The sequence below is a fragment of the Vulcanococcus sp. DEBay_Sum29NL08_54 genome (assembly GCF_017859255.1).
Taxonomy (GTDB): domain Bacteria; phylum Cyanobacteriota; class Cyanobacteriia; order PCC-6307; family Cyanobiaceae; genus Vulcanococcus.
This window is the reverse complement of record NZ_JAFMNJ010000011.1, coordinates 1-53,557: the sequence shown is the minus strand read 5'-3', so window position 1 is coordinate 53,557 and position 53,557 is coordinate 1. Positions and strand designations below refer to the sequence as shown.

Here is a 53,557-nt window from a genome sequence, read left to right as displayed (position 1 = left end):
ATCGCTCAAACAGCGCAGCTGGGATGGGCGATCAGCTCATGGGCCATGTCCAGGGGCGTGTCCTGGGGCTCCAGCCAGGTGGAGCAGCGCAGGGGTTCATCCCCGTCGCGGCAACCCTCCAGCTGCAGACGACTGCCCATCAGCACCAACTGGAAACTCCAGTGGTGACGGGCATGAATTTCGAAGGAACTCGCCATCGGTTCTCTCCCGCATCGGTCCTTGCCTGCAGGATTCCCCTCCTGGCGCTCCCCTGGCAACGCCAGGAGAACGGTTCCGGAGCTGTCTGGATCAGCCCAGGGCTGCCGTCAGCTCGCCTTTGGCCTGCTCCAATGCTGCATCCAGGGCTGCACCGTCGCGGCCACCGGCTTGCGCCAGGTTGGGCCGCCCGCCGCCGCCGCCGCCGCAGGCCTTGGCCACAGCACCGATGAACTTGCCGGCCTGCTGACCCTTGGCGATCACGCCCTTGCCGAAGGCCGCCACCAGGATCACCTTGCCCAGATCCGAGGGATCCGGCAGGCCACCTAGGACCACGGCAGCGCCATCACCCAGCTGATCCACCAGCCCCTGGGCGGCGCTCTGCAGGCCTCCCCCTTCGACGCCATCCAGACGGCTGATCAACACCTGGAAGTCGCCGATCGCTTCGGCTTGGCTCGCCAAGGCCGCCGATTTCGCAAGTGCCAGCTCCTCACGGGCCGAGGCCAGGGCCTTCTGGCTGGCCTTCAGTTCGCTCTGCAGGGTCAGGACGCGATCGACGATCTCCGCCGGCTGGGCCTTGAAGCGCTCGCCGAGTTGCTTCACCACCGCATCGCGCTCATTGAGGTAAGCCAGCACCGCCGCACCCGCCACGGCCTCGATGCGACGGATACCCGCGGCCACGCCGCTTTCGCTGACGATCTTGAACAGGCCAATCTCAGCGGTGTTGCTGACGTGGGTGCCGCCGCAGAGCTCCATCGAGACCCCGGGAACATCGACGACCCGGACCACATCGGCGTACTTCTCCCCGAACATCGCCACGGCGCCGGCGGCCTTGGCCTTCTCGATCGCCATCTCCTGCACCTCAAGGCTGTGGGCCTCGGCGATCCAGCCGTTGATCAGGGTCTCGATCTGCTCGAGTTCAGCGGCCGTAATCGCCCGGGGGCAGTGGAAGTCAAAGCGCAGGCGATCGAAATCCACCAGGGAGCCGGCCTGGCCAATCCCCGGATCAACCACCTGCTTCAGCGCCGACTGCAACAGGTGGGTCGCCGTGTGGTTCGCCTGAGCCCGCCGGCGGCAGGTCCGATCCACCTGGCCATGGACCACATCGCCGACGCTCACGCTGCCGCGCTCCACCCGGCCGCTATGGACGAAGACGCTGCGGTTGCGGCTCACCGCCTCAATCACGACGATCAAGCCGTCACCGCTCAAGACCCCGCGGTCGCCCACCTGACCGCCGCCTTCGCCGTAGAAGGGCGTGGTGTCGAGGACCAGCTGAACACTGTCGCCAGCCTCGGCCCGCTCCGCCGGCTCACCGTTGACCACCAGCGCCTGAACGCTGCTGCTGTGGTCCAGCAACTCGTACCCCCGAAAGCTGGTGGCCTCCAGATCGGCGGCCATCTGATCAATGGCGTCCTGCAGGGTCAAGTCAATGCTCACCGCCGCGGCCTTCGCCCGCTGGCGCTGGGCCTCCATGGCCTGCTCAAAGCCGTCCAGGTCCACCGCGAGGCCATGCTCCTCGGCGATCTCCTGGGTCAACTCCAGGGGGAAGCCGTAGGTGTCGTAGAGCTCAAAGGCCTGCTCCCCTGAGATCTGCTTGGGCTTGGCCGCCAGGACATCCGCCAGCAGCTTCTCGCCCCGCTCCAGGGTTTCCAGGAAGCGTGCTTCTTCGCGCTTGAGCTCCGAGAGGATCACCTCCTTGCGCTCCAGCAGCTGGGGATAGGCCGACTGCATCAGGGCAATCGACGCCTCACCCATCGCCGTCAGGAAGGGCTTGTCGATCCCCAGGAGACGTCCGTGGCGGACCACGCGACGGAGCAGGCGGCGCAGGATGTAACCGCGCCCCAGGTTGCTGGCGGTGACGCCATCACAGATCAGCTGGGTCACCGCCCGGCTGTGGTCCCCGATCACCTTCAGAGACGTCTGACCCTTGGCATCGAGTTGCCGGTAGTCGACCCCAGCGAGACCAGCTGCCGTCTCAATCAGCGGATAGATCAGGTCGGTCTCGTAGTTGTTCGGAACCTTCTGCAGGATCTGGGCCATCCGCTCGAGGCCCATCCCGGTGTCGATGTTGCGGTTCTCCAGCGGCGTGAGGTTGCCCTCCGCGTCGCGGTTGTACTGCATGAACACCAAGTTGTAGAACTCGATGAAGCGGCTGTCGTCCTCGAGGTCGATGCCCTCATCGCCCAGTTCGGGCTTGAAGTCGTAATAGATCTCCGAGCAGGGACCGCAGGGGCCCGTGGGGCCCGAGGCCCAGAAGTTGTCGGCCTCATCCATGCGGATGATCCGCTTGGGGTTCACCCCCACCACATCGCGCCAGATCGCCTCGGCTTCGTCGTCCTCACGGAAGACGCTGACCACCAGGTTCTTGGGGCTGATGCCGAAGACCGTGGTGCTCAGCTCCCAGGCCCACTGGATCGCTTGCTCCTTGAAGTAGTCACCAAAGGAGAAGTTCCCGAGCATCTCGAAGAACGTGTGGTGCCGGGCCGTGCGGCCCACGTTTTCGATGTCGTTGGTGCGAATGCACTTCTGGCTGCTGGTCGCACGGGCCGACGGGCGGGGCTGCTGCCCCAGGAAGACCGGCTTAAACGGCAGCATCCCGGCGATGGTCAGCAGAACCGTCGGGTCCTCCGGCACCAGGGAGGCACTGGCCATCGGCTTGTGGCCCCGCTGCTCGTAGAAGTCGAGAAAGGCCGCACGGATCTCAGCACCAGTGCGGGGAGCGGCGGCCATGGCGAAGCAAAACGAGCCTGAACCGGGCATGATCGCGCAGCATGAGCGCCGCCTCCCCCGCCACCGCTGAGCACAGCCGGGCCGAACTGCGGCTGCGCTCCATCGCCTGGGCCCTCGGTGCGGGTTTCAGCGCACTGACCCTGGGCCTGCCCCTGGGACTGGAGTCAGCCCTCAGGGCCGGGGGCTGCGGCTTTTTCTATGGCCTGCTGGCCTTCCACCTACAGCGGGTGGACCCCGATGACGGCCACTTGCAGGCGGGCCTGGTGGGGGCCGTCTGCGGCATCCACAGCCTGGGCCTTCCGGCCCTTTTGCCCTGGCCGCTGGAGGAACCTTGGCCCCAGAGCTTGGCTCAGGTCGCTCCAACTGTGATGATGGGGTTCATTCGTGCTTGGTTGCCGCTGATCGGCGCCGCGCTGGTGTTGCACGGATCGATGGCCCTATCGCGACTTGTCGTGACTCGGGTTGAACCGATCCAGCGGCGCCCCTGATCCCCAGGCCCCGCCTCCATGAGCCTGCTGCATGCCACCTGGCTGCCCGTCGTTCCGGCGGGGAGCTTCGCCAAAGGCAAGGCGCCCACAGCCGGCCTGTTGATCTGGGCGGACACCTGGCGCGTGGCCGAACCGCTCAGTCCGGCAGCTGAGGCGCCGTTCCACCCCCTCAGCCTGGATCTCGACGATCTGGCCACCTGGCTGGACGAGAACAACTTCTGGTCCGAGGACCTGCGCCAGGCCACCGTCACCCTGACCCTGCCGAGCCGGCAGCAACTGAGCAAAGGACAAAAGAGCAGCGAATCCAGTGCCTGGAGCGGCCTGCCGCTGCAATCAGGCGAACCGCTGCCGAAGGATCTGAGCTGGTGGCCCTGGCAAGTCGAGGGCTGGTTCCTCAAACCGGGCCCCGCTGCCGCCTGGCTCAATCAACTGCCCCTCTCGGGGGCCTACGAGGCCGGTCTGGGCGATGACCTGCTCTGGTGGTGCCACGTCCAGCGCTGGTGCCTCAGCCTGATCGCCCGGGGCCGCTGGCTGCCCGAGAGCGCGGATGGCAAGGCCAGCTGGCGCCCCCTGCTGAACCGTGAGGACGACCGCCGCCGGCTCGAGGAGCTGGCCTTGCGCATGCCCCAGGTGGTGGCGGCCTCCAGCCCAGATCCCCAGTTGGCCTGCGGCCGCCCCCGCTCCAACCGGCTGCTCGTGGCGAGCATCGTCGACAAGCTGGTGGACGGCCAGCTACGCGAAGCCTTCCAACCCGGCGCAGCCGGCCTCGATCCACTGCTGTCGGCCTGGGAAGACGGCCTGGCCAGCCGCGACGGGAAACTCAAGCTTGATGAGGAAGAGCAGGAACGCCTCTGCGGCGCCAGCAACCACTGGCGCGAGACCGTCGCCGGCAAGGTGGCTCCCGCCCGGGCCTGCCTGGAGCTGTTCACCCCGCCGGAAGGGGAGGAACTCTGGGAACTGAAATTCGGCCTCCAGGCGGAAGCCGACCCCAGCCTGCGGGTGCCCGCTGGGCTGGTCTGGGCCGCTGGCGACAGCAACCTGGCCCTGGGTGAGATCCAATTGGAGCAGCCTGGAGCGCTCCTGCTGGAGGGTCTGGGCCGCGCCCTCTTGGCCTTTGAGCCGCTGGAGCGGGGCCTGGATGCCGCCACCCCCGAGGCGATGCAGCTCACCCCCGCGGAGGCCTTCGTGCTGGTGCGGACCGCCGCGGCCCGCCTGCGGGATGTGGGCGTCGGGGTGGTGCTGCCCGCGAGCCTCTCCGGTGGCCTGGCCAGCCGCCTGGGCCTGGCCATCACCGCCGAGCTGCCCGAGAAGTCCCGCGGCTTCACTCTCGGGGAAACCCTGGAGTGGCGCTGGGAATTCATGATCGGCGGGGTCACGCTGAACCTGAAGGACCTCGAGAAGCTCTCGGCCAAGCGCAGCCCGCTGGTGCAGCACAAGGGGGCCTGGATCGAACTGCGGCCCCTGGACCTCAAGAACGCCGAGAAGTTCTGCTCCGCTGAGCCCCCCTTCAGCCTCGATGACGCCCTGCGGATCACGGGCAATGAAGGGGAGACCCTCTCCCGCTTGCCGGTCCATGCCTTCACGGCCGGGCCCCGCCTGCAGGCGGTGCTGGAGCAGTACCACCAGCAGAAAGCCCCCGATCCCCTGCCTGCGCCCCCTGGGTTCGCCGGACAACTGCGGCCCTATCAGGAGCGCGGTCTGGGCTGGCTGGCCTTCCTGCATCGCTTCGATCAGGGCGCCTGCCTGGCCGACGACATGGGTCTGGGCAAAACGATCCAGCTGCTGGCCTTCCTGCAGCACCTCAAGGCCGAAGAGGAGCTCAAACGCCCGGTGCTGCTGGTTGCTCCCACCTCGGTGCTGACCAACTGGAAGCGGGAAGCTGCGGCCTTCACCCCGGATCTGACGGTCAACGAGCACTACGGACCCCGCCGCCCCTCCAGCCCCGAGGCCCTGAAAAAAGCGCTGAAGGGTGTGGACCTGGTGCTGACCACCTACGGCCTGCTGCAACGGGACAGCGAACTGCTGGACAAGGTCGATTGGCAGGGCGTCGTGATCGATGAAGCCCAGGCGATCAAGAACCACGCCGCCAAGCAGTCCATGGCGGCGCGGGACATGGGGCGCCCCGGCAAGGGTCCCCGCTTCCGCATCGCCCTGACCGGCACACCGGTGGAGAACCGGGTGAGCGAGCTCTGGGCCCTGATGGACTTCCTCAATCCCAAGGTGCTCGGCGATGAGCCCTTCTTCCGCCAGCGCTACCGGATGCCGATCGAGCGCTACGGCGACATGTCCTCGCTGCGGGACCTCAAGGGCCGCGTCGGCCCCTTCATCCTGCGCCGCCTGAAGACCGACAAATCGATCATTTCCGACCTGCCCGAGAAGGTGGAACTGAGCGAATGGGTGGGCCTGGCCCCCGAGCAGAAGAAGCTCTACTCCAAGACCGTGGACGAGAGCCTCGATGCCATCGCCCGGTCGCCCCTGGGCCAGAAACACGGCCAGGTGCTGGCGCTACTCACGAAGCTCAAGCAGATCTGCAACCACCCGGCCCTGGCCCTCAAGCAGGACCCAGCCGACGCCGATGCCAGCTTCTTCAAGGAGTTCGCCGCCCGCAGCGCCAAGGTGCAGCGGCTGGAGGAAATCCTCGAGGAAGTGATGGAAGCGGGCGATCGGGCCCTGCTCTTCACCCAGTTCGCCGAATGGGGCCATCTGCTCAAGGCCCACCTGGAGCACAAGTGGCGCCAGGAGGTGCCCTTCCTCTACGGCAGCACCAGCAAGACCGAACGCCAGGCCATGGTCGACCGCTTCCAGGACGACCCCCGCGGCCCGCAACTGTTCCTGCTGTCCCTCAAGGCCGGCGGCGTCGGCCTGAACCTGACCCGGGCCAGCCACGTCTTCCACATCGACCGCTGGTGGAACCCCGCCGTGGAGAACCAGGCCACGGACCGCGCCTACCGGATCGGCCAGCAGAACCGGGTGATGGTGCACAAGTTCATCACCAGTGGCTCCGTCGAAGAGCGCATCGATCGCATGATCAAGGAGAAGTCCAAACTCGCCGAAGACATCGTTGGCTCCGGTGAGGATTGGCTCGGCGGCATGGATGTGAGCCAACTCAAAGAACTCGTCACCCTCAGCGAGGACTGATCCCATGACCCTCTCCAGCAACGGCATCACCACCCAGCTCGGCGATGAGGGCCTGAGCCAGCAGCCCTGGTGGGTTGAGCAGTGGATGGAGCTGATCAACGGCTACCGCTTCAAGAAACGCCTGGAGCGGGCCTGGGCCTACGCCCGCGAGGGCAATGTCCTCTCCATTCGCTTTGAGGGGCGGCGGGTGCACGCCCGGGTGCAGGGCAGCGGCGAGGACCCCTACAAGGTGAAGCTCTGGCTCGATGTCCTCAACGATGAGGACTGGAACTACGTCCTCGAGGCCCTCGGTCAAAAGGCCCGCTGGTCCGCCCAGCTGCTGGCCGGGGTCATGCCCCAGGACATCGAGCGCGCCTTCGCCGCCAGCGGCAAGCGGCTCTTTCCCTTCAAGTTGCAGGAGGTGCGCAGCGAGTGCACCTGCCCGGACAAGGTCAACCCCTGCAAGCACGTCAGCGCCGTCTACTACCTGATGGGGGAGCGCTTCAGCGAAGACCCCTTCGTCCTCTTCCAGCTGCGGGGCCGCACCCGCGCCCAGCTGCTCAGCGACCTGGCGGTCAAGCGCCGGGCCCTGCTGGCCAAGAAAGCCAAGGAGGCCAAGGCCAACCCCGACGCAGAGCAGGCCAGCCCGCCCCAACTGCACCCCGCGCCCATCTCCATCCGCGAGCCCAAACGCTGGTGGCGCTACGGAGCCGCCCTCGACCCCGGCCTGGTGGTCATCACCCCGGCCATGGAGGGGGACACCGGCCTGGATGAAGCCGGAGCCATCCCCCTGGCGGAGGACGGCCGCTTCCCGGAGGCCGGCAAGCAATTCGTCGAACACCTCAAGGCCCAGGGCGCCAGCTTCAGCGCCACGGCCATGGCCACCGCCATGGCTGCCGGCAGCAAGCAAGAGGACTGAGGTGTCCCTGAGCGATCAGCGACAACAACTCGAGCAGGCGCCGGCCCCCTGGCTCACCCCTGCTAAACGGCAGCTGGCCGAGCAACTGCTGCACTCCCACCACCAGGCCTTTGGCCGGCCCCTGGCAGCGTCGGCCCAAGAGCTCTTCTCAGCCGATCTCGTCGTCCTGGCCCATGACGGCAGCAGCGACCCCTGCCTGACCTACGCCAATGCCGCAGCCCTGCAGCTCTGGGAGCGCCCCTGGAGCGCCATGGTCGGCATGCCCTCGCGGCTCACCGCTGAACCGCAGGAGCGCCAAAGCCGCGCGCTGGCGCTGCAGCAGGCCTTGAACCAGCAAGCGATCGAGGGGTACAGCGGCATCCGCATCAGCAGCAGCGGCCGGCGCTTTCAGATCCAGAACGCCCGGCTCTGGAGCCTCCAGGACGCCGATGGGCGACCCTGCGGTCAAGCCGCGGCCTTCAGCGACTGGTGGTGGCTCTAAGGGGCGGTTCGGCTCCTACGAAAACCAAGGTGTAGCAACCGAACCCGAGGGGTGAGGGCCGTACTGAAAGGGTCGGTTTGCGCCCTCTTGGTTGTCATTCAGCGGAGCCACATTGGCGTTGCGGGTCATCACCCCGCCCAGTCAAGTCTTGGAGGAACAGCCATGCTGACCCTGCGCCAATCACCCTTTGATCTGTTCGAACAACTCGAGCAGCAACTGCACACCGCCGAGCGCGTGCCCGCCGCCGAAGTGCGTGAAACCGAGGCTGGCTTCGCCATCACCCTGGAACTGCCGGGCGTGAAGCGCGACTCGATCGATGTCAAAGCCACCGATCGCACCCTCGTCATCAGCGCCGAGCGCCTCGCCCCCGAGGAGGCCGCCGATGCCCAAGCGCCGCTCCTGAGCGAATTCCGCTATGGCACCTGGAGCCGCAGCTTCCGCTTCCCCTCCGGCATCGACCGGGAGGGCCTCGAAGCCCACTACCGCGATGGCCTTCTACTGGTCACCGCGCCGAAGGCCCAAACCATGACCACCGTCTCGGTGAAGGTGGAGGGCTAAGCGACCAGAACGATCACACCAACCAGAGAGAGACGGGACCCAGCCCTGGCCGCAAGCCAGGGCTTTTTTCTGACTGGCGGGGACGGCTCGATCAGCCAGCTCTCCAGAGAAGCTCCGTAGAGTTCAGCTGCCCCCCTGGTGATCCCATGGCTGTCGTTGCAAGCACGCCCCGGCTCAGCCTGCAGTGCGAGGCCATCGCCAAGGACACCAGCACCATCCGCTCCCTGGACTGGGACCGCAGCCGCTTCGACATTGAGTTCGGCCTGCGCAACGGCACCACCTACAACAGCTTTCTGGTGCGCGGTGAGCGCACCGCCCTGATCGACACCAGCCACCTCAAGTTCGAAGGGATCTGGCTCGAGCTCCTCAAGGAGCAAATCGATCCCAAGGCCATCGACGTGCTGATCGTCAGCCACACCGAACCGGACCACTCCGGCCTGGTGGGCCACGTCATCGACCTCAACCCGGACATTGAGGTCGTCGGCTCCAAGGTCGCCATCCAGTTCCTCGAGAACCAGGTGCATCGCCCCTTCAAGAGCCGCGCCGTCAAAAGCGGCGAGGAGCTGGACCTGGGCACCAACCCCGAGAGCGGCATTCAGCACCGCTTCGAGTTCCTCAGTGCCCCCAACCTGCACTGGCCAGACACGATCTTTTCCTTCGACCACGGCACCGGGATCCTCTACACCTGCGATGCCTTCGGGATGCACTACTGCTCCGAGGACGCCTTCGATGTGGACCCCGGCGCCCTCGCTCCCGACTTCCGCTTCTATTACGACTGCCTGATGGGCCCCAACGCCCGCAGCGTCCTCCAGGCCATGAAGCGCATGGATGGCCTCGAGGGCACCATCAACACCATCGCCACCGGGCACGGACCGCTGCTGCGCCACCACCTCAACCTCTGGATGGGGGACTACAAGGACTGGAGCAGCGACCGCAGCAAAGGCGAGGCCTACGCCGCCGTCTGTTACCTGAGCCAATACGGCTTCTGCGACCGCCTCAGCCAGGCCATCGCCCGTGGCATTGGCAAAGCCGAAGCCCAGGTGCAACTGGTGGACCTGCGGGCCACCGACGCCCAGGAACTCAGCGCCCTGATCGGCGAGGCCAGCGCCGTTGTGGTTCCCACCTGGCCGGCCAACCCCGACCCGGAGCTGCAGGCCTCCATCGGCACCCTGCTGGCGGCCCTCAAACCCAAGCAGTGGATCGGCAGCTACGACGCCTACGGCGGCAACGACGAACCGATTGACGCGGTCGCCACGCAGCTGCGCAGCATGGGCCAGAAGGAAGCCTTCGAGCCCCTGCGGGTGCGCCAGGTTCCCGATGGCAACGACTACCAGCGCTGCGAAGAAGCCGGCACGGACCTCGGTCAACTGCTGACCCGGGCCAAGACCATCGCCGCGATGAAGTCCCTCGATGGCGACCTGGACAAGGCCCTCGGGCGCCTCTCTGGCGGCCTCTATGTGGTGACCGCACGCCAGGACGAGCGGGCCTCAGCCATGGTGGCCAGCTGGGTCAGTCAGGCCAGCTTTGATCCCCCCGGCATCACCGTGGCCGTGGCCAAGGACCGCGCCATCGAGGCCCTGCTGCAGGTGGGTGATCGCTTCGTGCTGAACATCCTGCGGGAGGACAACTACCAGGACCTGATGCGGCACTTCCTCAAGCGCTTCCCGCCGGGTGCCGATCGCTTTGCCGGGGTCAACACCCTCGATGGCGTCGCCAACGGCGGACCGGTCCTGGGCGATGCCCTGGCCTTCCTCGGCTGCCGCGTCAGCCAGCGGATGGAGGGCCCAGACCACTGGATCATCTACGGCGAGGTTGAGCAGGGCAACGTCTCTGACACCGAGGCGCGCACGGCTGTTCACCACCGCAAAGTGGGGAACCACTACTGATGGCCGGCGCCACTGCAGAACGGCAGGTCATTCAGCTGCCGATCGAACCCGGCCTGATCTGCCTGCGGGGCCTCAGCCCCAAGCGCCTGCGCTTTGAGGTGGAGTACGGCCTCGAGCGGGGCACCAGCGCCAACAGCTTCCTCTTCCTCCCCAGCAGCGACACCTCAGCCCTGCTGGTCCACCCCCCCGGTGCCTCCTTCGCCGAGCCCTACCTGGAGCAACTGGCGGAGCTGGTTCCTGGCGACAGCGAGCTCCAGGTGGTCGTCAGCCACGTCAACCCCAACCGGATTGCGCTGCTGCACGAGCTGGCCCGCCGCTGGCAGAAGCTGCGGCTGATCGCCTCCAACCCTGGCGCCAAGTTGCTGCAGGACCTCTGGGCCCAGCGCAAACCCACAGAACAGGAAGCGCCCGCCCTGCCGGAGCTGCCGCCCCTGACCGTGGTCCGCGGTGAGGACAGCCTTGAGCGCACGGACGGCTACAGGATCAACCTGCTCTCCGCTCCGACCCCGCGCTGGCCCGGGGCGCTGATGGCCTTCGAGGAGACCACCGGCCTGCTGATGAGCGGCAAGTTCTTCTCGGCGCACCTCTGCAGCCAGGAGTGGGCCGAAGCCAACCGCAGCAGCACCGAAGAAGACCGCCGCTACTTCTATGACTGCCTGATGGCTCCAATGGCCAGGCAGGTGGAAGCGGTGCTCAACCGCATCGATGAGCTCTCCATCCGCTGCATCGCCCCGGGACACGGCCCAGCCATCGCCGAAAGCTGGCGCAGCCTGCTGGTGGACTACCGGCGCTGGGGTGAATCCCAAGAGCGCTCCAGCCTCTCGGTGGCGCTGCTCTTTGCCAGCGCCTACGGCAACACCGCCGCCATCGCCGACGCCCTGGCCCAAGGGGTCTCCCGCACCGGCGTGCGGGTCGAGAGCGTCAACTGCGAATTCACCCCAGCCGAAAAACTGCTGGAGACCATCCGCAGTTGCGATGCCCTGCTGATCGGCTCCCCCACCCTCGGCGGCCATGCCCCAACGCCGATCGTCTCCGCCCTCGGCACGGTGCTGGCAGAGGGTGATCGCTCCAAGCCGGTTGGTGTCTTCGGCAGCTTCGGCTGGAGCGGTGAAGCCATCGATCTGCTCGAGAGCAAGTTGCGCGACGGCGGCTTCAGCTTCGCCTTTGAGCCGGTGCGGGTGAAGTTCAGTCCCGATGCGGCCACGATCAAGACCCTGGAGGAAACCGGAACGGGCCTGGGCCGCAGCCTGATCACAGCGCAACGCAAGGCCCAACGCCGCAGCTCCACCAGTGGTGGCCTCAGCGAAAGCCGCAGCAACCCGGCCGTCCTCGCCCTGGGCCGGGTCGTGGGATCCCTCTGCGTCCTGACGACGCGCAAGGGCGCTGGCGAAAGTCAACTCAGCGGCGCCATGGTGGCCAGCTGGGTCAGCCAGGCGAGCTTTAGCCCGCCGGGCCTGACGGTGGCCGTCGCCAAGGACCGGGCCGTGGAGGCCCTGCTGCACGTCGGTGATTCCTTCGCCCTCAACGTCCTGGCCTCCGGCCGCGAGAGCGGACCGATGAAGCAATTCCTGCAGCCCTTTGCCCCGGGGGCCGATCGTTTCGCAGGCCTGGAGCTCGAGCAGAGCCCTGGCGGTCAACCGATCCTTCCCGAGGCCCTGGCCTGGCTCGACTGCAGCGTCAAACAGCGCATGGAATGCGGCGACCACTGGCTGATCTATGCCCAGGTGGGATCCGGAGCACTGCTGGATGCGGAGGCCACCACCGCCGTTCACCAACGCCGCAGCGGCGCCAACTACTGAGCGCCCTGCAAGATCTCGTGATCTGCAGCGGAAGAAAACCTGAATTCAGGGGGGCTCAGCCAGACAAGGGCTGAAATGAAGATCTGACGCCACTGCCGCTGGATGGGAGCTCTGCCCAAGGCCAGTCCGACTTCTCAGCGCTGGATTGTTCGCTATCGCGGCTTCGTACTGATCCCCCAGAAGGATCTCTCTTGGATGGTCAGGCCCGAACGCAGCCCCATGAAGCTGCTGCCCTTCCGGGCCCCAGCCAGCTCAGTGGAAGACGTCAAGGCGCTGATCGACTGGCGCCTTGACCAGAACGCCAGTTAGGCGGCCTGCGGCGGGGGCGGGGTAGAACCACCAGCCTGGAACGGCAGCACCACGGTGGCCCAATGCTCAGGGCGGGCAGGACGCGTGCGGCGCGGGCGGCGAACACCGAAGGGAACCCGCACAACGTTGGTGCCCTCGACCCGCAGGGTCTGACCGGTCATGGCTGCTTGATGGAGGCTGCCCTGCAGAGAAGGCAACTTCACTGCCGGCTGATCTTCGAGGGTCGTTGTTTTGGTCTCGTCGCTCATGGGCCCCCTGGACTACAGCGATGACTGCAGTTGCAGCAGATTTTGAGAGGAAATCAAGGGACGATGCAGAAAGAAATTCTGCACTTTTCCCTTTGCCAAAGAATTTAAACCCTAATCAAGCTGCTGTTGAGGTGGAAACGGCCATTTCCTCAACCGATGGGCAGGTGCAGACCAGGTTGCGATCACCGAAGGCGTTATCAATGCGAGCCACCGCCGGCCAAAGCTTGCCCTGCTGCTGCGCCTCTCCCTGGGGGTAGGCCGCCTGCTGACGGCTATAGGGACGATCCCAAACATCCGCCGTCACCGCTGACAACGTATGCGGCGCACGTTTAAGGGGATTGTTCTCAGGATCCATCGCCCCAGACTCAATCGCTGCAGCCTCTGCGCGGATGGCGGCCATCGCATCACAGAAGCGCTGCAGCTCCGCCAAACCCTCGCTTTCGGTGGGCTCCACCATCACCGTTCCCGCCACCGGCCAACTGACCGTCGGGGCATGGAAGCCGTAGTCCATCAGGCGCTTGGCGAGATCATCAACCTCCAATCCGGCACTGCGCTTGAGCGGCCGCAAATCAAAGATGCATTCATGGGCCACCCGTCCGGATTGGCCGCGATAAAGCACCGGGAAGTGATCCTCCAGTTGATGGGCCAACCAATTGGCGGCCAGGAGGGAAACGGCACTGGCCTGGCGCAGGCCCGCCCCGCCCATCATCCGGATGTACATCCAGCTGATCGGAAGAATGCTGGCGCTGCCCCAGGGGGCCGCACTCACCGGTCCGATGGCCTGATCACCCCCACAGGCCTCCGCAGACGGATGACCCGGCAGGAAGGGCAACAGGTGGGAGGCCACAGCGATCGGCCCCACCCCCGGACCGCCACCGCCGTGGGGGATGCAGAAGGTCTTGTGGAGGTTCAGGTGGCAGACATCCGCTCCATAAATCCCGGGCTTCGCCAGGCCCACCTGGGCATTGAGGTTGGCGCCATCGAGATACACCTGTCCGCCGTGCTGATGCACCAAGGCGCAGATCTCACGGATGCCCTCCTCAAAGACGCCATGGGTGGAGGGGTAGGTGACCATCAGGGCCGCCAGCTCGTCCTTGTGGGTTTCGACCTTGGCCTGCAGATCCGACCGGTCGATGTTCCCCTGGTCGTCGCAGGCCACGGCCACCACCGTCAAACCAGCCATGACGGCGCTGGCGGGGTTCGTCCCATGGGCACTGGTGGGGATCAGGCAGATCCGGCGCTGCTGGTCGCCGCGGCTGCGGTGATAGGCGCGAATCACCAGTAGGCCGGCGTATTCCCCCTGGGAGCCGGCGTTGGGCTGCAGGGACACCCCGGCGAAGCCCGTGATCGCCGACAACCAATGCTCGAGGTCCGCCACCAAACGGCGATAGCCCGCGCTCTGGTGCGCCGGCGCGAAGGGATGCAGACCCGCAAACCCTGGCCAGCTGACCGGCAGCAGCTCTGCCGCTGCGTTGAGCTTCATCGTGCAGCTCCCCAGCGGGATCATCCCGTGGACCAAGGAGAAGTCCTTGGAGACGAGCCGCTGGATGTAGCGCAGCAACTCCGTCTCGCTGCGGTAGCGATGGAAGACCGGCTGCTGCAGCCATGGGCGCGAGCGACGGGGCACCAGGGTTCCCCAGAGGCGCTCCTCAATCGGCTGTCCCTGGCTCTCCTGCAACAGGGCGTGCTCGAGTTGGGCCAGATCCGGGGCCCGTTGCGGCAGGGCCGCCAGGGCGGAGAGCAGGCGCTGCAGCTCCTCGAGGTCGCTCAGCTCATCGAGGCTGATGGCAAACCCGTCGGCCTCAGGCCGCAGGTTGAAGCCCGCCGCCGCCGCCCGCGCGATCACGTCCGCCGCATCCGGGCAGTGCACCCGCAGGGTGTCGAGGCCCGGGGCCGCCTCGGGTGGATAGCCCAGGGCTTCGAGGCCACGCCGCAAGAGTTCCCGCAGCAGCACCAGACGCCGGGCGATCGCCGTCAGGCCATCGGGGCCGTGGTGCACCGCGTAGAAGCTGGCCATCACCGCCAACAGCACTTGGGCGGTGCAGATGTTGCTGGTGGCCTTGTCGCGGCGGATGTGCTGCTCACGGGTCTGCAGCGCCAGGCGCAACGCCGGATGCCCCTCGGCATCGACCGATTGACCGACCAAACGGCCTGGAATCTTGCGCTGGTGGGCTGGAGTCGTGGCAAAGAACGCCGCATGGGGGCCGCCAAAGCCCAAGGGAATGCCCAAGCGCTGGGTGCTTCCGACTGCAATCTCCACACCGAGCTCGGCCACCGGTGCCATCAGCACCTGGGCCAAGGGATCCACAGCCGCCGTCACGATCACGCCTGCGGCCCGGGCAGCGGCGATCACTTCACCCGGGTGCCAGAGCGCTCCCGAGGTCCCCGGCAGCTGCAGCAGCAGACCAAAGGCGTCGCTGAACGCCTCGGGCCGCTCCAGGAGTTCCTGGGGATTGACCCGCTCCAGTTCGAGCTCCAGCGGTTCCGCCCGGGTCTCCAGGACCGCCCAGGTCTGCGGGAAGACCGCCTCATCCACCAGGAATCGGCGCGCCTTGCGGTTGCGGCAAGCCCCCAGGCTCAGGGCCATGGCCTCCGCCGCCGCCGTGGCCTCATCCAGCAACGAGGCGTTGGCGATCGGCAGGCCGGTGAGCTCGCTGATCAGGGTCTGGAAATTCAGGAGTGCCTCAAGGCGCCCCTGGCTGATTTCCGCTTGGTAGGGGGTGTAAGCGGTGTACCAGGCGGGGTTTTCAAAGACATGGCGCTGAATCAGCGCCGGGGTGATGCAGCCGTAGTACCCCAGGCCAATCAGGGAACGGCGGACCTCGTTCGCCGCCGCAATCTGCTGCAGTTCAGCTAGGGCCTGGGACTCCTGGCAACCCGCCGGCAAACCCTCCAGGGCCTGGGCAGGCTCCAGACGAATCGGCTCGGGGACCACCTGGCGCACCAAGGCCTCCAGGTCAGGCAGGCCGAGATCCCGCAGCATCGACTGCTGCTCAGCGGGCGTGGGCCCGATGTGGCGCTGAACGAAGGCGCTCAACTCCATCAGTGACCGTCGACCTTGGCGCCGTAGCTCGCGGCATCCATCAGAGCCTCGATCTGGGCCGGAGCGCTCGGACGCACCAACAGCAACCAACCCTCGCCATAGGGGTCGTTCTGCAGCTCCTCGGGGCTCGCCAGGACCGCCTCATTGCGGGCCTCCACGGTGCCATCGATCGGGGAGAGCATGTCCTCCACGGCCTTCACCGACTCCACCGAACCGAAGCTGGAGCCCTGGCTGAGGCTGTCCCCCACCTCGGGCAACTCCACAAAGACGATGTCCCCCAGCTGATCGACCGCAAAGGCGCTGATGCCGACGCGCACCAGCTCCCCTTCGGACTTCACGTACTCGTGACTGTCGGAATAGCGGCAGTCATCGGGATAGTGCAGACCCATGGGCCGCGCCGCAGCAAAAGTGGCTCTCAGTTTGTCGAATTTGCCGAGGCGCGGCTGTTCCCAGGGCCACCCTTGTAATGGGATTCAGCTAACGCCAGCAGGGCCCGCTCCAAGGCGAGCTCCGCATGGGCCTGGGTGGTGCCGCCCTGGGCATAGAGGACGTAGGGCTCCCGCAGGGGGCCATCGGCGGAGAACTCACTGGTGCTGCCATCGATAAAGGTCCCGCCCGCCATCACCAACTCACTGGCGTAGCCGGGCATCGGTGCTGGGATCGGATCGAGGTAGGAGCCCACGGGGGAACAGGTCTGAAAAGCGCGGCAGACGGCCTTCAGCGGTTCGGGGGACCCCAGGCGCACCGCCTGAATCACATCGCTGCGCACCCCTCCCACCAGGGGCTTGACCGCGTAGCCCAAGCCGTCAAACACCGCTGCGGTCAACTCAGCGCAGAGCAGCGCCTCGGTCACCATCTGCGGCGCCAAAAACAGTCCTTGGAAGAGCAGGCGATGCAGGTCAAAGCCTGTTCCCCCTTCACTACCGATGCCCGGGGCGGTCAGCCGGCAGCAGGCCTGCTCCACCAGCTCCTCGCGCCCGGCGACGTAGCCGCCCGTCGGAGCAATCGTGCCGCCGAGGTTCTTGATCAAGGAGCCCGCCATCAGGTCCGCTCCGACGGCCGTGGGCTCCTGCAGCTCAACGAGCTCGCCGTAGCAGTTGTCGACGAACACCAGGCAGCCGGGCTGAACCGCCTTGACCCGCTCCACCAAGCGAGCGATCTGCGCCACGGTCAAGGACGGGCGCCAGCTGTAGCCGCAGCTGCGCTGGATCAGGACCATGCGGGTGGGCACAGCCAGTGCCCCAGCGATTCCCGCCTCATCGACGCTCCCATCGGGAAGGAGATCCAGCTCGTCGTAGGCCACCCCGAACTCCGCCAGGGACCCCTGCCCCTCGCCCCGGATGCCGATGACCTCTTCCAAGGTGTCGTAGGGACGCCCCGTCAGGGCCAAGAGCCGATCACCGGGCCGCAACACCCCATAGAGGGCAGCGGCGATGGCATGGGTGCCGCTCACAAATTGCAGGCGCACCGCGGCGGCCTCGGCCTGCAGCACCCGGGCAAAGACCCGGTCGAGCACCTCCCTGCCCAGGTCCCCATGGCCGTAGCCGCTGACGGAGGCGAAATGGTGCACCCCCAATCGCTCGGCCGCAAAGGCGTCGAGCACCCGCTGCAACCGGGGCTTGATGCCCGCCCGACGCTCCTGGGCCACCGGCGCCGTGCGCTCCAGGGCAACGGCCAACTGATCAGCAGCCCAGGCCTGGTGAGGAGAGGTCATGGCCATCCACAGGTGAACCCATGCTGCTCCCGCGTGACGGTGGGCCAGCCGTCTAGATTTTTCAAACTGATGTCTTGGCTACAGCCGACTGACATCCCAGGCCATTGGTGCGCAGGCTCCCTTGCTGGAGCACCACAGCGACCCGACGCCTGCGCCCCTTCAAGGAGTTCATCTTGGTCCAAGCCCCCGACACCGCTGCGGCGGCCCACCCTTCTCAGCGCGAGGGGTCGGACCAAGCCAGCGGATCCAATGGGTATACCGCCGCCCAAGAGGCTCGGATGCGCGCCGCCCTGGTGGTGCCCCGTGCACAACTTCCCCGTAGTCAGAGGAAATACAAGTCAGGGACCACCGGCTTCATGCTGGCGATCCACGTTGGTGCTGTCTTTGCGCTGCTGCCCCAGTACTGGAGCTGGCAAGGCGTTGCCGTGCTCGCAGTCCTGTACTGGACCACCGTCATCGGCGTCACCCTGGGCCTGCACCGCCTGGTGGCCCACCGCAGCTTTGTTGCTCCGAAGTGGGTGGAGCGGGTGCTGGTGGTCATGGGCACGCTGGCCTGCCAGAGCGGTCCGATCGAGTGGGTCGGCCTCCACCGCCACCACCACAAGTTCTCTGACCAACCGAACGACCACCACGACGCCGCCCGCGGCCTGTGGTGGGCCCACAGCGACTGGATGCTCCACGAGATCCCAGCGATCAAGGAGATCCACCGCTTCACCGGCGACATGCTCCAGGATCCGCTCTACCGCTGGCTGGATCGCTGGTTCCTCCTGCTCCAGATCCCCCTGGGTGCAGCCCTGTATTGGTACGGCGAAGCGGCCCAAGTCCATGGCGGCGGCCTCGGTCTGGTGCTCTGGGCGATTCCCCTGCGCCTGGTGATCGTCTATCACGTGACCTGGCTGGTGAATTCCGCCACCCACGCCTTCGGCTATCGCAACTTCGACTGCCCGGATCTCTCCCGCAACTGCTGGTGGGTGGCGATCCTGAGCTTTGGCGAGGGCTGGCACAACAACCACCACGCTCACCCCTCCAGCGCCCGTCATGGCCTGCGCTGGTTCGAGTTCGACATCACCTGGCAGCACATCAAGCTGCTGCGCAAGCTGGGCTGGGCGAAGCGGGTGCGCGAAGCCCGCTACAGCGGCTAAGCCTGCAACTGACGGCGGATCGCCTCCGCCAGATCGGACTCCTCCTCTCCTTGGCCCGGCTGCTCCAGCAGTCGGGCTTTTTGGCGTAGGAGATCCAAAAATTGATCGGCGCTGAGCTCCTGCTCATCCGCGGCCCCCAGCACCGCCAGGGTCCGGCGCAGGTCCGCCAGCTCGGCATCCAACTCCTCGGCGCTGTATTCCCGCTGGCCGGCCATCACTTCAGCGAAGCGCTCCCGTCTCTGTCGCTTCTCCCCGGGGTAGGCCGCGATCAATTGCTCTCTGCACAGCCGCCAGGGACGACCAGCGGTCAGCAGCTCCGCCAAGGCGGCACTCAAGCCCGCCGCCTCGGCGACATCAATGCGCAGGTCAAAGGCCCCCGGCGGCTGGCGCAGGCCGACAAAGATCTCGAAGAGCTGGGCTGGGCCCAAGGCCTCATCGGAATCACTCAACAGGGGCAGCGCCGAGGACTGCAGGGCCGCGAGCAACTCCGGCTGATCGCTGATCTGCTGCTCGAGTTCTGGCGAGAGCCCAGCCGGGCCCTGGGCCGCCAGCAATTCATTGATCCGGCCCAGGGCCACAAACAGCTCCGGCCCGGGGGAGGTCAACTTGCGGTTACGCAGGTTGGAGAGCTGGGAATTGTGGACACGGCCGAGCTCCAGGCGCTCCGCCAGGGCGGGCAAAACCCTTTGGCTCCAGCCGTTCCGCTCATGCCACACCTTGATCAGATGCCCAAACGCGTCACGACCTGCTTCGAGTTCGTCCCGATAATTCACCCGATACGGATCCGTACTGCTACCATTTTAGCGAGAACATCGCGTCCGTATCGAGAGGAGGGAGATGACTGCCACCATCAGCCGCAGCAGCGTCTGGGCCAACCACGCCCAAGCGCCCATCAACCAGCTCCCCCGCAACTGGGGAGTGATCGGCTTCATGGCCGCCCTGCATGGCCTGGGCCTCGTCGCCCTCCTGCCACGCTTCTGGAGCTGGGAAGCCGCCAGCACCCTGGCCATCCTCTATTGGGTCACGGCCTGCCTGGGGGTCACCATCGGCTACCACCGACTGCTCTCCCACCGGGCTCTGCGGCTGCCCCACTGGCTGGAGCGCTTCTTCGCCACCTGCGGCGCCCTGAGCTGCCAGCACGGCCCCATTGACTGGGTGGGCCTGCACCGCCACCACCACAAGTTTTCGGATACGGATTCAGATCACCACAACAGCCACCAGGGCTTCTGGTGGAGCCACATGGGCTGGATGTTCCGGGATATCCCCGCTGAGCAGGCCGTGCCCCAGTTCACGGGGGACCTGGCCAAGGACCCCTACTACCGCTGGCTGAACCGCTGGTTTCTGGCGCTGCAGCTGCCCCTGGCGGGACTGCTCTTCTGGATTGGCACGGTCAGCGGCGCCGGCGGCTGGGCCCTGGTGCTCTGGGGCATTCCCCTCCGCCTGGTGGTCGTCTACCACTGCACCTGGCTGGTGAACTCCGCCACCCACCGCTGGGGCTACATCCGGCACGACAGCGGCGACGGCTCCCGCAACAACCCCTGGGTGGCCGCCCTGACCTTCGGCGAGGGCTGGCACAACACCCACCACGCCTACCCCCACTCAGCGCGCCACGGCTGGGGCTGGCGCGAACCGGACCTCACCTGGATGCACATCCGGCTGCTGCAACGGCTGGGACTCGCCACCCAGGTGCGCCTGCCTAGGCCGCTGCTAGCACAGGCCGCAAGTGGTGGCGTAGTCTGATCAATCGCCAAATTCGATGATCGTTCGACTGCATCCCCATGGCTAAGCGTGTATCCGTAGTCCTCAGCGAGGACGTCCTGAGCCTGGGCAAGAACGGTGACCTGGTGGACGTTGCCCCCGGTTATGCCCGCAACTTCCTCCTGCCCCAAGGCAAGGCTGTTCCCCTGACCCCCGCGGTCCTGAAGCAGGTGGAGCACCGCCGCGCCAAGGAAGCTGAGCGTCAGGCTGCCCTCAAGCAGGAAGCCCTGGACTTCCGCACCGCCCTCGACACCATCGGCCGCTTCACCGTCAAGAAGCAGACCGGTGGCGATGACGTGCTGTTCGGCACCGTGACCAACGCCGACGTGGCCGAGGCCATCGAGGCCGCCACCAAGAAGGAAGTGGACCGCCGCGACATCATCGTCCCCGAAATCCACCGCACCGGCACCTACAAGGTGCAGGTCAAGCTCCACAGCGCCGTCACCGCCGAGATCAACCTCGAAGTGGTCAGCCACTAAGAACCGTTCAGCGTGGTCTGGGCGAACCGATCGGTTCCCGCCACAATGAGCAACCCCTTCGCCGTCAGGCCCCAACGGGACTGGCGGCTTTTTCGTTGAAGCCCCGGCCAAAGCAATGGTGAGCGTTCCCCTGAGCCAAAGCGACGCCGATGAGGGCGGCGGCGGTCGCGCGGCGCCCCGGGGCAGACCGCGGGAGGACGAACGCTTCGAGGCGATGCCCGATGGCGTGCCCCCCCAAAACCTCGAGGCCGAGGAAGCCGTGCTGGGCGGGATCCTGCTGGACCCCGATGCCATCGGCCGCGTCGCCGATGTGCTGCAACCGGAGGCCTTCTATCTCTCCGCCCACCGAGAGATCTATCGCACCGCCCTGATGCTCCATGGCCAGGGCAAACCCACGGACCTCACGGCAATGACCGCCTGGCTGGCGGACACCGGAGCCCTGGAGAAGGTGGGTGGCAGCGGCCGGCTGGTGGAGCTGGTGGAGCGCACCCTCTCGACCGCCTCCATCGACCAGGTGGCACGCCTGGTGATGGACAAGTTCCTGCGCCGTCAGCTGATCCGCTCCGGCAACGAGGTGATTCAGCTGGGCTTCGATCAGGGCAAGCCCATGGAGCAGGTGCTGGATGAGGCCGAGCAGAAGATCTTTGCCATCAGCCAGGAGAAGCCCAGCGTTGGCCTCACCCCAACGGCGGAAATCCTGACGGCCACCTTTAACGAGATCGAAAGCCGCTCCCTGGGGACGGCCGTGGCCGGCATCCCGGTCAACTTCTACGACCTCGATGCCATGACCCAGGGGCTGCAGCGCAGCGACCTGATCATCGTGGCCGGCCGCCCCGCCATGGGCAAAACCGCCATCACGCTGAACCTGGCCAAGAACGTGGCCCAGCTCCACAACCTGCCGGTCTGCGTCTTCTCCCTGGAGATGAGCAAGGAGCAGCTCACCTATCGACTGCTGGCGATGGAGGTGGGCATCGAAAGCGGTCGTCTGCGCACCGGTCGGCTGCAGCCGGAGGAATGGCCCCTGCTGGGCCAGGGCATCAGCACCCTGGGGCAGATGCCGATCTACATCGACGACAAGCCGAATGCCGGCGTGCTGGAGATGCGCTCCCTCTGCCGCCGGCTGATGGCCGAGAGCGGCAAGGAGCTCGGGGTCGTGATCATCGACTACCTGCAACTGATGGAAGGAAGCGGATCCGATAACCGGGTCCAGGAGCTCTCGCGGATCACCCGGGGCCTCAAACAAATGGCCCGGGAGCTGAACGTGCCGGTGATCGCCCTCTCCCAGCTCAGCCGTGGCGTGGAATCACGCACCAACAAGCGGCCGATGCTCAGCGACCTGCGGGAATCGGGCTCGATCGAGCAGGACGCCGACCTGGTGCTGATGATCTACCGGGACGAGTACTACAACCCCGACACCCCCGATCGCGGCATCACCGAGATCATCGTGACCAAGCACCGCAACGGGCCGGTGGGCACGGTCAAGCTGCTGTTTGAGCCGCAATTCACCCGCTTCCGCAACCTGGCGGCGCCGTAGCGTCGAACGATGGTGTCCGCTGACTTCGCCCCGATCGAGCACTTCGACGTGATCGTCGTGGGCGGCGGTCATGCCGGCTGTGAAGCGGCGATCACCGCCGCGCGATTGGGCTGCAGCACCGCACTCTTCTCCCTCAATCTCGACCGGATCGCCTGGCAGCCCTGCAATCCGGCGGTGGGCGGTCCGGCCAAGAGCCAGCTGGTTCACGAGGTGGATGCCCTCGGCGGCGTGATCGGGCGGCTGGCCGACGCCACCGCGCTGCAGAAACGGGTCCTCAACGCCAGCCGCGGTCCAGCGGTCTGGGCCCTGCGCGCCCAAACCGACAAGCGCCAGTACTCCCGGCAGATGCTGCAACTGCTGCAGCACACCCCCAACCTGGCCCTACGCGAGGCCATGGTCACCGGACTGGTGGTCGAGGACGCCGCGATCCAGGGCGTGCGGACCTACTTCGGCAGCACCTACAGCGCCGGGGCCGTGATCCTGACCGCCGGCACCTTCCTCGGCGGACAGATCTGGGTCGGCCATCAATCGATGTCAGCGGGTCGGGCCGGTGAACAGGCGGCCGAGGGTCTGACCGAGGCCCTGCAGGAGCTGGGCTTCCAGACCGATCGCCTGAAGACCGGCACGCCGGCACGGGTGGATCGCCGCAGCATCGCCCTCGATCAACTGGAGGAGCAACCCAGCGACGCCGCCGATCGCTTCTTCTCCTTTGATCCCACCAGCTGGGTCAGCGGTGAGCAGATGAGCTGCCACATCACCCGCACCACCGCGGCCACGCACCAACTGATCAAAGACAACCTGCACCTGACGCCGATCTACGGCGGGGTGATCGATAGCAAAGGGCCCCGCTACTGCCCCTCGATCGAGGACAAGATCGTGCGCTTTGCCGACAAGGACAGCCACCAGATCTTCCTGGAGCCCGAAGGCCGAGACACCCCGGAGATCTATGTCCAGGGGTTCTCCACGGGACTGCCGGAGCGGCTGCAGTTGGAACTGCTGCGCACCCTGCCCGGGCTGGAGCAGTGCGTGATGCTGCGGCCGGCCTATGCCGTGGATTACGACTACCTGCCCGCCACCCAGCTCAAGCCCTCCCTCGAGACCAAACGGGTCAAGGGACTGTTCAGCGCCGGGCAACTCAACGGAACCACCGGCTACGAGGAAGCCGCAGCCCAGGGCCTGGTGGCGGGCCTGAATGCCGTGCGTCAACTGCGCCAGCAGGAGCCGGTGCACTTCCCCAGGGAAGGGAGCTACATCGGCACGATGATCGATGACCTGATCACCAAGGATCTGCGGGAGCCCTACCGGGTGCTGACCAGCCGCAGTGAATACCGGCTGGTGCTGCGCGGAGACAACGCCGACCGCCGGCTGACGCCCCTGGGCCGTGAGCTGGGTTTAATCGACGACCGTCGCTGGGAGATCTACCAGCGCAAACAGGACGGAATCGAAGCCGAGAAACAACGCCTCGAGAGCGTCCGCCTGAAGGTCAGCGACCCTGTGGCGGCTGCCGTGGCCGAGGAGACCAAGGCGGCCATCAAGGGATCGATCACCCTGGCCGACCTGCTGCGGCGTCCGGGGTTCCACAGCGCAGATCTCGTTCGCCATGGCCTCGCCGAAGCCGAGCTCCCCCTCGACGTGCGTGAGGGGGCTGAGATCGACATCAAATACAGCGGTTACTTGGCCCGGCAACAGCAGCAAATCGATCAACTGAAAAAGCAAGCCGAGCGCCGCATCCCCGAGGGAATCGATTACGAGCAGATCGGCACCCTCTCGCGGGAGGCCCGCGAGAAACTCAGCGCCATCGAACCCAGCAACCTGGGGCAGGCCTCACGGATTCCTGGAGTCAGCCATGCCGATGTGACGGCTCTGATGCTCTGGTTGGAATTAGACAGTCGCCGCAACAACACCCTCGTCAGCACTCCGCAAAGCCGATAGGGTTCACCCACAGCGCTATGCCGCGTGGGCCCGATCCGCTCCATCAACACCTCCAAGGCCTACTGGGAGCTCAAGGCCGAGCAGGTGATGGATCGGGTCTTTCAACCGGCCTCCGCGCAGCAGGCCGAGCTCAACGACGCCATTGAGGTCGACGTTCGCGAGACAACGTCGACCGAAGCCAACCGGACCCGCCCAGCCCTGCGCCTGCAGTCCAAGCAGTGGCTCTTGGCCGGCCTGATTCTCTGTGCCCTGGGCTCCGGCCTTGGCCTCTATCAGGGCTGGAGTAGCGCGCAACGGCAACTCCAGATCGAGCGCAACGCCCGCCTGCTCAGCGACCTGCGCAACCTCACCCCAAACGAGGAACCCGCCACCAGCGAGGTCCTGCCGCCACCGCCGCCAGAGGAAGCCTGGATCACGCAGCTCCCGCCTCTTTCGGCCCTCCCAAGCGAGTCCGCGGCCCCAGCAGAAGCCTTGCCGGAACTGGTGGGTGTCGTCCAGATCCCCGGCCAACGGGGCTCGGCCATTTTTCAACAGGGCAAGAGCTCAAGCAACGCCCTGATCGGAGAGCAGATCGGCAGCAGCGGCTGGCGGCTGGTCTCGATTCAGAGCGATGGGGCCGTGATCGAACGCAGTGGCGTGCGCCGGCGCGTCAGCATCGGGGCAGGTTTTTAAAGCCAAGCCCCTGAGCAGTTCGGATCAAGCCACTGAGCTTTGGCCCTCGCCCCAGCCCCTCTGGCAAGCCGCGCCTGAGGCCGTGGCCGCGGGCCTCTGCGCCGATGCCGTCAGCGGCGGCCCCCAACTCAGCGGTCCTTGGCGCCTGCTGCTGCTGGGGGATGGCAGCCCCACCCGCCACCTGCAATCCCTAACGGGACAACCCGTCCAGGTGGAGGTGATCGCCATGCAGGCCGATCAGCAGGTGGCCAGCGAAGCCCCCCTGGAGGTGGAAGAGCTCGAGCCACCGCTGGTGCGCAGGCAGGTCTGGCTGCGCTGCGGCCCCCTCACCCTGGCCTGGGCTGAGAGCTGGTGGAACCAAGAGCAAGCCGAACAACACCTCCAGGCCCGCAACCAGCCGATCTGGACCAGCCTCACCGCCAACCGCGCCGAGCTCTACCGCGAGGTCGATGGCCTGGCCCGGGTCCAGGCACCATCTCTGGAAGAGGGGTTTGGGATCCCAGGCCCCTACTGGAGCCGCCATTACCGCTTCTTTCGCGGAGGCCGGGAACTCACCGTGATCCGTGAGGTGTTCTCACCACTGCTGGAGCGCTGGCTGGGCCCTGCCGAACACAAAACTCCATAACACTTTCTAACAAGTGTTACGAGTTGAACGAAAAAAGGATTGACAGGTTGCGGGCTGGTGTGCTGGCGGGATGATTGACCTAACGCATCGGATGGTCATGACCGTGATTCCCTTCAGGAGCCGCTCTCGCAGACGGCCCCACACCAGCACCAGCCCTCCCCAGCCGACCCTTGTCGAGCAGTGGGCCTCTCTTTTGGAACTGCTGTCGGACGGCTGCGCCTCCATCAGCACCAGCGTCGAGCAAATGGCCGAGGACGTTCCCCGCGATTTGATCGCGCCGGTGAACGCCCAACTGCGCCAGCAGGGCTGCCCCTTCCAAGTGCAGGAACGGAAAGCCGGCACCCGGCGCTCCAAGCACCAGGTTCAGCGGACGCGTCGCCGGGTTGAGCGGGGCAGCGACCTACCCAGACCCGCATCGAACGGCTGAGGATCAACCACCTCCACGCTGCGATCTGAGATCCGTGGGCTGGCCTCCCGCTTCCAGCGGTTCAGCGTGAAGCTCTCGTCTTCTGGCCAAGCGTCGGGGTCGACGGGTTCTTGGGACGAGGCAGGGGCACTGGGTTGCGGCTGAGCCTCAACGCGCACGGGCGCGGGGGCCACTGCGGGGCGAGCAGATCGACCTCGGCGGGAGATCGCATCTAAGGGTTGGCGACGGCTCTGGGGCGCCGAGGGCTCCTCCCAGGACTCCCGCCAGCCGTCGTCATCTTCCAGAAGCCAGTCGATCTTGTCCTCTACCCAACGTCCGACCTGATCCAGGCGAAGGCCCGAGGAGGCACGGCGACCACCTGGACGAGCGCCGGAGACACCGTCCACCAGCTGGCGGCCGGCTGACACCCACTGGTCCATCCGTTGGTCCAGGCCGCGCTCCCCGCGGCGGTAGGCCGGGCGCTCCGGTCGCTCAGGGGACCAGTCGTCGTAGGAGTCGCGCATCCAATCAGGCTAGTGAGGCCTACCCCCGTCCCAGGCGGCGGGCACGCAACCAGCGCTCACGCCCGAGACCCAGCAGGGCGATCGAGACGCCGCTGAGTTGCCAAACCCAAAGAACCGTGGCCATGGGCGGAACTTAGGCGGCGGAGCGCTCGAAGACCAGCTGGAAACGGGCGCTCCAACGGCCGCCTTCAAAACGGTCGCAGCATTGACGGCAGGCCACCCCCTGACGGCGGCGGCGGTAGGGGGACTGCAGGCCGCAACCGGGGCAGCGGGCCAGCCACTTCGCCGGTTGCGCCGGCACCGGAAAGCTATGGCGCACGCTGACCTGGAACTCCTGCTGGGCCCCGTTGATCGCCGCCATCCGCGCCCGGAACTCGGGTCCATGGACCTCATCGGCGCGGACCACCCGATGGATCCAGGCGTGGATCATTTCGTGGCAGAGCGTGCTGAGGCAGGCCTCCAGCGGCAGCGGCTCCAGCAAGGGGCGCGAGAGAACGATCTCACTGACGCCGGGCCCGTAGCGGTAGAGACCGGCACTGCGGCGCATCCGCCCGTCACTCCAGCGCACGCTCACCAGGCTGGTGCCATCGGCGCTGGCCAGGGAACCGTCGAAGTGCTCGCGGTTCAGGCGGTGATACAGCGGCAGCAGCGGTGCAAGGGGCACGCCGGAGGAGCTGGACGGCTGCGCCGCATTCTGACGGGGCCGTCAGTCAGACTCGTGGGCCGCATACAACTGTCCCGGGCGCGATGGACCTCAATACGGCCCTGATCTCTCAGATCGGCACCAAAGCCCTGTTGGCTGGCGCCGGGGCCCTCCTCCTCTACTGGACCATCAGCGCCGTGAAGCTGGTGCTGAATGCCCGGGGGATCAATCCGGTCATCAAGCAGTTCTTCACCCAGGTGGCCTCCGGCCGGATCGACGCCGCCTACCTGCTGACCACCAAGAACTACCGCTCCCACGTGAACCGGCAGCAGTTCATTCGCTTCCTGGCCGGCCTGCAGCTGAACAAGTACCGCAACCTCAAGTCCGGCCGTCCCCGGATCCAAGAAGACCAGATCACCCTGACCGTGAAGCTCAAGGCCGAAGACAACGCCGAGCTGCCCCTGGACTTCACCTTCGTGAAAGTCGAGGACGACTGGAAGGTCGATCGCATCCAAAAGATGGCCGCTGCCTGATCACGCCCTGCCGTGAGCAGCACCACCAGCGGGACCCAGGCACGCGCCAGCGAACTGCGTGACCTGCTCAACCGAGCCGCGCACGCGTACTACGTCCTCGATGCCCCCGTGATGGAGGACCCGGTCTACGACCGGCTCTATCGCGAACTCCTGGACCTGGAGAACGCCGACGCCAGCCTGATCAGCGCCGATAGCCCAACCCAGCGCGTCGGGGGAGCGCCGGCGGCGGGCTTCAGCAGCGTGCGCCACCGCATCGGCCTGCTCAGCCTCGACAACGCCTTCAACACCGATGAGCTCGAGGCCTGGTACGGCCGCCTACTCAAGGTGCTGGACCGCGAGGCCGGCACCGCCCTGCCGATGGTCGGTGAGCTGAAGATCGACGGCAATGCCCTGGCCCTCAGCTACGAGAACGGGGTGTTGGTGCGGGCCGCCACCCGCGGCGATGGCGAGCAAGGGGAGGAGATCACGGCCAACGTCCGCACGATCGCCTCAGTTCCGCTGCGGTTGCAGCTGGAGAACCCGCCGGCCTGGCTGGAGGTACGCGGCGAAGCCCTGATCCCCGATGGCACCTTTGCGGCCATCAACAGCGAGCGTCAGGCCCGCGGCGAAGCCCTCTTCGCCAACCCCCGCAACGCCTGCGCCGGCACCCTGCGGCAGCTCGATCCCAAGGTGGTTGCCGCGCGCAAACTCGACTTCTTCGCCTACACCCTGCACCTGCCGCCGGACTGGAGCGGGGGCCCCGCCAGCCAGTGGGAGTCCCTCGACTGGCTCAAGCAGGCCGGCTTCAAGGTCAACCCCAACGCCGCCCTACTGCCGGATCTAGCAGCGGTCGAGGCCTTCTTCGAGCACTGGGACGAGGGCCGCCGCCAGCTGAACTACGCCACCGATGGCGTCGTCGTGAAGCTCAACGACCTGCGCCTTCAAGACGCGGCCGGCTTCACCCAAAAGGCCCCCCGCTGGGCCATCGCCCTGAAGTACCCCGCCGAGGAGGCCCCCAGCAAACTGCTGCGGCTCAGCTGCCAGGTGGGACGCACCGGCGTGATCACCCCAGTGGCGGAGTTTGAACCCGTACCCCTGGCGGGCACGAGCGTCAGCCGCGCCACCCTGCACAACGCCGATCGACTGCTGGAGCTCGATCTCCACGCCGGGGACACGATCGTCGTTCGCAAGGCCGGCGAAATCATTCCCGAGGTCGTGCGGGTCCTGCCGGAGCTGCGCCCGGCTGCCGCTGAGCGGCTGGAGCTACCCCACACCTGCCCGGAGTGCGGCTCCGAGCTCGTCCGCGAAGAAGGGGAAGCCGCCACCCGCTGCGTCAACAGCAGCTGCCCGGCGATCCTGCGCGGCGCCCTGCGCCATTGGGTCAGCAAAGGCGCCCTCGATGTCGATGGCCTAGGCAGCAAGTTGATTGAGCAGTTGGTGGACCGGGGCCTGGTGGGCTCCATCGCAGGCCTCTACCGGTTGGATGGCGCCCTGCTCTGCAGCCTGGAGCGCATGGGCAGCAAGAGCGCCGAGAACCTTGTGGCCGCCTTGGCGGAGTCCAAACAACAGCCCTGGCACCGCCAGCTCTACGGCCTCGGCATCCACCATGTGGGCGAGGTCAACGCCAAAGCCCTGGCCAAGGCCTTCCCCAGTGCAGCGGACCTGGCCACCGCCGCCACCGAGACCCCCGAGGCGATCACCGCCGTCTATGGCATCGGCGCTGAGATCGCCCAGAGCCTGCAGCAGTGGTTCTCCACCGGTGCCAACCAGGAGCTGCTGACCAGCCTCGAGCGCCTGGGCTTCAGCCTGGCCAGCGGCGACGAGGAACAACCCGAGCCGAGCGGTCCTGCGCCATTGACCGGCCAGACCTTCGTGCTCACCGGCACCCTGCCGAGCCTGAGCCGCAGTCAGGCCCAGGCCCTGATCGAGGCCGCGGGCGGCAAGGTGACCGGCTCGGTCAGCAAAAAAACCAGCTATGTCGTGGCGGGCGAGGAAGCCGGCAGCAAGCTGAGCAAAGCCGAGAGTCTCGGGATTCCGGTGCTGGATGAAGCCAGCCTCCAAGCCCTGCTTGCCCCATGAGCCAACCCGCCGTCTACCGCTGGATCAAGACCGAATGCGGCCGCGCCAAGTTCGCCGATCTCGCCGCGCGCCCCGGCCCCCTCGCCAAGCTGCGCCTGGCCTGGTTCGTGCTGATCGCGGCGCTGCGCGACTGGCCGCTGCCGGATCAGTCGGAAGGCTGAGCTGCTTTTAAGGCCCGCTGGGCGGCCCGGCCCACAAGCCAAACCGAGGCCACCGTCGCGGCGATGCCCACCACCCGCAGGGCCCAGGTGAAGGGATCCGCCTCGCCGCTCAGCACCTCGCCGAAGCGGGCCACATCACCGGCGAGGGCCCCCAGACCGCAGAACAGGATCGTGCCGGGGATGATCCCAATCAGGCCAATCGTGTAGTCGCGCAGGCTCACCTCGCTCAAGCCATAGGCCAGGTTGAGCAATGAGAAGGGAAACGCCGGCGAGAGGCGGGTCAGCAGCACCAGCTTCAGGCCCTCGCGGCTCACCGCCTGCTCCACCGCCTGCAGCTTGGGGAAGGCCTCCAGCCGGCGCATCGCCCAGTCCCGCAGCCAGGTCCGTCCCAGCAGAAAGGCCGCTTCAGCCCCGAGGCAGGCCCCCACGAAGACGATCAGGCTGCCCCACCAGGTGCCGTACAAGGCTCCAGCCAGCATCGAGGCCCAGACCCCCGGCAGCAACAGCGTCACCCAAATCCCATAGAGGGGGATGAACAGCAGCGCCCCCGCAGGGGACTGCAGAACCGGAAGCCAGCTCTGCCAATCCATCAACCGAGGTCGGCCAGACGCTTGCGGGCCAAATCGGCCTGGGCCTGGGCTTCCGCCAGGTTGGCCTGGCACTCGGCCACCACCTCAGGGGGGGCTTTGGAGGCGAAGTTGGGGTTCGAGAGGCGACCCGAGAGCCCCTTGATCTCCTTCTCGGCCTTGGCGATGTCCTTCTCCAGCCGGCCCCGCAGCGCCTCGAGATCCACCAGTCCGTCGATCGGCAGCAAGACCTGAAGCTCACCGCTCACGCCGGCCAGGGCCTTCGCGGCAGGGTTGGCATCGGCGGCGGCCGGGTCCAGCACCTCCACCCGCTCCGCGCGGGTCAGCGCAGTGATGTCGGCGGTGGCGGCAGTCAGCACCGAGGCCAGTTCAGAGCGACCGGTGACGAAGCGCACCGGCACGCCCTGGCTGGGCTTGAGGCCGGCGACAGCGCGCAGGTTGCGGACCACCCGAATCGCCTCAATCAACTCGGCAAACGACGACTCCAGCTCGTCATCCAGGGCCGAGACGTCGAGGGCCGGCCAGGGCTGCAGGGCCAGGAACGTCTCTTCGGGCTCGCCGTTCAGGCCATGCCAGAGCTCCTCGCTCAGGTGGGGCATCAGGGGATGCAGCATCACCAGCAATTCATTCAGTGCCTTGGCCAGCACCTGGCGGGCCGTGCGCTGGTCGGCCAGGGCTTCGGCACTGGGGTTCTCGCCCGGGTTCAGGCGGCGCTTGATCAGCTCGACATACCAGTCGCAAACCTCATTCCAGGCGAACTCATAGAGCCCCTTGGCCGCCTCGCCGAGGCCATAGCTGCCGTAGCGCTCGGCGCTGTCGCGGTTCACCCGGGCCAGGCGCGAGAGGATCCAACGGTCCGCCAGCTGCAGGGCCGCGGGATCCGGTTCACCCAGGCTGGAGGGGGTCTCCCCACCCAGGTTCATCAGGGCAAAGCGGGTGGCGTTCCAGAGCTTGTTGGCGAAGTTGCGTGAGGCCTCCACCGTGGCGGAGGTGTCCGACTTGCGGTCGTAGTCCAGGCGGATGTCCTGGCCAGCACCGGCCACCTCACGCACCAGGGCAAAGCGCAGGGCATCGGCGCCGTAGCGCTCGATCAGCAGCAGCGGGTCAATGCCATTCCCCGCCGACTTGCTCATCTTGCGGTTGTTCTCGTCCCGCACCAGACCGTGGATGTAGACGTCCTGGAAGGGCATCTGGCCGGTGAAGGCGCCGGCCATCATCGTCATCCGGGCCACCCAGAAAAAGATGATGTCGAAGCCCGTCACCAGCACGCTGGTGGGGTACCAGCGCTGCAGGTCAGCCGCCTCGGCATTGGGCCAACCCATGGTTGAGAAGGGCCAGAGACCACTGGAGAACCAGGTGTCGAGGGCATCCGGATCCTGCTCAAGAACAGCACCCGCCCCGAACTGGGCATCCGCCTTGCTCTGGGCTTCGGCCTCATCCCGGGCCACCACATAGGGGGTGGAATCGGTGATCACACCGCCGGTCTCGCTGACCACAAACCAGGCGGGAATGCGGTGACCCCACCAGAGCTGGCGGGAGATGCACCAATCGCGAATGTCCGTGAGCCAATCGCGGTAGACCTTGCTCCAGCGCTCCGGAACAAAGCGGGGATCGGCGTTCTCGAGGGCCTCGCGGCAGCGGGCCGCCAAGGGCTCGGTTTTGACGAACCACTGGGTGGAGAGCAGGGGCTCGACGGGCACCTTGCCCCGATCGGAGAAGGGAACGCTGTGGCGGTAGTCCTCCACCTTCACCAGGAAGCCTTCGGCCTCCATCGCCGCAACCACGGCCTTGCGGGCTTCAAAGCGATCCAGCCCCTGGAAGCGACCGGCGGCCTCATTCATCGAGCCGTCCTTGGCCATCACCGTGATCAGCGGCAGGTTGTGGCGCTGGCCGATGGCGAAGTCGTTGGGGTCGTGGGCGGGGGTGACCTTCACGCAACCCGTGCCGAACTCGGCATCGACGTGGTCATCGGCCACGATCGGAATCTCCCGGCCCACCAGCGGCAGGGTCAGGGTCTGACCCACCAGCTCTGCATAGCGGGGGTCCTTGGGATTCACCGCCACGCCGGTGTCACCCAGGAGGGTCTCCGGGCGGGTCGTCGCCACCTCCAGGAAGCCCTGGCCGCTGCTCAGGGGATAGCGGAAGTGCCAGAGGTGACCATCCACCTCCTTCATCTCCACCTCCAGGTCGCTCACGGCTGAACCGGAGGCGGGGCACCAATTGACCAGGTACTCGCCCCGGTAGATCAGCCCCTGCTCATGCAGGCGGTTGAAGGCCTCGATCACGGCTTCGCTGCAGCCGGCGTCGAGGGTGAAGCGCTCCCGGCGCCAGTCCACCGAATAACCGAGACGGCGTAGCTGGCCGACGATCGTGCCGCCGCTCTGGGCCTTCCATTCCCAGGCCTTCTCCAGGAAGGCCTCGCGGCCGAGGTCTTCCTTGCGCTTGCCGTCGGCCTTGAGCTGCTTCTCCAGGATCGTCTGCACGGCGATCGAGGCGTGGTCGGTGCCGGGCAGGCAGAGCACGTTTTTGCCCTGCAGCCGCTGGAAGCGGACGATCGTGTCGATCAGGGCCGTGTTGAAGGCGTGGCCCATGTGCAGGCTGCCGGTCACGTTCGGCGGTGGAATCACCACCGAAAACGGCTCACCGGGGGCCTTGGGATCCGGGTGAAACGCGCCTTGGGTTTCCCAGGCCTGCTGCCACCGCGCCTCGGTGCCTACCGGGTCATAGGTCTTCGGCAGGGCGTCGGTCACGTCAACAGATCAGGCGATCGCCCCATGCTCGCAAAGGGCCGCCGGGGCCTCAGCCCGCCGCCAGGCGCTTGAGATAGGCCTCCCGGCTGCCGGCATTGATCCAGCCGGTGGCGATGGTCTTGCTCGCGCTCTGATTGACCCGGCCCCGGTGGATGTGGGAAGGCCCGGCCGGGAAGATCACGAGCTTGCCCCGCTGGGCCTCCTCGTGGTGCTCCTGCCAATGGAACTCCGTGCCGGCCTCCTCAACGCTGTTGCAATAGAGGATCCAGGCCAGGACGCGATGCACCGGCTCGGTGGCCTCATCGCTGATGGTCCAATCGCAGTGCCAGCGCTTGAAGCCCTCGCCGGGGGCATAGCGCTGCAGGTTGAAGATCGGGTTCACGAAGAGCTCCTGATCCGGGCAGCAGTCCCGGAAGAGGGGACGCTCCTGCAGGTAGCGCTCCAGGCCGGCCGTCACCCCCCGCAGGATCACCTCCGCGAGCGCAAAGGCCTCGGGGTCGGAGCGATCGATCGCCACCAGGCTGATGTCAGTCGAAACCTTGGCGGGCTCAGCCCCATCGGGCCCAAACGCCACACCGGGACGCTGCAGGTCCTCGCGCCGCTCAAAGAAGGCCATCACCCCATCGGAGAGGGCCTCAAAGCCGGGGTTGCTGTAGCGCGCAATCAGCTCCATCAAGCCTGCTCCAGCCAGGGAATGGCCACAAGGGCGTCCAGACGCTGCCACCGTTCCTGATCCGCGGGCAAGCGCTCCGTCAGCCCAACGCGCTCCAGGGCGCGGGTGATGCGCCCTGGCTCCAGGACCTCATCGGCGGGGCCCTGGGGCAGCACCAGCACCTGCTGCTCCGCGGGATCGGCCATCAGTTGCAGCTCCAGATCCCCCAGCTCCCGCTCGAAGAACACCCGCCGCATCCGTCCGGTCTGAACCGCACCGAGGGCCTCAGCGAAGGTCTTCAGACCCTCCTCATCGCCGCTGCAGCCGCAGTTCAGGGCCATCCAGATCAGCAATTTCGCCCAGCTCTCACTGCTCCAGAGGGGCTGGAAGCTCTCTCGGTTTTGGCGCACCAACTCCGCCAGGGCGAAATCCACCAAGGTCGCCTGCAGGGCCAGTGGGTCAGGAGATGCAGTTGTCATGACATCCATCCTCCCCATCGGTGTGCAGACTGCGGTCAAGTGAACGCCGAGCCATGGCCCTCGACTTCAACGACGCCGATCTGGAGTTTGCCGATCTGGTCTACGCCTACCAGAGCTGGGTAATGGCGGTGATCAACGACGAGAAGCTCGGCGGCGAGAAGCTTCTGAGCGACGAGATCACCGATGACGCCCTGAGCGCCATGCGCTTCCTGCCCGGCGAGGTGACCGCTGCGATCGAGACCAGCCTGGCCCGCGTCTACGACGTGGATCCCGACGAACTCGCCTCCCTGCTCTTCCCCGAAGACTGAGCCGCGGGGCCATGGCCTCGGACTACGTCCTGGGGACCCACCAGAGCGAACTGGAACGCCTGCGCTTTCAGCACGAGCTCTGGTCACCCATCAGCCAAGCCGCCTGGGCTCGGGCCGGCATCCACAGCGGGCAGCACCTGCTCGACCTCGGAGCCGGTCCAGGTTTTGCTGCAGCCGATCTCGCTGCCCTCGTCGGACCCAGCGGCCGTGTCCTGGGCCTGGAGCTCAGCGCTGACTACGTCGCCGAGGCCCAAGCCCTGGCGCGCCGAAGCGGCATCGATCAGCTGGAGGTCCGCCAACACGATCTGCTGAAGGATCCCTGGCCCCAAGAGCAGTTCGATCTCGCCTGGTGCCGCTGGCTGGCGATGTTCCTGCCGGACCTGGAACCGCTCCTGGCGGGCCTGGGGCAATGCATCCGCCCCGGCGGCCAGGTGCTGTTCCACGAGTACGTCCACTGGGACACCTTCGCCCTGCACCCCGGGGCCGAAGCCGTTGCTCGCTTTGGCCAGGCCTGCCAGCGGAGCTTCCGCGCGGCCGGCGGTGATCCGGATGTGAACCGCAGGCTGCCGTCGCTGCTGACGGCGCGGGGCTGGCAAATCGAAGAACTGCGCCCCCTGCCCGTGCTGGGCCCCCAAGGCTCGATGGCGGCGCAGTGGCTGGAGCGCTTTGTTGCGGTCTACGGGCTGCAGCTGCAGCGCCTCGGGCTCTGGAGCGCTGCGGACCAAACCGCAGCACTCGGGCAGATCCAGGCGGCCGCCTCGGATCCCGGCAGTTTCTGGGTCGGACCCACGGTGCTGGAGCTGCGGGCGAGACGATTGGGGCCGTAGTGCCCCGCCCCGCCGTGCCCTGGACCGCCGCTGAGATTCCCGATCAACGGGGGCGGACCGCCCTGATCACCGGCGCCAACAGCGGCCTGGGACTGGAGAGCGCCCGGGCCCTCGCCGCCAAGGGGGCCCGCGTGCTGCTGGCCTGCCGCAGCCTGGAGAAAGCCAACGCCGCCGCCGCGGCCCTGCGCTCGGACACCGGCGGAGAGCTGATCCCGCTGGAACTGGACCTGGCGGACCTGGAGAGCGTGCGGCGGGCCGCCGCCCAGGTGGAGCAGCTGGACCTGCTGCTGAATAACGCCGGAGTGATGGCGCCGCCCCGGACCCTGAGCCGCCAGGGCTTCGAGCTGCAATTCGCGGTCAACCACCTGGGCCACGTCGCCTTGACCCAGGCCCTGCTGCCCCTGCTGAAGCAGAGCCCCAGTGGACGGGTGGTGCATGTGAGTTCCGGTGCGGCCTACTTCGGCCGGATCGCCTTCGATGACCTGCAGGGCGAGACGCGCTACAGGCCCTGGGATGCCTACGGCCAAAGCAAGCTGGCCAACGCCATGACGGCCCTGGAGCTGCAACGCCAGCTCGAGCAGGAGGGCTCCAGCGTGCTCTCGCTGGTGGCACACCCGGGCCTGGCCCGCACCAACCTGCAGCCCACCTCCGTGGCCTCGAAAAACGCCAAGCTCGAGGGACTGGCCTACCGCCTGATGGACCCGCTCTTCCAGAGCGCCGCCATGGGGGCCCTGCCCCAGCTCTTTGCCGCGACCGCGCCGGAGGCCAAGGCCGGGGTGTTCTACGGACCAGGCGGCTTCGGGAACCTGCGGGGCTATCCCACCAGCTGCCGCATGCCCCCTCAAGCGCTGGACGTCGAGGCCTGCGCACGCCTCAGGTCGGTCAGTGCAGCACTGATAGGGTCGGCCCCAGCGGGCGGTTCCCTGTAGGGAACGCCAGACGACAGCCGCCGCCGATCCCTATGACTTTCGCCCTCAAAGAATGGTGGGGCAAACCCCATCGGGACATCCTCTCGGGCCTGGTGGTGGCCTTCGCGATGATCCCCGAGGCGATCGCCTTCTCCGGAATCGCCGGCGTGGATCCGCGGGTGGGTCTCTTTGGCGCCTTCATGCTCTCGGTGACCTTGGCGGTCTTCGGCGGGCGCACCGCGATGATCACCTCGGCCACGGGCTCCACCGCCCTGCTGATGACCGGGCTGGTGGAGCAGGGCAACGCCCTCGGCGAAGGCATGGGCCTGCAGTACCTGCTGGCGGCCGGGGTCCTGACGGGTGTTCTGCAGATCGCTTGGGGCTATCTACGGCTCGCCCACCAGATGCGCTTCGTGCCGCAACCGGTGATGGCGGGCTTCGTCAATGCCCTGGCAATCCTGATCTTCCTGGCCCAGCTTCCTCAGCTCGGCCTTGATTTCTTCCACCCCGAGAAGGTGGCGGTGACCGCGGGGCAGCTGCCGGCGGTCTGGGGCCTGATGGCCCTGACCCTGGTGATCATCTACGTGATGCCGCGCTTCACCAAGGTCGTGCCATCGGCCCTGGTGGCGATCCTGATCTCGACGGGGATCTCGATTCGCATGGGCCTGGATGTGCCCACGGTCAGCAGCCTCGGCACCCTGCCCAGCGGCCTTCCTCAATTCGGGATCCCGCAGGTTCCCTTCACCACGGGCACCCTGGGCCTGATCCTTCCGACCGCCCTGGCCATCTCCCTGGTGGGTCTGATGGAGACCTTCTTGACCCAGGACATCCTCGACGACGTCACCGACAGCTCGTCCCACAAAAACCAGGAAGCCCGCGGCCAGGGCATCGGCAACATCGTCAGTTCGTTCTTCGGCGGCATGGCCGGCTGCGCCCTGGTGGGCCAGTCGGTGATGAACGTGGGCTATGGCGGCCGCACCCGCCTCTCCACCCTCACCTCGGGCGTGAGCCTGCTGGCGATGATCCTGCTGGCCAGCCAGTGGGTCAATCAGATCCCGATGGCCACCCTGGTGGGGGTGATGGTGATGATCGCCATCAACACCGCCAACTGGGATTCGATCCGCAGCATCCGCCGCATCCCCAAGAGCGACACCTCGGTGATGCTGCTGACGGTGGTGGTGACCGTGCTGACCCACAACCTGGCGGTGGGCCTGCTCTCCGGTGTGGCTCTGGCGGGGATCCTGTTCAGCCGCAAGGTGGCCAAGGTGATCGAGGTCAGCAGTGAGCAGAGCGGCAGCGAGCACCGCATCTACCGCGTCCGCGGTCAGCTGTTCTTCGTCAGCAGCATCTACTTCCGCCAGGGGTTTGAGCTGCACGAGCATCCCGCTCGCGTCACCATCGACATGGGCGAGGCCCACATCTGGGATCAAAGCGGCGTGACCGCCCTTGATCAGGTCATCCGCAAGCTCAAGCTCGGCGGCAGCCAGGTCGAGGTGATCAACCTCAACCAAGAGAGCACCGATCTCTTCGCCCGCATCGGTGTGGCAGAAGAAGCCGGCGGCCGCGGCGGGGAGCTGTCCTCAGCCCACTAGTGCAGTGATGCCCGGTGCCGGGTTCGAACCAGCGACATCCTGCTTGTAAGGCAGGCGCTCTACCGCTGAGCTAACCGGGCGGTTACGGCATTCTGCAGGGCAGCATTCACCCCCGGCGATGGCCAGCGGCCAGCAACACGACCGCGCCACCTGCTGGCTGGCCCTGCCCTATGGGCTGCTCTGGTGGCCCTGGCTTGGACCTCTCGGAACGGTCGTCAGCGCCCTGGCCTTCCTGATCGGAGGCCTCTGGCTCTCCCCCGATCTCGACACCAACTCCCGGCCCTACCAACGCTGGGGGCCCCTGCGCTGGCTCTGGTGGCCCTACCGCAAGACCCTGCGCCATCGCTCGATCCTGTCCCACACGCCGGTGGTCGGAACCCTGGTGCGGGTGGGCTATGGCCTCGGCATTGTCCTGCTGTTGAGCGGCCTGCTGCACCCCTGGGGAGTCCCCTCGAGCAGCGAAGTTCTGATCTGGCTCAAGCAGCAGGAGCGGCTGCTCTGGGTGGCCCTGGTTGGCATCGAGGCCAGCGCCTGGCTGCACCTGCTCCAGGACGGTGATCCCATGCCACGGCTCTGGCGCCGTCGCTAAACAACGGGCAACGGCGAAGCCCCATGGCGCTCCTTGATTTCGATGGCGACTACGGCCGCCACTACGACCAGAGCATTCGCCGGCTGATCCCCGCCTACGACAGCCACTTCGAGCTCGCCGCTGCCGCACTCGGGGCCCTCGTGCCAACGGCCTCATCGGCGCTCGTGGTGGGCCCTGGGGCAGGGGAAGAATTGCCAAGCCTGCTGAGGGCCATGCCCGGCGCACACCTGCAGCTGGTGGAGCCGAGCGAGCAGATGCGGGGGTTCTGCGACGCCGTGATCGCCCGCGTCCAAGCGGGCAGTCGCATCGGCTGGGCCCCAAACGACCTCAAGGAGGTGCCAGGCCGTTTTGACGCGGTGATCTGCCACAACGTCCTGCACCTGCTTCCTCCGGCTGAGCAAGAGGACTGCCTCCAACAGCTCTGTGCCCGCGTCAGCCCTGGGGGCGTGCTGGTGATCAGCGGCTTCAGTGAAGAACCCGGGGCGGACATGGAGCTCTGGCAGGCGATCGCCCGGGCCCGCTTCCACGCCCAAGGCATGGACTCCGAAACGATCGAGCGCGTGATGGCCTCCCGCAATGCCGGGGTCTACTCCGTGGATGCAGATCGTCTGGCGGGGCAGTTGCATCGGGCGGGAATGGAGCCAGCGACACAACTGCTGCAGGCCCTGTTCAACCGGCTTTGGTTCAGCCGCCGGCCTGCAGCGCAATGAGATCGTGAGGAGCCAGCTGGCCCCCCTTCGATGAGCGACGCCCTGCAAGAGCTGATCGCGGTGGTCGCCAAGCTGCGCGATCCCGATGGGGGCTGCCCCTGGGACCTGGAGCAAACCCACCAGTCCCTCGTGCCCTATGTGCTCGAGGAGGCCCACGAGGTGGCCGACGCCATCCGCCATGGGGATGACGCCCACCTCAAAGAGGAACTCGGCGATCTACTGCTGCAGGTGGTCCTCCATGCCCAGATCGCCCAGGAGGAGCAGCGCTTCGATCTCGAGGCCATCGCCCAGGGAATCAGCGAGAAATTGATCCGCCGCCACCCCCACGTCTTTGGCGATGCCATCGCCGAAGACAGCGCCGCGGTCAAGGACACCTGGGAGGCCATCAAGGCCAGCGAAAAAGGAGAGGCTCCGCCCTCCGCCAGTCCCCTGAGCGATCGCCTCGCGGGCAAGGTGCGCGGCCAAGGCGCCCTGGCCGGAGCGATGACCATCTCCAAGAAAGCCGCCAAGGCGGGCTTCGAATGGGATGACATGAACGGTGTCTGGGAGAAGGTCCACGAGGAGCTCGATGAGCTCAAGGAAGCCGTGGCCTCAGGGGACAAGCGCCACGCCCAGGAGGAACTCGGTGATGTCCTGTTCACCCTGGTGAACGTGGCGCGCTGGTGCGGAATCGAACCCGAGGAGGGCCTCGCGGGCACCAACCGGCGCTTCCTCGATCGCTTCTCCCGCGTCGAAGCCGCCCTGGGGGGCGATCTTCAGGGCCGCAGCATCCGCGAACTCGAGGGTCTCTGGCAGCAGGCCAAGGCCCAGATCCGCCAGGAGCAGCAGGACGCGGTCTGATCGAAAAACCATTTCTAGTTTGAGGGGCCGGCACTGGAGCCCCCATGGGTTTTCGCTACCTCGATCGCCTGGCCAGCCCCGAGCAAATCCAGGGCTTTCTGGGCTTGATGGACCTGGCGGCTGGAGGAGGGGAGTCAGCCCAGAACGTCTTTGAGCTCTCCCACCGGCTGCGGGACTCCAACCCGATGAAGCTCTGCCGCAAGCGTCTGGCCCGCGATCCCGAAGCCGAGCGGCTGATCCAAACCCGGCAGCTCAGCGGGCCCTACGACCCAGAGGCCCTGAAAGCCCTGCCCAAAGGCAGCCTGGGTCACACCTACGCCACGGTGCTCGGGGCCCTGGGCTACGACATCAACTTCTTCCCCGAGCCCAGCTTCTTCAGCAATCTCGAGACCGACGCCGACTACATCAACTACCGGGTCTACGCGACCCACGACCTACACCACATCCTCACCGGCTTCAGCCTGGACAACTTCGGCGAATTGGGGGTGATCAGCGTCAGCGTCGCCCAGTTCTCCCACCCAGGATTGGCCTTCACCGACCTGATGTCCCTGCTGCTGAATTGGTTCAGGGATGACACCCCGATCGACGAGCTGGAAAGCCACGCCGACAAGGCCCACACCACGGCCTATGCCTTTGGCCGCATCAGTGAAGGGCTGGAGATGGGTGCCAACGCCCAACCCCTCTTTGCCCAGCCCTGGGAAGCTCTGATGCCCCGCAACCTGGAGGACCTGCGCCGGGAGCTGCAGATCGACGCCGTCACCAGCGGCCCCTGGAGCTGGCACAGCCGCCCTGAGCTCATCGAGGCCCTCAAGGCCTAGCCCGGCGGTGCGCAAATCTGGAGAGATCTCCCCGCGCCCCTGCGATGGCCGACAGTGCCGCTCCCGCTCCAACCCCCGGCTGGGTGGACGAGATCTTTGATGGTGTCCGCTACGGACTGGCCGGGCGGGTGATCGCCGAAGAGCAATCCCCCTTCCAGACGGTCACCATCATCGAGAGCGAGCGCTACGGCAAGGGCCTGCTGCTCGACGGCTGCTGGATGACCGCCGAGCGCCAGGAGCGGCACTACCACGAATCGATCGTGCACCCGGCGCTCTGCAGCGCCGCAGCGGTGGAGCGGGTGCTGGTGATTGGCGGTGGCGACGGCGGCACCGCCCGCGAGTGCCTGCGCCACACCGGCGTGCAGCACCTGGACATGGTCGAGATCGACGGACTGGTGGTGGAGTGGAGCCAGCAGCACCTGCCCTCCATCGGCGGAGGCTGCTGGAGCGATCCCCGCTTCCACCTGACCGTGGGCGACGGCATCGCCTGGGCCGCCAATGCCGCTGACGCCAGTTACGACGTGGTGATCGTCGATGGATCCGATCCCGCTGGCCCCGCCGAAGGCCTGTTCAACCGGGCCTTCTTCGAGCAGTGCCGCCGCATCCTCAAGCCCGGTGGCGTCTTCGCCACCCAGAGCGAATCCCCCGAGGCCTTCCGTCAGGTCCACATCGACACCGTCCAGGTGATCCGCGAGGTCTTTGGCCATGCCGATCCGATGTACGGCTGGGTGCCGATGTACCCGAGCGGCTGGTGGAGTTGGACCTTCGCCGCCATCGACGGCCGCCGCTATCTGGAGCCGGATCCCTCCCGCGCCGCGGCCGTGGTCGATGGCTGCCAGATCTGGAGTCCCCGCTGGCAGCGCGGCGCCTTTGACGCCATCCCCGCCGCCATCGAACGCGCGATCAACGCATGAACGACCTCTTTGACAGCGACGGCGCCATCTACATGGGCAGCCAGCGGGATCCCGCCGGCTGCCGGGTGGGCCTATTCGGCGTGCCCTACGACGGCACCACCTCCTTCCGGCCTGGCACCCGCTTTGGCCCAGCGGCGATCCGCGAGGTCAGCCCGGGCCTCGAGAGCTACTGCCCCCAGCTCGATCGGGATCTCGAGGAACTGGCCATTGCCGACCTGGGCGCCGTGGACATCCCCTTCGGCGCCCCAGAGCCTGTGGTGGCCGCGGTGAAGCAGGCGACGCAGGCGGTGCTGGGGCTGGGCCTCAAGCCGCTGATGCTGGGCGGTGAGCACTCCATCAGCTCAGGAGCAGTGGCCGCCGTCGCCGAGCAGCATCCCGAACTGGTGCTGGTGCAACTCGATGCCCACGCCGACCTGCGCCATGAATGGCTCGGCGCCAACCACAGCCACGCCTGCGCCATGCGCCGCTGCCTGGAGGTGCTGCCCAGCCAGCAGCTGCTGCAGATCGCCATCCGCAGTGGCACCCGCGAGGAATTCAGCGAACTGCGCCAAACCGGACGCCTGGTCGCGATCGAGCGGATGGCCGAGGCGCTCAAACCCCTCCGGGGCAAACCGCTCTATCTCACGGTTGACCTGGACTGGTTTGACCCGGCGGTGATGGCCGGTACGGGCACCCCGGAGCCGGGGGGATTCCTCTGGCGGGACTTCGCCGCCCTGGTGGATGAACTGCGCCACCACAACCTGGTGGCCGCCGATGTGGTGGAACTGGCGCCCATGCTCGACCCCAGCGGGGTCAGCAGCGTGCTGGCCGCCAAGGTGGTGCGCAGCCTGCTCTTCCTGCTGGATCGCTGATTCAGTAGGAGCAGGTGCCGCTGGCGCGCTGCTCACGCAGGCGCTCGTGCTGCTGGGCGATCAACTGCACCGCCAGGGTCGGGTGGTTATGCAGCAGGTTCAGGAAGCGCAGGCGATCGAGCTTGACCAACTCCACCGGCGTGCGGGCGATGGCGTCATTGCGGTAGACGCCGTCCTTCCAAACGATGTCCTGGTAGCTGAACAACTCACCCGGCCTGCAGCAGAGCTTGTCGCCGTTGGCATCAATCACCTCGACGATGCCGCGGCGCACGCCGTAAATGGCGTTAGCCGTCTGGCCACTGCTGAAGATCGCAGCACCGGTGGGGAACGAGAGGGTCTCGCTGTCCACCTGGGCGGACATCAGCTCAATCGGGGTCGCGATGGTGGACGTGAGCATGCGTCTCTGACCTCCCGTACCCCAAAACCTGATCGGCTCAGCTTGACACCTACAGCCCGGCAATCCAGGACGCCCAGACAACAAAACAGAAGAGATCAGAGATCTTCGGTTTTGCTTCAGCTTTCAAGTACATCCGTGAGGGCGAGCTGGCGGTCGCGCACCGCTGGCTGCAGGCCATCCCCTTGACCGACAACGGGCAGACGCGGCGGCCGAGCCGTCCAGTGATGGCACCACAACTCCCCCGCCAGCTCCGGATGAATCGGCAGCTTGCGCAGACGGCACCAACCCAACTCCACCCCCTTGGGGGAGGCGCAGTGGCGGCAACTTCTGCAGCAGGGACGCGGGCCTATCGCTTTGGAGGCTTGGGCTGCCAACCGTAATCAGGCCGTCCTGTGGCGGCCATAGGAAGCGGCAAAGCTCCGGGTTCTCTTCCCCTTGTTGAACAAGATCCATAGGATCCGCCTGAGCATTGGACTGCCATGGCCGCCTCGCCTTCCCTCCAGCGCACGCCGCTCTTCGATGCGGCGCGGGAGGCCGGCGGACGGATGGTCCCGTTTGCCGGCTGGGAGATGGCCGTGCAATTCAGCGGCCTGATCGACGAGCACCAAGCCGTCCGTGAGCACTGCGGCCTGTTTGACATCTCCCATATGGGCGTCCTGCGCCTGCGGGGAGCCAACGTCAAGGACGCCATGCAGGGCCTGGTGCCCAGCGACCTCTTTCGGATTGGGCCTGGCGAGGCCTGCTATTCGGTCCTGCTCAATGCCGAAGGGGGCATCCGGGACGACCTGATCATTTACGACCGGGGCTGGCTGGAGAACGAGCAGGTCCACGAACTGGTGCTGGTGATCAACGCCGCCTGTGCCGAGAGCGACACGGCCTGGATGCGCAGCCAGCTGGAGCCCGCCGGCATCGAGCTGATCGACCTGAAGGGCTCCGGCACGCTGCTGGCCCTACAGGGACCGGAGGCCGCACAGCTCCTGGAGGAGTTGGCGGGCTGCTCCCTCGCTGGGCTGCCGCGCTTTGGCCACCGGGAGCTGACGCTGCCTGGCCTGGGTGAGGCGTTCGTTGGACGGACCGGATACACCGGTGAGGACGGCTTTGAGCTGCTGCTCTCCGCCGATGCCGGCCAACGCTTCTGGACCACCTGCCTGGAGCGGGGCGTCAAACCCTGCGGCCTGGGCGCCCGCGACACCCTCCGACTGGAGGCGGGCATGCATCTCTATGGCAGTGACATGGATGCCAGCACCTCGCCCCTGGAGGCCAGCCTGGGCTGGCTGGTGCATCTGGAGATGCCCAAGGACTTCATCGGCCGCCCGGTCCTGGAGCAGCAAACCGCGGACGGGCTGAAACGGCGCCTGGTTGGGCTGAAGCTCCAGGGCCGCGCCATCCCCCGCCATGGCTACCCGGTTCTCCAGAACGGAGAGGTGGTTGGAACCGTCACCAGCGGCACCTGGTCCCCGAGCCTGCAGGCCGGGATTGCCCTGGCCAGCGTGGCCACCGGCGCCGCCAAGCTCGGCACCAGCCTGGCCGTCGAAATCCGGGGCAAAGCCGAAGCCGCCGAGGTGGTCAGGCGCCCCTTCTACCGGCGCTGAGCCCACTCCAAGTGGGACAATCGCCGATCACCCACTTGTTTCCACATGCGCAGCCACGGATGCGGCGACCTGCGTCAGAGCGCCACCGGCCAGGCTGTGCAGCTGTGCGGCTGGGTCGACCGCAGCCGTGACCACGGCGGTGTGATCTTCATCGATCTGCGCGACCGCAGCGGCACCGTTCAAATCACCGTCGACCCCGACAACGGCGCCGAGATGTTCGCCGTGGCGGAACACCTGCGCAACGAAACGGTGATCCAGGTGGAGGGCAAGGTGCGCGAGCGCCCCGCCGATGCCATTAACGACAAGCTCTCCACCGGTCAGATCGAGGTGCTGGCCAGCTCCATCCGCGTGCTGAACAGCGTCAAGGGCAACCTGCCCTTTGCCGTCTCGGTGCACGACGAGGAGAACACCCGCGAGGAGCTGCGGCTGCGCCACCGCTACCTCGACCTGCGCCGCGAGCGCATGAACAGCAACCTGCGCCTGCGGGCCCAGACGATCCAGGCCGCGCGCCGCTTCCTCGAAGAGCAGGGCTTCATCGAGGTCGAGACGCCTGTGCTGACGCGCTCGACCCCCGAAGGCGCCCGCGACTACATCCTCCCCAGCCGGGTCTGCGGCGGCGAGTGGTTTGCCCTGCCCCAATCCCCCCAGCTGTTCAAGCAGCTGCTGATGGTGGGCGGCATCGAGCGCTACTACCAAGTGGCCCGCTGCTTCCGCGACGAGGACCTGCGGGCCGACCGCCAGCCGGAATTCACCCAGCTGGACATGGAGATGAGCTTCATGGATCAGGAGCAGATCCTGGAGCTCAATGAATCCCTGATCGCCGCCATCTGGAAGAGCGTCAAAGGCATCGAGTTGCCCCGACCCTTCCCGCGCCTGACCTGGCACGAGGCCATGGAGCGCTATGGCACCGATCGCCCCGACACCCGCTACGGCATGGAGCTGGTCAACGTCAGCGACCTGGTGGCTGACATGGGCTTCAAGGTCTTCAGCGGCGCCGTGGCCTCCGGGGGCTCGGTCAAATGCATCGCCGTCCCCGGCGGCAACGACGCCGTCTCCAACGTCCGCATCAAACCCGGCGGCGATGTCTTCAGCGAAGCCCAAAAAGCCGGCGCCGGCGGCCTGGCCTTCATCCGCGTCCGCGAAGGCGGTGAGATCGACACGATCGGCGCCATCAAGGACAACCTCAGCGACGAGAAGAAGGCGGAGCTGCTCAAGCGCACTGGCGCCGAGCCCGGCACCTTGATCCTCTTCGGGGCCGGCGACACCGCAACGGTCAACAAGGCCCTGGACCGCGTCCGTCAGTACCTGGCCCGGGAACTGGGCATGGTCAAAGCCGACGGCGAGAACGACAGCTGGAACTTCCTCTGGGTGGTGGATTTCCCGATGTTCGAGTTCAACGCCGACGAGAACCGCTACGAGGCGCTGCACCACCCCTTCTGCGCCCCGAACACCGACGACCTCGGCAGCGACCCGGCCGCCTGGGCCGAGACCCTGCCCGGCGCCCGCGCCCAGGCCTACGACCTGGTGCTCAACGGCCTAGAGCTCGGTGGCGGCTCCCTGCGCATCCACGATTCAGCCCTGCAGCGCCAGGTGCTGGAGACCGTGGGCCTGCCCCTGGAGGAGGCCAATGCCCAGTTCGGCTTCCTGATGGAAGCCCTCGACATGGGCGCCCCGCCACACGGCGGCCTGGCCTTCGGGGTCGACCGGATGGTGATGCTGCTGGCGGGCGAGGAGTCCATCCGCGACACCATCGCCTTCCCCAAGACCCAACAGGCGCGCTGCCTGATGACCAGCGCACCCGGCGGCGTGGCCGAGAAGCAGCTCGAGGAGCTGCATGTGGCCAGCACCTGGGTGGACGAGGAGGACTGATCCTTCCGGGCAGAACCCGAATACAAACAAAGGCTTTAGGGCACTGTCTCAGTTGAGACCTGAAGCTTGATGGTGGCAATCGCCATCGGCCTATGGCCAAAGGTCCTCCCCGTCCACCAGCAAACTCCGGCAAAAAGCGCGGCAGCAGTGACCTGGTGCGCCTGTACCTGCAGGACATCGGTCGCGTTGACCTGCTCAGCCATGAGGAGGAACTCACCCTGGCCCGGCTGGTCCAGCGTCGCGAACGACTGCTGCAGGAACGCCGCAAACTCGCCCAACAATCGCCTGAAGTCCAGGTCCTGGAGGAGCTGGAGCACAGCCGCCAACAGTTGGCCTCCCATCTGGGGCACTGGCCCAGCCTTCAGCTCTGGTCCGAACACCAGCAGCGCAGCGGCGCCGAGCTCAAAGAGTCCCTCAAGGCAGGCCATGAAGCCTGGGCCACCCTCTCGGAGCTGAGCATCGCCGAACTCAAGCAGGCGCTCCACCAGGGGCGCCGGGCCCGAGATCGGATGATCCAGGCCAACCTGCGCCTGGTGGTGGCCGTCGCCAAGAAATACCAGCAACGGGGCATGGAGCTGCTGGACCTGGTGCAGGAGGGCACCCTGGGCCTCGAGCGGGCGGTGGAGAAGTACGACCCCACCCGCGGCTTCCGCTTCAGCACCTACGCCTACTGGTGGATCCGCCAGGGGATTACCCGGGCCATCGCCACCCAAAGCCGCACGATCCGCCTGCCGGTTCACGTCACCGAGAAGCTCAACCGGATCAAAAAAGCGCAGCGCCAGATCGCCAGCGAACACGGACGTCTGGCCTCCGTGGCCGACCTCGCCAAGGAACTGGGCCTCAGCGAAGAGGTGATTCGCCTCACCCTGATGCGGGTGCCGCGCTCGGTCTCCCTGGACACGCGGGTGGGCCGCGACCAAGACACGGAGCTGGGGGATCTGCTGGAGGACGGCCACGCCACCCCGGAGCAGGCCCTGACCAAGACCCAACTCCACGACGACCTCGAAGCCCTCCTCGAGGAGCTGAGCGGCCGCGAGGCCGAGGTCATCCGCCTGCGCTTCGGCCTGGAGAACGACACCCCGCAAACCCTCTCCCAGATCGGCGAAGACCTGCACCTCTCCCGTGAGCGCGTCCGCCAGATCGAAACCCGCGCCCTGCTCAAACTGCGGCAACCCCAGCGCCGCTGCCGGGTGCACGACTACCTGCTGAACATCGACGGAGACAGCGCTCCCAGCGGCTGAAAATCCAGCTATCAATCGGGCAGCAGCGCGCCCGAGAGATGGCCAATTCCATGCCCAGCATCGACATCGGCATCCCCGAGGCCCAGCGCCAGGAGATCGCCCAGGGCCTCAGCCGCCTACTGGCGGACACCTATGTCCTCTACGGCAACACCCACGGGTTCCACTGGAACGTCACGGGGCCGATGTTCAACACGCTCCATCTGATGTTCATGGACCAGTACACGGAGCTCTGGACCGCCCTGGACGTCATCGCCGAACGCATCCGCGCCCTCGGGGTCGTCGCCCCCCATGGCGGCAGCAGCCTGGCCAAGCTCGCCTCCATTCAGGAAGCCCCCCAGCAACCCGCCGCCCTGGAGATGGTTCGGCTGCTGGTCAGCGGCCATGAGTCCGTGGCCCGCACCGCCCGCAGCATCTTCCCCCTGGCCGATGCCGCCAGCGATGAGCCCACGGCCGATCTGCTCACCCAACGGCTGCAGATCCACGAAAAAACCGCCTGGATGCTCCGCAGCCTGCTGGATCAATAGGCCTTCGCGGCGAGGGCCCCTAGATCAGGCCGGTACATTGAAGGGTCGCTTCAGGAGCCATGGCCAAATTCGTCTTCGTGACCGGTGGCGTGGTGTCCAGCATCGGCAAAGGGATCGTGGCGGCCAGCCTGGGGCGCCTGCTCAAGAGCCGCGGCTACAGCGTCTCGATCCTGAAGCTCGACCCCTACTTAAACGTGGACCCGGGCACGATGAGCCCGTTCCAGCACGGTGAGGTCTTCGTCACCGAAGACGGCGCCGAGACCGACCTGGACCTGGGTCACTACGAGCGCTTCACCGACACCGCCATGTCGCGCCTGAACAGCGTGACCACCGGTTCGATCTATCAGTCGGTCATCAACAAGGAGCGCCGCGGCGACTACAACGGCGGCACCGTGCAGGTGATTCCCCACATCACCGGTGAGATCCGCGAGCGCATCCACCGCGTCGCCGCCAACAGTGGTGCTGATGTGGTGATCACCGAGATCGGCGGCACGGTCGGTGACATCGAGTCCCTGCCCTTCCTCGAAGCCATCCGCGAATTCCGGGGGGATGTGGGCCGCAACGACCTGGCCTACGTGCACGTGACCCTGCTGCCCTACATCGGCACCTCAGGCGAACTCAAGACCAAGCCCACCCAGCACTCGGTCAAGGAGCTCCGCTCCATTGGCATCCAGCCCGACGTCCTGGTCTGCCGCAGCGACCGCGAGATCAATGAGGAGCTGAAGGGCAAGATCGGCGGCTTCTGCGGCGTCCCCACCCGGGCGGTGATCCCCGCCCTGGATGCCGACAGCATCTACGCCGTTCCGATCACCCTCGAGAAGGAGGGGCTCTGCCGCGAGGTGCTCGATCTGTTGGGCCTGACGGACCACGAGTCCGACATGCAGCGCTGGGAGCAGATGGTCGCCAAGCTGCGCAACCCCGGCCCCGCCGTGAAGGTGGCCCTGGTGGGCAAGTACGTGCAGCTCAACGACGCCTACCTCTCGGTGGTCGAAGCCCTGCGCCATGCCTGCATCGACCGCGATGCCGCCCTGGATCTGCATTGGATCTGTGCCGAGCAAATCGAAGAGCAAGGGCCGGAGGCCCTGCTGCGCGGCATGGATGCCGTGGTCGTCCCCGGTGGCTTTGGCAACCGCGGCGTCGACGGCAAGGTGGCGGCCATCCGCTGGGCCCGGGAGCAGCGGGTCCCCTTCCTGGGCCTCTGCCTCGGGATGCAATGTGCCGTGATCGAGTGGGCCCGCAACCAGGCCGGACTGACGGGAGCCACCAGCGCCGAACTGAACGCCGACAGCCCGCACCCGGTGATTCACCTGCTGCCCGAGCAACAGGATGTGGTCGACCTGGGCGGCACGATGCGCCTCGGGGTCTACCCCTGCCGCGTCGCGCCCGGCACCCTGGCCCACCGCCTCTATGGCGATGAGGTGGTCTACGAGCGCCACCGCCACCGCTACGAGTTCAACAACGCCTACCGCAACCTCTTCCTGGAGTCGGGCTACGAGATCAGCGGCACCTCCCCCGATGGCCGCCTGGTGGAGCTGATCGAGCTGAAGAACCACCCCTTCTTCACCGCCTGCCAGTACCACCCGGAATTCCTCTCCCGCCCGGGCCAACCCCACCCGCTCTTCCGGGGTCTGATCGAAGCGGCGCAACAGCGCCTGCCCTCCAGCCCCAGTGAAGCGATTGCCCAAGGGGCGAACATCTCGGCGGCATGAGTGAGCAGGAGCCATTGGGCTCCAGCGGCCTACCCGTCGTGGAGACCTTCCACTCCCTGCAGGGGGAGGGCCTCCATGCCGGCCGCAGCGCCTTTTTCATTCGCCTGGGGGGCTGCAGGGTCGGTTGCAGCTGGTGCGACACCAAGCACTCCTGGCCCGCCGAGGTGCACCCGCAGCAGAGCCTTGAGGAACTGGCCTTGGCCTGCGCAGAGGCGGCCTCAGCGGGCGCGGCCTTCGTTGTACTCACGGGCGGCGAACCGCTGCACCACAACCTCGACGCGCTCAGCGCGGCCATCCGCCAGCACTGCTCGCTGCCCATCCACCTGGAAACCAGCGGCGTGGATCCCCTGACGGGATCCCCGACTGGATCAGCCTCTCCCCCAAGCGCCATCAACCTCCCAGGGCCGAGCTGCTGCAACGCTGCGATGAGCTGAAGGTCGTGGTGCATGAGGCTGCCGATCTGCTTTTTGCCGAGGTCAGCGCCAGCCAGGCCCCCCAGGCGACCTGGCTGCTGCAACCGGGCTGGGACTGCCGCGAAGGCCAGGCCCTGGCCCTGGAGTTTGTGCAGTCCCAGCCCCGCTGGCGCCTGAGCCTGCAATCCCACAAGTGGCTGGGGGTGCGCTGAGGCGAGTGGGCATCATGGAGTCGGTGCCCTCCACCGAAACCTTGCCCACTGCGATCGCCCTGCTCTCCGGAGGGCTGGATTCCGCCACCGCCGCCGCCCTCGCCCAAGCGGAGGGCTACCGCGTGATCGGCCTCTCCTTCGACTACGGCCAGCGCCACCGGCGCGAGCTGCAGGCCGCCGCGGCCGTCGCCCAGACCCTGGGCCTCGCCGAGCACCAGAGCATTCACGTCAACCTGGCCGCCTGGGGCGGCTCCGCCCTGACCGACACCGCCATGGATGTGCCCAACGAGGGGGTGCAGGAGGGCGTCATCCCCAGCACCTATGTCCCGGGGCGGAACACGGTCTTCATCGCCATCGGCCTGAGCCTGGCGGAAGCGCGCGGGGCCGAGCGGCTGGTCCTGGGGGTCAATGCCGTCGATTACTCCGGCTACCCCGACTGCCGTCCGGATTACCTCGGCGCCTTCCAGACCCTGGCCGACCTGGCCAGCAAAGCCGGCCGCGAGGGCCATGGCACCCAGCTCTGGGCCCCCCTGGTGGAGTGGAGCAAGACCAAGATCGTCGAAGAGGCCCTGCGCTTGGGGGTCCCGATTGATCAAACCTGGAGCTGCTACAGCGGCGGCGAGCAGCCCTGCGGCGTCTGCGACAGCTGCCGCATTCGTGATGCGGCCCTGATCGAGGCCGGGCGCCCCGATCTGGCGAGCCGCTGAGTGATGGCCAGAGCGCCGCTGCCCTGGATCGAACCCGCTGATCTAGCCCGCCACCTCGCCGCCCGTTTTGGACCAGAGGGGCTGATCTGGCTGGATGGGGACGGCAGCGACTTGGGGCGCTGGGCCAGCCTGGCCGCCGACCCGCTCGAGCAGATCGTCTGCCGCGGCCTCCCCGGGGAAAGCGAAAGCCGCGATCCGTTTGCGGCCTTGCGGGAGCTCGGGGAAGGGCACTGGTGCGGCTGGCTGAGCTACGAGGCGGCGGCCTGGGTGGAACCCGCGGCGCACTGGAAGCCCGATGCGATGGCGACCCTCTGGATGGCGCGCCACGACCCCATCTTTCGCTTTGACCTGCAGGAGCGCACCCTCTGGCTGGAGGGAGTCGATCCAGGGCGCCTCGAAGCCATGGCCACCTGGGCCTCAGGACTGGCAACCAGCGGCCCCGGCCCAGCGGCTGCGGCGGCCATTGCGGACTGGCACTGGCGAACCACCCCAGAGCAGTTCAGCGATGGGGTCCAGCAGATCCGTGAACGGATCGCCAGCGGAGACATCTTTCAGGCCAACCTCACCGCCTGCTGCTCCACTGAGCTGCCCGCTCCCGCCGACCCGCTGCAGCTGTTTGAGCGGCTGCGGCGGCGCTGCCCCGCCCCCTTCGCCGGCCTGGTCGTGGCCCCTGGAGAAGCGGTGATCTCCGCCTCGCCGGAACGCTTTCTGCAGGTCAGCCCCAGCGGCCTGGTGGAGACCAGGCCGATCAAAGGCACCCGGCCGCGGAGATCCGATCCGGAGCAGGACGCCGACCAGGCGGCGGACTTGGTCTGCAGCAGCAAAGACCGCGCCGAGAACGTGATGATCGTGGACCTGCTGCGCAACGACCTGGGCCGGGTCTGCCAAAGCGGCTCGATCCAAGTCCCGCAACTGGTGGGACTGGAGAGTTACGCGCAGGTCCACCACCTCACCTCTGTGGTGACCGGGCAACTGAAAGCCGGAGCCGACTGGGTGGACCTGCTCGAGGCCTGCTGGCCGGGGGGCTCGATCACAGGGGCGCCCAAGTTGCGGGCCTGCCAGCGCATCGCTGAACTCGAGCCCGTGGCCCGCGGGCCCTACTGCGGCTCCTTGCTGCGGCGGGATTGGGATGGCAGCTTCGACAGCAGCATCTTGATCCGCACCGTGCTGCAACACGGCACCACCCTGCGCTGCCATGCGGGCTGCGGCATCGTGGCCGACTCCGATCCCAAAGCTGAAGCCGAGGAGCTGGGTTGGAAGCTGAACCCGCTGCTGGAGGCCCTGGCATGACAGGCCACAGCCTGGTCTGGAGCGATGGGCGCTGGGGCGAAGCCAACGCCCTACAACTCCCCCTGAACGACCGCGGCCTGCTGCTCGCCGATGGCCTGTTCGAAACGGTGCTGGTGCTGGACGGACGTGCCCGTCTGCTGGAGCCCCACCTTGAGCGCTGGCGCAGTAGTGCGGCGCTGCTGGGCCTGCCCGAACCGCCCCAAACGGCCGTGGTCCAACCACTGGTGGAGGAAGCGATTGCGCGTTGCAACCTGCCTGCAGGCCAGGGCGCCCTGCGGCTGAACTGGAGTGCCGGCAGCGGCGGCCGCGGTCTGGATCGCCCAGACGCCCTGGATCCGCGCTTCTGGCTGCAGCTCAGCGCCCACACCCCGACGTTTGCGCCGGTTCAGGTCATCGTCAGTCGCCATGAGCGGCGCAATGGCTCCAGCCGCCTGAGCCATTGCAAGACCTTTGCCTACGGGCAGGCGGTGCAAGCCCGCCGCGAGGCCCGCGGCGCCGGAGCCGAAGACGCCCTACTGCTGAGCACCAGCGGTGAACTCTGCTGCGGGACCGCCGCCAACCTGCTGGTGCAGCGCCAAGGGCAATGGCTCACGCCAGCGCTCAGCAGCGGCTGCCTCCCCGGGATCATGCGGGGGCAACTGCTGGAGCGTGGCCTAGCCACAGAAGCAGAGCTGGATGCCACACCCCAAGACGGCGACCGTTGGCTGCTGATCAACAGCCTGAGCTGCAGGCCCATCACCAGCGTGGATGGAGCCGCTCTGACTCCCCTCAGCTTGGAGGAGGTCAGAGCGCTCTTTGATCCACTCCTGGCGGACTGAGCTCAG

General features: G+C 66.9%; 52 protein-coding genes, 1 tRNA gene and 1 pseudogene. 38 read left to right on the top strand and 16 right to left on the bottom strand.

The features are described 5' to 3' along the window. Window positions 1-5: 5 nt before the first annotated feature. Window positions 6-197 (bottom strand): hypothetical protein, encoded by a 192-nt coding sequence (locus QZ186_RS05970; RefSeq protein ID WP_247476771.1) that lies wholly within the window; start codon window positions 195-197, stop codon window positions 6-8. A 91-nt stretch (window positions 198-288) separates the two neighbouring features. Continuing rightward, window positions 289-2,955, bottom strand: coding sequence for an alanine--tRNA ligase (alaS, locus tag QZ186_RS05965; RefSeq protein ID WP_296416145.1), 2,667 nt, complete (start codon window positions 2,953-2,955; stop codon window positions 289-291). Window positions 2,956-2,966: 11 nt separating this feature from the next. Between alaS and QZ186_RS05960 the strand changes: the two genes are divergently transcribed. The 8 genes from QZ186_RS05960 (at window position 2,967) to QZ186_RS05925 (ending at window position 12,482) form a co-directional block, all read left to right on the top strand. Continuing rightward, window positions 2,967-3,413 carry a hypothetical protein gene (locus tag QZ186_RS05960; protein ID WP_010313558.1) on the top strand — a complete coding sequence of 149 codons (447 nt, stop codon included), beginning with the start codon at window positions 2,967-2,969 and terminating at the stop codon, window positions 3,411-3,413. An 18-nt stretch (window positions 3,414-3,431) separates the two neighbouring features. Further along, window positions 3,432-6,551 carry a DEAD/DEAH box helicase gene (locus QZ186_RS05955; RefSeq protein ID WP_296416144.1) on the top strand — a complete coding sequence of 1,040 codons (3,120 nt, stop codon included), beginning with the start codon at window positions 3,432-3,434 and terminating at the stop codon, window positions 6,549-6,551. Between the two features lie 4 nt (window positions 6,552-6,555). Beyond that, a complete protein-coding gene (locus QZ186_RS05950; RefSeq protein ID WP_296416143.1) occupies window positions 6,556-7,449 on the top strand; it encodes an SWIM zinc finger family protein in 894 nt (297 codons plus the stop codon). A 1-nt stretch (window position 7,450) separates the two neighbouring features. Beyond that, entirely contained in the window at window positions 7,451-7,930 is a 480-nt protein-coding gene (locus QZ186_RS05945; RefSeq protein WP_296416142.1) for an MEKHLA domain-containing protein, read from the top strand. Window positions 7,931-8,092: 162 nt separating this feature from the next. Then, window positions 8,093-8,488 carry an Hsp20/alpha crystallin family protein gene (locus QZ186_RS05940; RefSeq protein WP_185186733.1) on the top strand — a complete coding sequence of 132 codons (396 nt, stop codon included), beginning with the start codon at window positions 8,093-8,095 and terminating at the stop codon, window positions 8,486-8,488. 146 nt (window positions 8,489-8,634) lie between these two features. Continuing rightward, a complete protein-coding gene (locus tag QZ186_RS05935) occupies window positions 8,635-10,374 on the top strand; it encodes a diflavin flavoprotein (protein WP_296416141.1) in 1,740 nt (579 codons plus the stop codon). Then, on the top strand, window positions 10,374-12,173 hold the full coding sequence (locus QZ186_RS05930) for a diflavin flavoprotein (RefSeq protein ID WP_296416140.1): 1,800 nt from the start codon (window positions 10,374-10,376) through the stop codon (window positions 12,171-12,173). The genes QZ186_RS05935 and QZ186_RS05930 overlap by 1 nt, the downstream gene beginning before the upstream one ends. Window positions 12,174-12,275: 102 nt before the next feature. After that, on the top strand, window positions 12,276-12,482 hold the full coding sequence (locus QZ186_RS05925) for a hypothetical protein (protein ID WP_247476751.1): 207 nt from the start codon (window positions 12,276-12,278) through the stop codon (window positions 12,480-12,482). Here the strand turns inward: QZ186_RS05925 and QZ186_RS05920 are convergent. The 4 genes from QZ186_RS05920 to QZ186_RS05905 all read right to left on the bottom strand — a co-directional run bounded on the left by QZ186_RS05920 (window position 12,479) and on the right by QZ186_RS05905 (window position 17,493). Continuing rightward, the gene (locus QZ186_RS05920) at window positions 12,479-12,730 is read right to left on the bottom strand and encodes a hypothetical protein (protein WP_296416139.1); all 252 of its coding nucleotides are present in this window, start codon (window positions 12,728-12,730) and stop codon (window positions 12,479-12,481) included. The two genes, QZ186_RS05925 and QZ186_RS05920, sit on opposite strands and share 4 nt — an antisense overlap. Before the next feature lie 115 nt (window positions 12,731-12,845). Next, window positions 12,846-15,773, bottom strand: coding sequence for an aminomethyl-transferring glycine dehydrogenase (gcvP, locus tag QZ186_RS05915; protein WP_296416138.1), 2,928 nt, complete (start codon window positions 15,771-15,773; stop codon window positions 12,846-12,848). Then, window positions 15,773-16,162: a glycine cleavage system protein GcvH gene (gcvH, locus tag QZ186_RS05910; protein WP_010313585.1), complete on the bottom strand. Its 390-nt coding sequence runs from the start codon at window positions 16,160-16,162 to the stop codon at window positions 15,773-15,775. Before gcvH ends, gcvP begins: the two co-directional genes overlap by 1 nt. 26 nt (window positions 16,163-16,188) lie before the next feature. Then, window positions 16,189-17,493, bottom strand: coding sequence for a methionine gamma-lyase family protein (locus QZ186_RS05905; protein ID WP_296416137.1), 1,305 nt, complete (start codon window positions 17,491-17,493; stop codon window positions 16,189-16,191). A gap of 272 nt (window positions 17,494-17,765) precedes the next feature. Here QZ186_RS05905 and QZ186_RS05900 point away from each other — a divergent pair, with 272 nt between their 5' ends. After that, on the top strand, window positions 17,766-18,629 hold the full coding sequence (locus tag QZ186_RS05900; RefSeq protein WP_050778407.1) for a fatty acid desaturase: 864 nt from the start codon (window positions 17,766-17,768) through the stop codon (window positions 18,627-18,629). Here the strand turns inward: QZ186_RS05900 and QZ186_RS05895 are convergent. Next, complete coding sequence (locus tag QZ186_RS05895) at window positions 18,626-19,402, bottom strand: hypothetical protein (RefSeq protein ID WP_247476748.1); 777 nt, start codon at window positions 19,400-19,402, stop codon at window positions 18,626-18,628. The two genes, QZ186_RS05900 and QZ186_RS05895, sit on opposite strands and share 4 nt — an antisense overlap. A gap of 64 nt (window positions 19,403-19,466) precedes the next feature. On the opposite strand from QZ186_RS05895, the gene QZ186_RS05890 reads away from it, so the two are divergent. From QZ186_RS05890 to QZ186_RS05860, 7 genes are all read left to right on the top strand, one after another. After that, window positions 19,467-20,369 carry a fatty acid desaturase gene (locus QZ186_RS05890; protein ID WP_296416136.1) on the top strand — a complete coding sequence of 301 codons (903 nt, stop codon included), beginning with the start codon at window positions 19,467-19,469 and terminating at the stop codon, window positions 20,367-20,369. A gap of 38 nt (window positions 20,370-20,407) precedes the next feature. Further along, window positions 20,408-20,866 (top strand): 50S ribosomal protein L9, encoded by a 459-nt coding sequence (rplI, locus tag QZ186_RS05885; protein WP_010313595.1) that lies wholly within the window; start codon window positions 20,408-20,410, stop codon window positions 20,864-20,866. 115 nt (window positions 20,867-20,981) lie between these two features. After that, entirely contained in the window at window positions 20,982-22,400 is a 1,419-nt protein-coding gene (dnaB, locus tag QZ186_RS05880) for a replicative DNA helicase (protein WP_010313598.1), read from the top strand. 12 nt (window positions 22,401-22,412) lie between these two features. Beyond that, window positions 22,413-24,332: a tRNA uridine-5-carboxymethylaminomethyl(34) synthesis enzyme MnmG gene (gene mnmG, locus QZ186_RS05875; protein WP_296416148.1), complete on the top strand. Its 1,920-nt coding sequence runs from the start codon at window positions 22,413-22,415 to the stop codon at window positions 24,330-24,332. A 24-nt stretch (window positions 24,333-24,356) separates the two neighbouring features. Further along, the gene (locus QZ186_RS05870) at window positions 24,357-25,004 is read left to right on the top strand and encodes a hypothetical protein (protein ID WP_296416135.1); all 648 of its coding nucleotides are present in this window, start codon (window positions 24,357-24,359) and stop codon (window positions 25,002-25,004) included. A 10-nt stretch (window positions 25,005-25,014) separates the two neighbouring features. Beyond that, the gene (locus tag QZ186_RS05865; protein WP_296416147.1) at window positions 25,015-25,629 is read left to right on the top strand and encodes a chorismate lyase; all 615 of its coding nucleotides are present in this window, start codon (window positions 25,015-25,017) and stop codon (window positions 25,627-25,629) included. A 70-nt stretch (window positions 25,630-25,699) separates the two neighbouring features. Further along, entirely contained in the window at window positions 25,700-26,056 is a 357-nt protein-coding gene (locus tag QZ186_RS05860) for a hypothetical protein (protein ID WP_296416134.1), read from the top strand. Here QZ186_RS05860 and QZ186_RS05855 read toward each other — a convergent pair. Together QZ186_RS05855 and QZ186_RS05850 are read right to left on the bottom strand one after the other, a co-directional pair. Then, window positions 25,993-26,559 carry a hypothetical protein gene (locus QZ186_RS05855; protein WP_296416133.1) on the bottom strand — a complete coding sequence of 189 codons (567 nt, stop codon included), beginning with the start codon at window positions 26,557-26,559 and terminating at the stop codon, window positions 25,993-25,995. The genes QZ186_RS05860 and QZ186_RS05855 overlap by 64 nt on opposite strands. Before the next feature lie 133 nt (window positions 26,560-26,692). After that, entirely contained in the window at window positions 26,693-27,223 is a 531-nt protein-coding gene (locus tag QZ186_RS05850; RefSeq protein WP_010313613.1) for a SprT family zinc-dependent metalloprotease, read from the bottom strand. 83 nt (window positions 27,224-27,306) lie between these two features. Here QZ186_RS05850 and QZ186_RS05845 point away from each other — a divergent pair, with 83 nt between their 5' ends. The 3 genes from QZ186_RS05845 to QZ186_RS05835 are packed head-to-tail and all read left to right on the top strand — an operon-like array spanning window position 27,307 to window position 29,954. Then, window positions 27,307-27,735 (top strand): membrane protein, encoded by a 429-nt coding sequence (locus QZ186_RS05845; protein WP_010313615.1) that lies wholly within the window; start codon window positions 27,307-27,309, stop codon window positions 27,733-27,735. Window positions 27,736-27,747: 12 nt separating this feature from the next. Beyond that, window positions 27,748-29,793, top strand: coding sequence for an NAD-dependent DNA ligase LigA (gene ligA / locus QZ186_RS05840; RefSeq protein WP_296416132.1), 2,046 nt, complete (start codon window positions 27,748-27,750; stop codon window positions 29,791-29,793). After that, on the top strand, window positions 29,790-29,954 hold the full coding sequence (locus tag QZ186_RS05835; RefSeq protein WP_010313630.1) for a hypothetical protein: 165 nt from the start codon (window positions 29,790-29,792) through the stop codon (window positions 29,952-29,954). Before ligA ends, QZ186_RS05835 begins: the two co-directional genes overlap by 4 nt. On the opposite strand, the gene QZ186_RS05830 is transcribed toward QZ186_RS05835, so the two are convergent. The 4 genes from QZ186_RS05830 to QZ186_RS05815 are packed head-to-tail and all read right to left on the bottom strand — an operon-like array spanning window position 29,939 to window position 34,422. Beyond that, window positions 29,939-30,544: a TVP38/TMEM64 family protein gene (locus QZ186_RS05830; protein ID WP_247476735.1), complete on the bottom strand. Its 606-nt coding sequence runs from the start codon at window positions 30,542-30,544 to the stop codon at window positions 29,939-29,941. The two genes, QZ186_RS05835 and QZ186_RS05830, sit on opposite strands and share 16 nt — an antisense overlap. Continuing rightward, on the bottom strand, window positions 30,544-33,291 hold the full coding sequence (locus QZ186_RS05825; protein WP_296416131.1) for a valine--tRNA ligase: 2,748 nt from the start codon (window positions 33,289-33,291) through the stop codon (window positions 30,544-30,546). The genes QZ186_RS05830 and QZ186_RS05825 overlap by 1 nt, the downstream gene beginning before the upstream one ends. Window positions 33,292-33,340: 49 nt before the next feature. Then, entirely contained in the window at window positions 33,341-33,964 is a 624-nt protein-coding gene (locus QZ186_RS05820) for a 2OG-Fe(II) oxygenase (protein ID WP_247476733.1), read from the bottom strand. Then, window positions 33,964-34,422: a protein phosphatase gene (locus QZ186_RS05815; RefSeq protein WP_156797743.1), complete on the bottom strand. Its 459-nt coding sequence runs from the start codon at window positions 34,420-34,422 to the stop codon at window positions 33,964-33,966. The genes QZ186_RS05820 and QZ186_RS05815 overlap by 1 nt, the downstream gene beginning before the upstream one ends. 53 nt (window positions 34,423-34,475) lie before the next feature. Here QZ186_RS05815 and QZ186_RS05810 point away from each other — a divergent pair, with 53 nt between their 5' ends. Genes QZ186_RS05810 through QZ186_RS05795 form a run of 4 tightly spaced genes read left to right on the top strand, consistent with a single transcriptional unit; the run spans window position 34,476 to window position 38,057 of the window. After that, the gene (locus tag QZ186_RS05810) at window positions 34,476-34,730 is read left to right on the top strand and encodes a hypothetical protein (RefSeq protein WP_010313641.1); all 255 of its coding nucleotides are present in this window, start codon (window positions 34,476-34,478) and stop codon (window positions 34,728-34,730) included. A gap of 11 nt (window positions 34,731-34,741) precedes the next feature. Further along, entirely contained in the window at window positions 34,742-35,557 is an 816-nt protein-coding gene (locus QZ186_RS05805) for a methyltransferase domain-containing protein (protein WP_296416130.1), read from the top strand. A 14-nt stretch (window positions 35,558-35,571) separates the two neighbouring features. Next, window positions 35,572-36,486, top strand: coding sequence for an oxidoreductase (locus QZ186_RS05800; protein WP_296416146.1), 915 nt, complete (start codon window positions 35,572-35,574; stop codon window positions 36,484-36,486). A 32-nt stretch (window positions 36,487-36,518) separates the two neighbouring features. Then, on the top strand, window positions 36,519-38,057 hold the full coding sequence (locus QZ186_RS05795; RefSeq protein ID WP_247476731.1) for a SulP family inorganic anion transporter: 1,539 nt from the start codon (window positions 36,519-36,521) through the stop codon (window positions 38,055-38,057). A gap of 8 nt (window positions 38,058-38,065) precedes the next feature. On the opposite strand, the gene QZ186_RS05790 is transcribed toward QZ186_RS05795, so the two are convergent. Then, a tRNA-Val gene (locus QZ186_RS05790) sits at window positions 38,066-38,137 on the bottom strand. A gap of 38 nt (window positions 38,138-38,175) precedes the next feature. Here QZ186_RS05790 and QZ186_RS05785 point away from each other — a divergent pair. Genes QZ186_RS05785 through speB form a run of 6 tightly spaced genes read left to right on the top strand, consistent with a single transcriptional unit; the run spans window position 38,176 to window position 42,779 of the window. Next, window positions 38,176-38,646, top strand: a complete 471-nt coding sequence (locus QZ186_RS05785) for a metal-binding protein (RefSeq protein WP_296416129.1) — start codon at window positions 38,176-38,178, stop codon at window positions 38,644-38,646. Between the two features lie 23 nt (window positions 38,647-38,669). Beyond that, window positions 38,670-39,356, top strand: coding sequence for a bifunctional 2-polyprenyl-6-hydroxyphenol methylase/3-demethylubiquinol 3-O-methyltransferase UbiG (locus tag QZ186_RS05780; protein ID WP_296416128.1), 687 nt, complete (start codon window positions 38,670-38,672; stop codon window positions 39,354-39,356). 30 nt (window positions 39,357-39,386) lie between these two features. Beyond that, window positions 39,387-40,196: a nucleoside triphosphate pyrophosphohydrolase gene (gene mazG, locus QZ186_RS05775; protein WP_296416127.1), complete on the top strand. Its 810-nt coding sequence runs from the start codon at window positions 39,387-39,389 to the stop codon at window positions 40,194-40,196. 44 nt (window positions 40,197-40,240) lie between these two features. After that, window positions 40,241-41,014 (top strand): Coq4 family protein, encoded by a 774-nt coding sequence (locus tag QZ186_RS05770; protein WP_296416126.1) that lies wholly within the window; start codon window positions 40,241-40,243, stop codon window positions 41,012-41,014. 44 nt (window positions 41,015-41,058) lie between these two features. Next, complete coding sequence (gene speE / locus QZ186_RS05765; RefSeq protein WP_247476725.1) at window positions 41,059-41,928, top strand: polyamine aminopropyltransferase; 870 nt, start codon at window positions 41,059-41,061, stop codon at window positions 41,926-41,928. Then, a complete protein-coding gene (speB, locus tag QZ186_RS05760; RefSeq protein WP_247476723.1) occupies window positions 41,925-42,779 on the top strand; it encodes an agmatinase in 855 nt (284 codons plus the stop codon). The genes speE and speB overlap by 4 nt, the downstream gene beginning before the upstream one ends. 1 nt (window position 42,780) lies before the next feature. Here the strand turns inward: speB and QZ186_RS05755 are convergent, their stop codons facing one another. After that, window positions 42,781-43,176 (bottom strand): Crp/Fnr family transcriptional regulator, encoded by a 396-nt coding sequence (locus QZ186_RS05755; protein ID WP_247476722.1) that lies wholly within the window; start codon window positions 43,174-43,176, stop codon window positions 42,781-42,783. Between the two features lie 116 nt (window positions 43,177-43,292). Beyond that, window positions 43,293-43,472: a hypothetical protein gene (locus QZ186_RS05750; protein WP_010313707.1), complete on the bottom strand. Its 180-nt coding sequence runs from the start codon at window positions 43,470-43,472 to the stop codon at window positions 43,293-43,295. 183 nt (window positions 43,473-43,655) lie between these two features. On the opposite strand from QZ186_RS05750, the gene gcvT reads away from it, so the two are divergent. The 9 genes and pseudogenes from gcvT to QZ186_RS05705 all read left to right on the top strand — a co-directional run bounded on the left by gcvT (window position 43,656) and on the right by QZ186_RS05705 (window position 53,551). After that, window positions 43,656-44,768, top strand: coding sequence for a glycine cleavage system aminomethyltransferase GcvT (gcvT, locus tag QZ186_RS05745; RefSeq protein WP_296416125.1), 1,113 nt, complete (start codon window positions 43,656-43,658; stop codon window positions 44,766-44,768). Window positions 44,769-44,813: 45 nt separating this feature from the next. Then, window positions 44,814-46,637 (top strand): aspartate--tRNA ligase, encoded by a 1,824-nt coding sequence (gene aspS / locus QZ186_RS05740; protein ID WP_296416124.1) that lies wholly within the window; start codon window positions 44,814-44,816, stop codon window positions 46,635-46,637. Between the two features lie 92 nt (window positions 46,638-46,729). Next, window positions 46,730-47,878 carry an RNA polymerase sigma factor, RpoD/SigA family gene (locus QZ186_RS05735; protein ID WP_247476716.1) on the top strand — a complete coding sequence of 383 codons (1,149 nt, stop codon included), beginning with the start codon at window positions 46,730-46,732 and terminating at the stop codon, window positions 47,876-47,878. 38 nt (window positions 47,879-47,916) lie between these two features. Then, window positions 47,917-48,402, top strand: a complete 486-nt coding sequence (locus QZ186_RS05730; RefSeq protein WP_010313715.1) for a Dps family protein — start codon at window positions 47,917-47,919, stop codon at window positions 48,400-48,402. Between the two features lie 59 nt (window positions 48,403-48,461). Then, entirely contained in the window at window positions 48,462-50,111 is a 1,650-nt protein-coding gene (locus tag QZ186_RS05725; RefSeq protein WP_247476715.1) for a CTP synthase, read from the top strand. Beyond that, window positions 50,108-50,736, top strand: a pseudogene (locus tag QZ186_RS05720) (7-carboxy-7-deazaguanine synthase QueE). The gene QZ186_RS05725 and the pseudogene QZ186_RS05720 overlap by 4 nt, the downstream one beginning before the upstream one ends. Window positions 50,737-50,759: 23 nt before the next feature. Beyond that, entirely contained in the window at window positions 50,760-51,443 is a 684-nt protein-coding gene (gene queC / locus QZ186_RS05715; protein WP_029626039.1) for a 7-cyano-7-deazaguanine synthase QueC, read from the top strand. A gap of 3 nt (window positions 51,444-51,446) precedes the next feature. Beyond that, the gene (locus QZ186_RS05710) at window positions 51,447-52,733 is read left to right on the top strand and encodes an anthranilate synthase component I family protein (RefSeq protein WP_296416123.1); all 1,287 of its coding nucleotides are present in this window, start codon (window positions 51,447-51,449) and stop codon (window positions 52,731-52,733) included. Then, the gene (locus QZ186_RS05705) at window positions 52,730-53,551 is read left to right on the top strand and encodes an aminotransferase class IV (RefSeq protein WP_296416122.1); all 822 of its coding nucleotides are present in this window, start codon (window positions 52,730-52,732) and stop codon (window positions 53,549-53,551) included. The genes QZ186_RS05710 and QZ186_RS05705 overlap by 4 nt, the downstream gene beginning before the upstream one ends. Window positions 53,552-53,557 lie beyond the last annotated feature (6 nt).

Excerpts from the sequence above, each read along its gene's own strand:
- QZ186_RS05970 (WP_247476771.1), bottom strand. The coding sequence starts at position 197 with ATGGCGAGTTCCTTCGAAATTCATGCCCGTCACCACTGGAGTTTCCAG.
- alaS (WP_296416145.1), bottom strand. The coding sequence starts at position 2,955 with ATGCCCGGTTCAGGCTCGTTTTGCTTCGCCATGGCCGCCGCTCCCCGC.
- QZ186_RS05960 (WP_010313558.1), top strand. The coding sequence starts at position 2,967 with ATGAGCGCCGCCTCCCCCGCCACCGCTGAGCACAGCCGGGCCGAACTG.
- QZ186_RS05955 (WP_296416144.1), top strand. The coding sequence starts at position 3,432 with ATGAGCCTGCTGCATGCCACCTGGCTGCCCGTCGTTCCGGCGGGGAGC.
- QZ186_RS05950 (WP_296416143.1), top strand. The coding sequence starts at position 6,556 with ATGACCCTCTCCAGCAACGGCATCACCACCCAGCTCGGCGATGAGGGC.
- QZ186_RS05940 (WP_185186733.1), top strand. The coding sequence starts at position 8,093 with ATGCTGACCCTGCGCCAATCACCCTTTGATCTGTTCGAACAACTCGAG.
- QZ186_RS05935 (WP_296416141.1), top strand. The coding sequence starts at position 8,635 with ATGGCTGTCGTTGCAAGCACGCCCCGGCTCAGCCTGCAGTGCGAGGCC.
- QZ186_RS05930 (WP_296416140.1), top strand. The coding sequence starts at position 10,374 with ATGGCCGGCGCCACTGCAGAACGGCAGGTCATTCAGCTGCCGATCGAA.
- QZ186_RS05925 (WP_247476751.1), top strand. The coding sequence starts at position 12,276 with ATGGGAGCTCTGCCCAAGGCCAGTCCGACTTCTCAGCGCTGGATTGTT.
- QZ186_RS05920 (WP_296416139.1), bottom strand. The coding sequence starts at position 12,730 with ATGAGCGACGAGACCAAAACAACGACCCTCGAAGATCAGCCGGCAGTG.
- gcvP (WP_296416138.1), bottom strand. The coding sequence starts at position 15,773 with ATGGAGTTGAGCGCCTTCGTTCAGCGCCACATCGGGCCCACGCCCGCT.
- gcvH (WP_010313585.1), bottom strand. The coding sequence starts at position 16,162 with ATGGGTCTGCACTATCCCGATGACTGCCGCTATTCCGACAGTCACGAG.
- QZ186_RS05905 (WP_296416137.1), bottom strand. The coding sequence starts at position 17,493 with ATGGCCATGACCTCTCCTCACCAGGCCTGGGCTGCTGATCAGTTGGCC.
- QZ186_RS05900 (WP_050778407.1), top strand. The coding sequence starts at position 17,766 with ATGCGCGCCGCCCTGGTGGTGCCCCGTGCACAACTTCCCCGTAGTCAG.
- QZ186_RS05890 (WP_296416136.1), top strand. The coding sequence starts at position 19,467 with ATGACTGCCACCATCAGCCGCAGCAGCGTCTGGGCCAACCACGCCCAA.
- rplI (WP_010313595.1), top strand. The coding sequence starts at position 20,408 with ATGGCTAAGCGTGTATCCGTAGTCCTCAGCGAGGACGTCCTGAGCCTG.
- dnaB (WP_010313598.1), top strand. The coding sequence starts at position 20,982 with ATGGTGAGCGTTCCCCTGAGCCAAAGCGACGCCGATGAGGGCGGCGGC.
- QZ186_RS05860 (WP_296416134.1), top strand. The coding sequence starts at position 25,700 with ATGATTGACCTAACGCATCGGATGGTCATGACCGTGATTCCCTTCAGG.
- QZ186_RS05855 (WP_296416133.1), bottom strand. The coding sequence starts at position 26,559 with ATGCGCGACTCCTACGACGACTGGTCCCCTGAGCGACCGGAGCGCCCG.
- QZ186_RS05845 (WP_010313615.1), top strand. The coding sequence starts at position 27,307 with ATGGACCTCAATACGGCCCTGATCTCTCAGATCGGCACCAAAGCCCTG.
- QZ186_RS05835 (WP_010313630.1), top strand. The coding sequence starts at position 29,790 with ATGAGCCAACCCGCCGTCTACCGCTGGATCAAGACCGAATGCGGCCGC.
- QZ186_RS05830 (WP_247476735.1), bottom strand. The coding sequence starts at position 30,544 with ATGGATTGGCAGAGCTGGCTTCCGGTTCTGCAGTCCCCTGCGGGGGCG.
- QZ186_RS05820 (WP_247476733.1), bottom strand. The coding sequence starts at position 33,964 with ATGGAGCTGATTGCGCGCTACAGCAACCCCGGCTTTGAGGCCCTCTCC.
- QZ186_RS05815 (WP_156797743.1), bottom strand. The coding sequence starts at position 34,422 with ATGACAACTGCATCTCCTGACCCACTGGCCCTGCAGGCGACCTTGGTG.
- QZ186_RS05810 (WP_010313641.1), top strand. The coding sequence starts at position 34,476 with ATGGCCCTCGACTTCAACGACGCCGATCTGGAGTTTGCCGATCTGGTC.
- QZ186_RS05805 (WP_296416130.1), top strand. The coding sequence starts at position 34,742 with ATGGCCTCGGACTACGTCCTGGGGACCCACCAGAGCGAACTGGAACGC.
- QZ186_RS05795 (WP_247476731.1), top strand. The coding sequence starts at position 36,519 with ATGACTTTCGCCCTCAAAGAATGGTGGGGCAAACCCCATCGGGACATC.
- QZ186_RS05785 (WP_296416129.1), top strand. The coding sequence starts at position 38,176 with ATGGCCAGCGGCCAGCAACACGACCGCGCCACCTGCTGGCTGGCCCTG.
- QZ186_RS05780 (WP_296416128.1), top strand. The coding sequence starts at position 38,670 with ATGGCGCTCCTTGATTTCGATGGCGACTACGGCCGCCACTACGACCAG.
- mazG (WP_296416127.1), top strand. The coding sequence starts at position 39,387 with ATGAGCGACGCCCTGCAAGAGCTGATCGCGGTGGTCGCCAAGCTGCGC.
- QZ186_RS05770 (WP_296416126.1), top strand. The coding sequence starts at position 40,241 with ATGGGTTTTCGCTACCTCGATCGCCTGGCCAGCCCCGAGCAAATCCAG.
- speE (WP_247476725.1), top strand. The coding sequence starts at position 41,059 with ATGGCCGACAGTGCCGCTCCCGCTCCAACCCCCGGCTGGGTGGACGAG.
- speB (WP_247476723.1), top strand. The coding sequence starts at position 41,925 with ATGAACGACCTCTTTGACAGCGACGGCGCCATCTACATGGGCAGCCAG.
- QZ186_RS05755 (WP_247476722.1), bottom strand. The coding sequence starts at position 43,176 with ATGCTCACGTCCACCATCGCGACCCCGATTGAGCTGATGTCCGCCCAG.
- gcvT (WP_296416125.1), top strand. The coding sequence starts at position 43,656 with ATGGCCGCCTCGCCTTCCCTCCAGCGCACGCCGCTCTTCGATGCGGCG.
- aspS (WP_296416124.1), top strand. The coding sequence starts at position 44,814 with ATGCGCAGCCACGGATGCGGCGACCTGCGTCAGAGCGCCACCGGCCAG.
- QZ186_RS05735 (WP_247476716.1), top strand. The coding sequence starts at position 46,730 with ATGGCCAAAGGTCCTCCCCGTCCACCAGCAAACTCCGGCAAAAAGCGC.
- QZ186_RS05730 (WP_010313715.1), top strand. The coding sequence starts at position 47,917 with ATGGCCAATTCCATGCCCAGCATCGACATCGGCATCCCCGAGGCCCAG.
- QZ186_RS05725 (WP_247476715.1), top strand. The coding sequence starts at position 48,462 with ATGGCCAAATTCGTCTTCGTGACCGGTGGCGTGGTGTCCAGCATCGGC.
- QZ186_RS05710 (WP_296416123.1), top strand. The coding sequence starts at position 51,447 with ATGGCCAGAGCGCCGCTGCCCTGGATCGAACCCGCTGATCTAGCCCGC.
- QZ186_RS05705 (WP_296416122.1), top strand. The coding sequence starts at position 52,730 with ATGACAGGCCACAGCCTGGTCTGGAGCGATGGGCGCTGGGGCGAAGCC.